This window comes from Lelliottia jeotgali (assembly GCF_016771845.1).
In the GTDB taxonomy this organism is placed as follows: domain Bacteria; phylum Pseudomonadota; class Gammaproteobacteria; order Enterobacterales; family Enterobacteriaceae; genus Enterobacter; species Enterobacter jeotgali.
The window spans coordinates 57,672-113,940 of the sequence record NZ_JAENMQ010000010.1 but is presented as its reverse complement, the minus strand read 5'-3'; the positions used below and the strand labels follow the sequence as shown (position 1 = coordinate 113,940).

55 protein-coding genes and 1 riboswitch (2 of these 56 only partly in view) are annotated in these 56,269 nt (G+C 56.2%); of the genes, 28 read left to right on the top strand and 27 right to left on the bottom strand.

The window, feature by feature from the left end; translation table 11 throughout:
- Together glnQ and ybiO are read left to right on the top strand one after the other, a co-directional pair.
- A protein-coding gene (gene glnQ / locus JBO43_RS17295; RefSeq protein WP_103946933.1) for a glutamine ABC transporter ATP-binding protein GlnQ crosses the window boundary here: on the top strand, nt 1–648 show its 3' portion. The gene continues 75 nt to the left of window position 1, outside the view; the window shows 648 of its 723 coding nt (coding positions 76–723); the start codon falls outside the window, past its left edge; it ends in the stop codon at nt 646–648.
- Nucleotides 649–785: 137 nt separating this feature from the next.
- Entirely contained in the window at nt 786–2,996 is a 2,211-nt protein-coding gene (ybiO, locus tag JBO43_RS17290) for a mechanosensitive channel protein (protein ID WP_202674776.1), read from the top strand.
- A 33-nt stretch (nt 2,997–3,029) separates the two neighbouring features.
- Here the strand turns inward: ybiO and rlmF are convergent, their stop codons facing one another.
- Nucleotides 3,030–3,947: a 23S rRNA (adenine(1618)-N(6))-methyltransferase RlmF gene (gene rlmF, locus JBO43_RS17285; RefSeq protein ID WP_167381228.1), complete on the bottom strand. Its 918-nt coding sequence runs from the start codon at nt 3,945–3,947 to the stop codon at nt 3,030–3,032.
- 247 nt (nt 3,948–4,194) lie between these two features.
- On the opposite strand from rlmF, the gene mcbA reads away from it, so the two are divergent.
- From mcbA to ybiJ, 3 genes are all read left to right on the top strand, one after another.
- Nucleotides 4,195–4,461, top strand: coding sequence for a DUF1471 family periplasmic protein McbA (gene mcbA / locus JBO43_RS17280; protein ID WP_095281337.1), 267 nt, complete (start codon nt 4,195–4,197; stop codon nt 4,459–4,461).
- A 119-nt stretch (nt 4,462–4,580) separates the two neighbouring features.
- Entirely contained in the window at nt 4,581–4,847 is a 267-nt protein-coding gene (locus JBO43_RS17275; RefSeq protein ID WP_095281336.1) for a DksA/TraR family C4-type zinc finger protein, read from the top strand.
- Nucleotides 4,848–5,132: 285 nt separating this feature from the next.
- On the top strand, nt 5,133–5,393 hold the full coding sequence (gene ybiJ, locus JBO43_RS17270; RefSeq protein WP_095281335.1) for a DUF1471 family protein YbiJ: 261 nt from the start codon (nt 5,133–5,135) through the stop codon (nt 5,391–5,393).
- A gap of 114 nt (nt 5,394–5,507) precedes the next feature.
- Here the strand turns inward: ybiJ and ybiB are convergent, their stop codons facing one another.
- The 3 genes from ybiB to rhlE all read right to left on the bottom strand — a co-directional run bounded on the left by ybiB (nt 5,508) and on the right by rhlE (nt 10,221).
- Nucleotides 5,508–6,473, bottom strand: a complete 966-nt coding sequence (ybiB, locus tag JBO43_RS17265) for a DNA-binding protein YbiB (protein ID WP_202674775.1) — start codon at nt 6,471–6,473, stop codon at nt 5,508–5,510.
- A gap of 78 nt (nt 6,474–6,551) precedes the next feature.
- On the bottom strand, nt 6,552–8,729 hold the full coding sequence (gene dinG, locus JBO43_RS17260; RefSeq protein WP_202674774.1) for an ATP-dependent DNA helicase DinG: 2,178 nt from the start codon (nt 8,727–8,729) through the stop codon (nt 6,552–6,554).
- Nucleotides 8,730–8,826: 97 nt separating this feature from the next.
- A complete protein-coding gene (rhlE, locus tag JBO43_RS17255) occupies nt 8,827–10,221 on the bottom strand; it encodes an ATP-dependent RNA helicase RhlE (protein WP_202674773.1) in 1,395 nt (464 codons plus the stop codon).
- A gap of 232 nt (nt 10,222–10,453) precedes the next feature.
- On the opposite strand from rhlE, the gene cecR reads away from it, so the two are divergent.
- From cecR to JBO43_RS17230, 5 genes are read left to right on the top strand one after another with little or no spacing between them, the layout of a single operon-like run.
- Nucleotides 10,454–11,131 carry a transcriptional regulator CecR gene (cecR, locus tag JBO43_RS17250; RefSeq protein WP_095281331.1) on the top strand — a complete coding sequence of 226 codons (678 nt, stop codon included), beginning with the start codon at nt 10,454–10,456 and terminating at the stop codon, nt 11,129–11,131.
- Nucleotides 11,128–12,123 (top strand): secretion protein HlyD, encoded by a 996-nt coding sequence (hlyD, locus tag JBO43_RS17245; protein ID WP_202674772.1) that lies wholly within the window; start codon nt 11,128–11,130, stop codon nt 12,121–12,123. Before cecR ends, hlyD begins: the two co-directional genes overlap by 4 nt.
- The gene (locus JBO43_RS17240; protein ID WP_202674771.1) at nt 12,116–13,855 is read left to right on the top strand and encodes an ATP-binding cassette domain-containing protein; all 1,740 of its coding nucleotides are present in this window, start codon (nt 12,116–12,118) and stop codon (nt 13,853–13,855) included. The genes hlyD and JBO43_RS17240 overlap by 8 nt, the downstream gene beginning before the upstream one ends.
- Nucleotides 13,845–14,978 (top strand): ABC transporter permease, encoded by a 1,134-nt coding sequence (locus tag JBO43_RS17235; protein ID WP_095281328.1) that lies wholly within the window; start codon nt 13,845–13,847, stop codon nt 14,976–14,978. The genes JBO43_RS17240 and JBO43_RS17235 overlap by 11 nt, the downstream gene beginning before the upstream one ends.
- A 55-nt stretch (nt 14,979–15,033) precedes the next feature.
- Nucleotides 15,034–16,140 carry an ABC transporter permease gene (locus JBO43_RS17230; protein WP_095281327.1) on the top strand — a complete coding sequence of 369 codons (1,107 nt, stop codon included), beginning with the start codon at nt 15,034–15,036 and terminating at the stop codon, nt 16,138–16,140.
- Here JBO43_RS17230 and JBO43_RS17225 read toward each other — a convergent pair.
- Nucleotides 16,102–16,512, bottom strand: a complete 411-nt coding sequence (locus tag JBO43_RS17225; protein ID WP_095281326.1) for a YbhQ family protein — start codon at nt 16,510–16,512, stop codon at nt 16,102–16,104. The two genes, JBO43_RS17230 and JBO43_RS17225, sit on opposite strands and share 39 nt — an antisense overlap.
- Before the next feature lie 133 nt (nt 16,513–16,645).
- Here JBO43_RS17225 and JBO43_RS17220 point away from each other — a divergent pair, with 133 nt between their 5' ends.
- Genes JBO43_RS17220 through JBO43_RS17210 form a run of 3 tightly spaced genes read left to right on the top strand, consistent with a single transcriptional unit; the run spans nt 16,646 to nt 19,607 of the window.
- Nucleotides 16,646–17,407 (top strand): endonuclease/exonuclease/phosphatase family protein, encoded by a 762-nt coding sequence (locus JBO43_RS17220; protein WP_095281325.1) that lies wholly within the window; start codon nt 16,646–16,648, stop codon nt 17,405–17,407.
- Nucleotides 17,404–18,645, top strand: coding sequence for a cardiolipin synthase ClsB (clsB, locus tag JBO43_RS17215; RefSeq protein WP_202674770.1), 1,242 nt, complete (start codon nt 17,404–17,406; stop codon nt 18,643–18,645). The genes JBO43_RS17220 and clsB overlap by 4 nt, the downstream gene beginning before the upstream one ends.
- Nucleotides 18,645–19,607, top strand: coding sequence for a lysylphosphatidylglycerol synthase domain-containing protein (locus JBO43_RS17210; RefSeq protein WP_095281323.1), 963 nt, complete (start codon nt 18,645–18,647; stop codon nt 19,605–19,607). The genes clsB and JBO43_RS17210 overlap by 1 nt, the downstream gene beginning before the upstream one ends.
- 78 nt (nt 19,608–19,685) lie before the next feature.
- Here JBO43_RS17210 and JBO43_RS17205 read toward each other — a convergent pair whose 3' ends face one another.
- The 6 genes from JBO43_RS17205 to moaA form a co-directional block, all read right to left on the bottom strand.
- Nucleotides 19,686–20,393: a Bax inhibitor-1/YccA family protein gene (locus JBO43_RS17205; RefSeq protein ID WP_202674769.1), complete on the bottom strand. Its 708-nt coding sequence runs from the start codon at nt 20,391–20,393 to the stop codon at nt 19,686–19,688.
- Between the two features lie 57 nt (nt 20,394–20,450).
- Entirely contained in the window at nt 20,451–20,903 is a 453-nt protein-coding gene (moaE, locus tag JBO43_RS17200) for a molybdopterin synthase catalytic subunit MoaE (protein ID WP_202674768.1), read from the bottom strand.
- Nucleotides 20,904–20,905: 2 nt separating this feature from the next.
- A complete protein-coding gene (moaD, locus tag JBO43_RS17195) occupies nt 20,906–21,151 on the bottom strand; it encodes a molybdopterin synthase sulfur carrier subunit (RefSeq protein WP_202674767.1) in 246 nt (81 codons plus the stop codon).
- Complete coding sequence (gene moaC, locus JBO43_RS17190) at nt 21,144–21,629, bottom strand: cyclic pyranopterin monophosphate synthase MoaC (RefSeq protein ID WP_202674766.1); 486 nt, start codon at nt 21,627–21,629, stop codon at nt 21,144–21,146. Before moaC ends, moaD begins: the two co-directional genes overlap by 8 nt.
- 3 nt (nt 21,630–21,632) lie before the next feature.
- Complete coding sequence (gene moaB, locus JBO43_RS17185; protein ID WP_202674765.1) at nt 21,633–22,145, bottom strand: molybdenum cofactor biosynthesis protein B; 513 nt, start codon at nt 22,143–22,145, stop codon at nt 21,633–21,635.
- 22 nt (nt 22,146–22,167) lie between these two features.
- Nucleotides 22,168–23,157, bottom strand: a complete 990-nt coding sequence (gene moaA, locus JBO43_RS17180; RefSeq protein WP_103946945.1) for a GTP 3',8-cyclase MoaA — start codon at nt 23,155–23,157, stop codon at nt 22,168–22,170.
- A riboswitch (molybdenum cofactor riboswitch) is annotated at nt 23,145–23,278 on the bottom strand. It overlaps the preceding gene by 13 nt.
- Before the next feature lie 227 nt (nt 23,279–23,505).
- On the opposite strand from moaA, the gene yvcK reads away from it, so the two are divergent.
- Complete coding sequence (gene yvcK / locus JBO43_RS17175) at nt 23,506–24,414, top strand: uridine diphosphate-N-acetylglucosamine-binding protein YvcK (RefSeq protein WP_095281316.1); 909 nt, start codon at nt 23,506–23,508, stop codon at nt 24,412–24,414.
- 102 nt (nt 24,415–24,516) lie between these two features.
- Here yvcK and uvrB read toward each other — a convergent pair whose 3' ends face one another.
- On the bottom strand, nt 24,517–26,532 hold the full coding sequence (uvrB, locus tag JBO43_RS17170; protein WP_095281315.1) for an excinuclease ABC subunit UvrB: 2,016 nt from the start codon (nt 26,530–26,532) through the stop codon (nt 24,517–24,519).
- A gap of 706 nt (nt 26,533–27,238) precedes the next feature.
- Here uvrB and JBO43_RS17165 point away from each other — a divergent pair.
- Complete coding sequence (locus JBO43_RS17165) at nt 27,239–27,961, top strand: ABC transporter ATP-binding protein (protein WP_095281314.1); 723 nt, start codon at nt 27,239–27,241, stop codon at nt 27,959–27,961.
- Here the strand turns inward: JBO43_RS17165 and bioD are convergent.
- Genes bioD through bioB form a run of 4 tightly spaced genes read right to left on the bottom strand, consistent with a single transcriptional unit; the run spans nt 27,924 to nt 31,536 of the window.
- Entirely contained in the window at nt 27,924–28,625 is a 702-nt protein-coding gene (gene bioD, locus JBO43_RS17160; protein WP_095281313.1) for a dethiobiotin synthase, read from the bottom strand. The genes JBO43_RS17165 and bioD overlap by 38 nt on opposite strands.
- A complete protein-coding gene (gene bioC, locus JBO43_RS17155) occupies nt 28,618–29,373 on the bottom strand; it encodes a malonyl-ACP O-methyltransferase BioC (RefSeq protein WP_202674764.1) in 756 nt (251 codons plus the stop codon). The genes bioD and bioC overlap by 8 nt, the downstream gene beginning before the upstream one ends.
- On the bottom strand, nt 29,357–30,511 hold the full coding sequence (bioF, locus tag JBO43_RS17150; RefSeq protein WP_202674763.1) for an 8-amino-7-oxononanoate synthase: 1,155 nt from the start codon (nt 30,509–30,511) through the stop codon (nt 29,357–29,359). The genes bioC and bioF overlap by 17 nt, the downstream gene beginning before the upstream one ends.
- Nucleotides 30,508–31,536 carry a biotin synthase BioB gene (bioB, locus tag JBO43_RS17145; protein ID WP_202674762.1) on the bottom strand — a complete coding sequence of 343 codons (1,029 nt, stop codon included), beginning with the start codon at nt 31,534–31,536 and terminating at the stop codon, nt 30,508–30,510. The genes bioF and bioB overlap by 4 nt, the downstream gene beginning before the upstream one ends.
- 193 nt (nt 31,537–31,729) lie before the next feature.
- Here bioB and bioA point away from each other — a divergent pair, with 193 nt between their 5' ends.
- Nucleotides 31,730–33,037 carry an adenosylmethionine--8-amino-7-oxononanoate transaminase gene (gene bioA, locus JBO43_RS17140; RefSeq protein ID WP_202674761.1) on the top strand — a complete coding sequence of 436 codons (1,308 nt, stop codon included), beginning with the start codon at nt 31,730–31,732 and terminating at the stop codon, nt 33,035–33,037.
- Nucleotides 33,038–33,106: 69 nt separating this feature from the next.
- On the top strand, nt 33,107–33,583 hold the full coding sequence (locus tag JBO43_RS17135; RefSeq protein WP_202674760.1) for a kinase inhibitor: 477 nt from the start codon (nt 33,107–33,109) through the stop codon (nt 33,581–33,583).
- 185 nt (nt 33,584–33,768) lie between these two features.
- Here the strand turns inward: JBO43_RS17135 and hutH are convergent, their stop codons facing one another.
- The 5 genes from hutH to hutI all read right to left on the bottom strand — a co-directional run bounded on the left by hutH (nt 33,769) and on the right by hutI (nt 40,020).
- Entirely contained in the window at nt 33,769–35,295 is a 1,527-nt protein-coding gene (gene hutH, locus JBO43_RS17130) for a histidine ammonia-lyase (RefSeq protein WP_202674759.1), read from the bottom strand.
- Nucleotides 35,295–36,980, bottom strand: coding sequence for a urocanate hydratase (gene hutU, locus JBO43_RS17125; protein WP_202674758.1), 1,686 nt, complete (start codon nt 36,978–36,980; stop codon nt 35,295–35,297). The genes hutH and hutU overlap by 1 nt, the downstream gene beginning before the upstream one ends.
- Before the next feature lie 127 nt (nt 36,981–37,107).
- Nucleotides 37,108–37,842, bottom strand: a complete 735-nt coding sequence (locus JBO43_RS17120) for a histidine utilization repressor (protein WP_103946955.1) — start codon at nt 37,840–37,842, stop codon at nt 37,108–37,110.
- Nucleotides 37,843–37,861: 19 nt separating this feature from the next.
- Nucleotides 37,862–38,800 (bottom strand): formimidoylglutamase, encoded by a 939-nt coding sequence (hutG, locus tag JBO43_RS17115; protein ID WP_202674757.1) that lies wholly within the window; start codon nt 38,798–38,800, stop codon nt 37,862–37,864.
- Nucleotides 38,797–40,020 (bottom strand): imidazolonepropionase, encoded by a 1,224-nt coding sequence (hutI, locus tag JBO43_RS17110; RefSeq protein WP_202674756.1) that lies wholly within the window; start codon nt 40,018–40,020, stop codon nt 38,797–38,799. The genes hutG and hutI overlap by 4 nt, the downstream gene beginning before the upstream one ends.
- A gap of 224 nt (nt 40,021–40,244) precedes the next feature.
- On the opposite strand from hutI, the gene JBO43_RS17105 reads away from it, so the two are divergent.
- Entirely contained in the window at nt 40,245–41,528 is a 1,284-nt protein-coding gene (locus JBO43_RS17105) for a putative acyl-CoA thioester hydrolase (RefSeq protein WP_202674755.1), read from the top strand.
- A gap of 60 nt (nt 41,529–41,588) precedes the next feature.
- On the opposite strand, the gene pgl is transcribed toward JBO43_RS17105, so the two are convergent.
- Complete coding sequence (gene pgl / locus JBO43_RS17100; RefSeq protein WP_103948776.1) at nt 41,589–42,584, bottom strand: 6-phosphogluconolactonase; 996 nt, start codon at nt 42,582–42,584, stop codon at nt 41,589–41,591.
- A gap of 128 nt (nt 42,585–42,712) precedes the next feature.
- Between pgl and JBO43_RS17095 the strand changes: the two genes are divergently transcribed.
- Nucleotides 42,713–43,531: a pyridoxal phosphatase gene (locus tag JBO43_RS17095; RefSeq protein WP_095281303.1), complete on the top strand. Its 819-nt coding sequence runs from the start codon at nt 42,713–42,715 to the stop codon at nt 43,529–43,531.
- Here JBO43_RS17095 and modC read toward each other — a convergent pair whose 3' ends face one another.
- The 4 genes from modC to JBO43_RS17075 form a co-directional block, all read right to left on the bottom strand.
- Entirely contained in the window at nt 43,532–44,590 is a 1,059-nt protein-coding gene (gene modC / locus JBO43_RS17090) for a molybdenum ABC transporter ATP-binding protein ModC (RefSeq protein ID WP_103946961.1), read from the bottom strand.
- A gap of 2 nt (nt 44,591–44,592) precedes the next feature.
- The gene (gene modB / locus JBO43_RS17085) at nt 44,593–45,282 is read right to left on the bottom strand and encodes a molybdate ABC transporter permease subunit (RefSeq protein WP_095281301.1); all 690 of its coding nucleotides are present in this window, start codon (nt 45,280–45,282) and stop codon (nt 44,593–44,595) included.
- Nucleotides 45,282–46,055, bottom strand: coding sequence for a molybdate ABC transporter substrate-binding protein (gene modA, locus JBO43_RS17080; protein ID WP_095281300.1), 774 nt, complete (start codon nt 46,053–46,055; stop codon nt 45,282–45,284). Before modA ends, modB begins: the two co-directional genes overlap by 1 nt.
- 178 nt (nt 46,056–46,233) lie before the next feature.
- Nucleotides 46,234–46,383 carry an AcrZ family multidrug efflux pump-associated protein gene (locus JBO43_RS17075; protein WP_032638956.1) on the bottom strand — a complete coding sequence of 50 codons (150 nt, stop codon included), beginning with the start codon at nt 46,381–46,383 and terminating at the stop codon, nt 46,234–46,236.
- Nucleotides 46,384–46,512: 129 nt separating this feature from the next.
- On the opposite strand from JBO43_RS17075, the gene modE reads away from it, so the two are divergent.
- The 7 genes from modE to gpmA all read left to right on the top strand — a co-directional run bounded on the left by modE (nt 46,513) and on the right by gpmA (nt 54,337).
- Nucleotides 46,513–47,301 carry a molybdenum-dependent transcriptional regulator ModE gene (gene modE, locus JBO43_RS17070; RefSeq protein WP_095281299.1) on the top strand — a complete coding sequence of 263 codons (789 nt, stop codon included), beginning with the start codon at nt 46,513–46,515 and terminating at the stop codon, nt 47,299–47,301.
- Between the two features lie 67 nt (nt 47,302–47,368).
- Nucleotides 47,369–48,841 carry a molybdate ABC transporter ATP-binding protein ModF gene (gene modF, locus JBO43_RS17065; RefSeq protein WP_202674754.1) on the top strand — a complete coding sequence of 491 codons (1,473 nt, stop codon included), beginning with the start codon at nt 47,369–47,371 and terminating at the stop codon, nt 48,839–48,841.
- A gap of 207 nt (nt 48,842–49,048) precedes the next feature.
- Nucleotides 49,049–50,065, top strand: coding sequence for a UDP-glucose 4-epimerase GalE (gene galE / locus JBO43_RS17060; protein WP_103946963.1), 1,017 nt, complete (start codon nt 49,049–49,051; stop codon nt 50,063–50,065).
- A gap of 9 nt (nt 50,066–50,074) precedes the next feature.
- Nucleotides 50,075–51,121, top strand: coding sequence for a galactose-1-phosphate uridylyltransferase (galT, locus tag JBO43_RS17055; protein ID WP_103946964.1), 1,047 nt, complete (start codon nt 50,075–50,077; stop codon nt 51,119–51,121).
- Between the two features lie 3 nt (nt 51,122–51,124).
- The gene (gene galK / locus JBO43_RS17050; protein WP_202674753.1) at nt 51,125–52,273 is read left to right on the top strand and encodes a galactokinase; all 1,149 of its coding nucleotides are present in this window, start codon (nt 51,125–51,127) and stop codon (nt 52,271–52,273) included.
- Nucleotides 52,267–53,307, top strand: coding sequence for a galactose-1-epimerase (gene galM / locus JBO43_RS17045; protein WP_095281294.1), 1,041 nt, complete (start codon nt 52,267–52,269; stop codon nt 53,305–53,307). Before galK ends, galM begins: the two co-directional genes overlap by 7 nt.
- Before the next feature lie 277 nt (nt 53,308–53,584).
- Nucleotides 53,585–54,337: a 2,3-diphosphoglycerate-dependent phosphoglycerate mutase gene (gpmA, locus tag JBO43_RS17040; protein ID WP_102105244.1), complete on the top strand. Its 753-nt coding sequence runs from the start codon at nt 53,585–53,587 to the stop codon at nt 54,335–54,337.
- A gap of 62 nt (nt 54,338–54,399) precedes the next feature.
- Here the strand turns inward: gpmA and aroG are convergent, their stop codons facing one another.
- Nucleotides 54,400–55,452, bottom strand: a complete 1,053-nt coding sequence (gene aroG / locus JBO43_RS17035; protein WP_103948781.1) for a 3-deoxy-7-phosphoheptulonate synthase AroG — start codon at nt 55,450–55,452, stop codon at nt 54,400–54,402.
- A gap of 317 nt (nt 55,453–55,769) precedes the next feature.
- Between aroG and JBO43_RS17030 the strand changes: the two genes are divergently transcribed.
- Both JBO43_RS17030 and zitB read left to right on the top strand, forming a co-directional pair.
- Entirely contained in the window at nt 55,770–56,138 is a 369-nt protein-coding gene (locus JBO43_RS17030) for a protein YbgS (protein ID WP_095281291.1), read from the top strand.
- Nucleotides 56,139–56,245: 107 nt separating this feature from the next.
- On the top strand, nt 56,246–56,269 hold the beginning of the coding sequence (gene zitB / locus JBO43_RS17025) for a CDF family zinc transporter ZitB (RefSeq protein WP_103946966.1). It continues 915 nt past the right edge of the window; only the first 24 of its 939 coding nucleotides appear in the window; its start codon is at nt 56,246–56,248; its stop codon lies beyond the right edge, outside the window.

Sequence of the window (56,269 nt, the reverse complement as noted above, 5' to 3'; positions counted from 1 at the left end):
CAGGGCGAAGTTGTGGTAATTATCGGCCCGTCAGGCTCCGGTAAATCAACCCTGCTGCGCTGCATCAACAAGCTCGAAGAGATCACCAGCGGCGATCTGATCGTCGACGGCCTGAAGGTCAACGACCCGAAAGTGGACGAGCGTCTGATTCGCCAGGAAGCAGGCATGGTGTTCCAGCAGTTTTATCTCTTCCCGCACCTGACGGCGCTGGAAAACGTGATGTTCGGCCCTCTTCGCGTGCGCGGAGCCAACAAAGCGTCGGCGGAGAAACTGGCAAAAGAGTTATTGGCGAAAGTTGGTCTTGCCGAGCGCTCTCACCACTACCCGTCTGAGCTGTCCGGCGGCCAGCAGCAGCGTGTGGCTATTGCCCGTGCGCTGGCAGTGAAACCGAAAATGATGCTATTCGATGAGCCTACCTCCGCGCTCGATCCCGAACTGCGCCACGAAGTATTAAAGGTTATGCAGGACCTGGCGGAAGAAGGGATGACGATGGTCATCGTGACCCACGAAATCGGCTTTGCCGAGAAAGTGGCCTCCCGACTGATCTTCATCGACAAAGGGCGTATTGCTGAAGACGGCAATCCGCAGGAGCTTATCGCCAACCCACCGAGCCAGCGCTTGCAGGAATTCTTGCAACACGTTTCCTGATAATCTCTTCACTTCACACCAGCCGGGCTGTTCAGTCGCCCGGCTTTTTTATGCCGGATTGTTCCCAAAAACTTCCCTCCCCCGCCTGCCATCTATACTTATCATTTTGCTGAACATTTTCTTCACCGGAGGAAGCCGTGCCGTGGATCCTGCTCCTTTTGCTTTGCCTGTTTGGCGCTCCCGCGCAGGCGGTCACTATTCCGGGCGTCACGACGAATGCGTCTTCCTCTCAGCCAACTACCCCAGAACCTGACGTCGAGCAAAAGAAAGCGGCCTATGGCGCGTTGGCTGATGTGCTGGAGAATGACACCTCGCGCAAAGAACTGATCGACCAACTCCGTACTGTGGCAAAAACACCGCCTCAGGAGCCGGTTCCTGTTATCACACCGCCAGAGGTGGTGAGCGATAAAACCGTCCTGGAGAATGTAACCGACGTCAGCCGCCACTACGGCGAAGCGTTGTCCTCCCGCTTTGCTCAGCTCTATCGCAACCTGATTGGCTCCCCGCACAAACCCTTTAACCCGCAAACGTTCGGCAATGCAGCCAGCCATTTCATGATGTTGGCAGTCGCAATCTTTGCCTTTTATTGGCTAACTCGGCTGTGTGCGTGGCCGGTGTATCAAAAAATGGGGAAATGGGGACGGAAGAAAAACCGCGAAAAAAGCAGCTGGTTTCATCTGCCGCTGATGATTACCGGTGCCTTTGTGATTGATTTACTCTTACTGGCACTGACGCTATTTGTCGGTCAGATGCTGAGTGACAACCTCAACGGCGGCAACAAAACAATCGCGTTCCAGCAGAGTTTGTTCCTCAATGCGTTTGCCCTGATCGAATTTTTCAAAGCGCTCTTACGCCTGATATTTTGCCCGCGCGTCGCGGATTTGCGCCCGTTCTCGATCAATGACGACAGCGCCAAATACTGGGCGCTGCGCCTCAGCATCCTGAGCGGTTTGATTGGTTATGGCCTGCTGGTCGCGGTGCCCATAATTTCCAATCAGGTGAATGTGCAGATGGGCGCGCTTGCCAACGTGCTGATTATGCTTTGCATAACCGTCTGGGCGTTGTATCTGATTTTCCGCAATAAAAAGGCTATTACCGACGGTCTGCTGCATCTGGCGGACCGTTCGTTGTCGTTCTTTAGCCTGTTCATCCGTGCCTTCGCGCTAGTATGGCACTGGCTGGCCAGCGCCTATTTTATTGTGCTGTGCTTCTTCTCACTGTTCGATCCCGGAAATAGCCTGAAGTTTATGATGGGCGCGACCCTGCACAGTCTGGCGATCATTGGGATCGCAGCGTTTGTCTCGGGGCTGCTTTCGCGCTGGATTTCGAAAACTATTACCCTTTCCCCGCAGGTCCAGCGAAATTATCCCGAGCTACAAAAACGGGTCAACGGCTGGATTTCGGCCTCGCTTAAAGTGGCAAGGATTTTAACCGTATGCATCGCCATCATGCTCCTGCTCAGCGCCTGGAGTCTGTTCGATTTCTGGAACTGGATGCACAACGGTGCGGGCGAGAAGACGGTGGACATTTTGATTCGAATCGCGCTGATTCTGTTCTTCTCGGCGATTGGCTGGACGTTACTGGCCAGCCTGATTGAGAACCGCCTGGTCTCCGATATTCATGGCCGCCCTCTCCCAAGTGCCCGTGCCCGCACGCTATTAACCCTGTTTCGCAATGCGCTGGCGGTGATTATCAGTACCATTACCATCATGATCGTGTTGTCTGAAATCGGAGTAAATATCGCCCCGCTTCTGGCCGGTGCAGGTGCGCTAGGTCTGGCGATCTCTTTCGGCTCGCAGACTCTGGTGAAAGATATTATTACCGGGATCTTTATTCAGTTCGAGAATGGTATGAACACGGGCGATCTGGTGACGATTGGGCCGTTAACCGGGACGGTCGAGCGCATGTCGATCCGGTCGGTCGGCGTACGCCAGGACACAGGCGCGTACCACATTATTCCGTGGTCATCGATCACCACCTTCGCTAACTTCGTGCGTGGGATTGGTTCAGTGGTGGCGAATTACGATGTAGACCGCCATGAAGATGCGGATAAAGCGAAGCAGGCGCTGAGAGCGGCGGTTGAAGAGCTGATGGAGATGGAAGAAATTCGTGGGCTGGTGATTGGCGAGCCATCGTTTGCCGGGATTGTCGGGCTGACCAACACCGCCTTTACCCTGCGCGTGTCGTTCACCACCCAACCGCTCAAGCAATGGACCGTACGTTTCGCCCTCGACAGCATGGTGAAAAAACATTTCGATATTGCTGACGTGCGACCGCCGGTGCAAACTTACCAGGTGCTGTCCCCGCCGGGATCATCACTGCCTGCACCGCAGGACCCTACATTGTAAGCCCGGCAAGCGCTGCGCCGCCGGGCAAAGGTATCAGAACGGACGGCGGCGTTTAGCATCATCCATAAAAGACCATGCGATAAAGCGGCTCTGTTTCTGACCCTGAGCCATCTCTTTTTTCACTACTTTCACTGCGCCGACATTCGTCAATGCACGATACAGCGGCGGCAGGTTATCGCCGCGAGAGACCAGCGTTGTAAACCATTTCACCTGACGACCAAACTGCTGGCTCTCGGCGATCATTTTCTCGATAAAGGCCACTTCGCCACCTTCACACCACAGCTCGTGCTGCTGGCCACCAAAGTTCAGCGCGCCGTCTTCTGCCTGACCAAGGTTACGGCGTTTACGCTCGCTACCGGCGCGGGCAGTGGCTGCAGAATCATGGAACGGTGGATTGCACATCGTGGCATCAAAGTTTTCATTCTTATGAATGATGCCGTTGAAAATCATCGATGCGTCTTTCTGACGGCGTAAACGGATAGCGCGGGTTAAACCTTCGTTACCGTTAATGATTGCCTGTGCGCTGGCAAAAGCTTCCGGACCTGTTTCGCTACCGGTAAAGCGCCAGCCATATTCGTGCGCGCCAATCAGGGGATAAATCAGATTTGCTCCGGTACCGATATCCAGCACCGAGGCCTGATTTGGGATCGCTCCATCACGGTCTTCCGCCAACAAATCGGCGAGATGATGGATGTAATCCGCGCGTCCAGGCACCGGCGGACAGAGAAAACCTTCCGGAATGTCCCACTGCGCAACGCCATAAAAATGGGCCAAAAGCGCCTTATTCAGCGCCTTTACCGCCAGCGGATCGGCAAAATTAACTGAGGGTTCACCCGCAGGGGTCTGCACGATAAATTCCTGCAGTTGGGGGCAGCTTTGACACAGGGCATTCATGTCGTAGCGGCTACGATGGCGGTTTCGCGGGTGTAAACCCGGCTTTTGGGCAGTCATGGCATTCTCCTTTTCACAGCGGCGTAAGATACCCTCTGAGGGGCCAACGGTAAATAACTCTCTTGCCGCCACAACAAATCGCTAAAAATCAGCAACCTGTATGTCTATGATCTGTCAATAATTTGTCAATTTATATCGTTCAAAAAATAAGCAGATCACCATCAAATTTTTGCGCTAAATCACACTCTTTAACCTTCTAAACTTAACCTGAATCACCCATTGTCATTCAGACTCAGAGGATGTGATTATGAAAAAAATCCTGACACTCATCGTGGTTGCTGGTGCACTTGCCGTCACCTCACTTCCCGCCTGGTCCGTGCAGTCACTGACGACCAATAGCGATACCAGCCAGCTTCGCCCTGCGGGAACTGTCTCCGTCACAGGCGCTGATAATCTTGACGATCTTCAACAGAAGCTCGGAGAGAAGGCTCGTAAAGAAGGTGCAAAAGGTTTTGTCGTTGATTCCGCCAGCGGCGACAACCGCATGTTCGGCACTGCAACCATCTACAAATAACGTCCCCGCCCACGATCTGCATCTGCCAAACAGATGCAGTTCTTAACACCCTCGCCTTGACTGACTATTTTTTAACCCCATATTGATAATACGTAGATTCAACTTCTCTGGAGGCAGGTATGGCATCCGGTTGGGCCAATGACGATGCAGTAAATGAGCAGATCAACAGTACAATTGAAGATGCTGTTGCTCGCGTTCGCGGCGATTTACCCCAGGGTGAAAGTTTGCTTGAGTGCGAAGAGTGTGGTGAGGCGATTCCCGAGGCGCGACGCAAAGCCATGCCAGGCGTGCGCCTATGCATCACCTGTCAGCAGAATAAAGATTCAAAAAACACTTCACACTCAGGATATAATCGTAGAGGATCGAAAGACAGCCAGCTACGTTGACTCTTCTTTACCTAAACCGAAGCCGCAAGCGATTTCCTTTACGCTCACGCTTTTTTGAACATCGCGTGGCAAAAAGTGCCCTCTTCACTCCCTCTGTAAAGCGCAACGACAAGAACTGTAAAACCGTGCTCCGAATTTATTAATATTCAATAAGTTATTTGTCATTCAATTTTTTTGAGCAACGCTGTCAATTCTCTTCGATTTTATCTTTCGCGAAAAAACGTGATACTTATCACATCGACGGAACATCGTCCCCTTAACAGAATAACCTGCGAGAGATTAACTATGAAAACCATCAAATATGCTGTTGCCGCTGTTGCCCTGTCTGCCATGTCATTTGGCGCATTCGCTGCGGAATCTGTGACTTCTGCTCAGGCGCAGAACATGAATAAAATCGGTGTGGTGAGTGCTGAAGGCGCGACCACGCTGGACGGTCTGGAAGCAAAACTGGCTGAGAAAGCCTCTGCTGCGGGTGCAAGCGGATACACCATCACTTCTGCTAACACCAACAACAAACTCAGCGGTACTGCGGTTATCTACAAATAACCCACGGATTATGCTCTACGCTCGCTACACCCTCTGGCGAGTTGCTCCAACCCTCATTGACCCTGTTGTTGTTACCCTTTGTTTGCCCGTCCTTCTGGACGGGCTTTTTTTTGTCTAAAAACTCTGCGCCACGCGCGCAAGCCCTGCTGCTACAGAATCCACTTCCCCTGTTGCCAACAGACAACAGGCCATCTGTAACTTCAATGAATGCGGTACCGGCTCGACACCAGCCAGACAGCGTTCGGTCCAGCGGGCCGTGGTTTCAGCATCTTTCGCCGTCGGGAGTACGACCTCAGCGTCCAGGTCCTCACCGCGTTCTAACACAACGCGCGTGCCCTGTTTATCGATCAGCGTCAACTGCGGGCAGCGCTGTGGATTGGCATACGCTTCGCCTTCAGTTCCGTGCATCAACAGCCCTTTACCGCCAATATCCGCAAAGAAACTCGCCACACGGGTAACATACTCTGGGTGCGAAACGCTCGACAGACGCAGTGCGGCATCTTCTTCAAACGGTGTCGCCAGTTTAGCCAGCGTATGGGCACTGTTACGCACGCCCATCCGCCAGCGCATATCCAGCTGTTTTTCCAGTGGAGGACAAAGCGCGCTCACCGGAATATAGACCGGCTGATGACCTTCGAGTTTGGCCTGTGCCTGGCCCGCATGGAGCGTCGGAGCGATACCCATTAATTCAAAAATGGTTTCTGTCAGCATGCGTGTGGGATCGGCGCTTACACCGTGAACAACAACCGGAAAGCCCAGTTTGTTCAGCAGCAGAGCCAACAGCGGCGTGAGGTTTGCCTGTTTGCGTGCGCCGTTATAGGTGGGGATAACAATCGGCATCGGCTTTGCGACGGGGGGTGTCAAACGGAACGTCTGCGCCTGCATCGCCTCGTAAAACCCGCGCATTTCCGCTTCGCCTTCGCCTTTAATCCGCAGCGCAATTAATATGCCGCCCAATTCCAGCTCCGGCACCTCGCCATTCAGCATGTGGGTGTACAGCGCACGGGCCGTTTCCTGATCCAGATCGCGGGCATGATTTTTCCCGCGTCCTACCTCTTTGATAATTTTGCGATAATCCACGACATTTCTCCTGGCAACATCATAGACACACTATAGCCCTGAAGAAGCCATGACTGATAGTGTTGAACGCCTGCCCGGCTATTTTCTGCCGGGACTGCGCCGTCTCGCTCCGGGCGTTTTTTTAAGCCCTGCCACGACTTTCGCAGGCCGTTTTGTCACTTCCGGCACCTCGGGTTGCTCGATCGGGAATATCGGTAACGCATTGAGCAGGCGCTGGCCGTAGTTTTTGGTCAGCAGCCGCCGGTCATAAATAACGATTTCGCCCCAGCATCCGTGGCTACGAATCAGTCGTCCTACCTGCTGAATCAGGTTGAATGACGCCGCGGGCAGGCTTTGCACTTCAAACGGATAGCGGTTGAGGCTTTTTAGCCACTCGCCTTCGGTAATCACTACCGGGCTGTCGATCGGCGGAAACGCAATTTTATGGATATGCACCTGCGTTAAATAGTCGCCTTTCAGATCCAGACCTTCAGCAAAAGATTGCAAGCCGACCAGCACGCTGCGCTCGCCGCCATCGATGCGTTTGCGGTGGGTTTCCACCAGCCTGTAACGCGGCTGATCGCCCTGTACCAGCAGCAATAAGCGCAGGTCTGTAACGTAAGTTAAAAAGAGCTGCATCGCGCGATTGCTGGCGAACAACACCAGCATCCCAGGATATTTTTTGCTCTCGACCTGCTCGCGGAAAAAGGCCGCCATTTCGGAAATGTGCTGCTCTTCGTGCTCCATCAGCGGCTCGTGCTGCATCTTCGGGATCACCAGTTTGCCCTGCTCGCAGTGGTTAAACGGAGAATCCAGCGACACAAACCGATCGCCCGCTTTTTCTTTTAAGCCGCTCATTTCCTGCAAACGCGAGAAGCTGTTCAGGGAACGTAGCGTCGCGGAGGTGACGACCACGTGCGGCACGCTGCGCCAGATAAGCTTCTCCAGCTGATCGCTAACGCGAATGCCTACGCAGTGAAAGTAGAGATGAATCTGCCCATCTTTGGCGTCCCGCGTGGCCCATTTGGTGACAGGCGCGCCGGAGGCTTGCGCTAGCGACGCCAGTCGCCACAGTTTGCTTTGGCTTTCAAACATGCTCAAAGCGCGGTTCATCTGCAAAAGCACGCGATGCACACGCACCACGTCATGAGTACCGGTTTTTTCGCTGAGATCGTTGAGAAACATCTCTGCCAGCCCACGCAGCTTTTCCAGATGCTTCGCCAGTTGCTTGCAGATCTCCATGATCTCTTCCGGCAGTTCACCCATCGCAAAACGATGTTCGGCTTCCTGAGTCGCGGGCAGATAGAGATCGAGAATAGTGTTGAGCGAGGCAATCAACGCGTAAATTTCTTCACAGTGATCGCTCAGCCGTTCAGGCACCGCCAGCGGCGGCGTGGTTTTGGGGCGGAACTGTTCCAGACAGGTGGCGATCAACTTACAGAACAGATCGAGCTGCAGACGGAACCACGGGGCGGTGATCTCCGCGCTCATCTCCAGCGCATCGCGCGCCACGTCCGGTAAATGATGTCCTTCATCGAGGACCAGCAGCAGGTTTTTTGGGTCCGGCAGCACCGATTCGCTCTCAAGAGCCGCCATCACCAGCGCGTGGTTGGCCACCACCACTTCCGCTTCCTGAATCTCGCGGCGCGCCACGAAGAATGGGCATTCGCGGTAGTAGTGGCAATTGCGGTTCAGGCAGCTGGCTTTGTCGGTGCTCAGACGTCGCCACAGGTCGTCGCTGATGGCTTTATCCGTGTGATCGCGCAGGCCATCCCATTTATAGCCATCGAGATCGACTTTAAGCTTTGCGCACAGCTCCTGCTCGGCTTTGTTGTTCGGCGTTAAATCATCATCGAGGAACGCCAGCAAATCCTGTTGAGTCGCTTCGGTACTGGCCAGACCGGCCAGATTGCGCGGGCAAACGTAACGCCCACGCCCAAACGCGGCGGTGAAGCGCAGCTCAGGGATAATTTTGCGCAGCAGCGGCAGGTCTTTGCTGTAGATCTGATCCTGCAACGCGACGTTGGCGGTGCTGACCACCAGCGTTTTTTGCTCTTCACGCGCGATAGCGATGCCAGGAATTAAATAGGAGAGGGTTTTCCCGACGCCGGTCGGGGCTTCAATCGCCAGATGCCGTCCGTCGTCCCCGGCGAGCGTCTTCGCCACATCGGCAATCATCTGCCGCTGCGGGGCTCGGGGAATAAAGTCGGGGATCTGCTGTTGCAACGCCTTATACCAGGCGGCAATTTGCGCTTTGAGCGCAGCGGTTAAAGCCATCGGGGAACCTGAAATACTGTATAAACAGCCACTATTGTGGCACGTTCGAGGGGTTGTCGCAAAAAGAAAAGCCCGGCTTTACGGCCGGGCTTCCAGATTACTGCGCTGAAGCAGGTTTACGCGGGCGGCGTCGGCGTTGGCCTTCACCTGCGGGTTTAGCTTCCCCGCTGCGCCACGGGTTTTCCCCAGCAGGTTTTGCATCACCGGTGCGACGCGGCGGTTTGCCTGCGGCTTTTGGTGCGCCACCTTCTGAACGACGTGGCTGTTGGCTACGACCGCCAGCACCCTGTCCACGACCACCGCCACCACCGCGCTGCTGGCGACCGTTCTGAATCGGCTCCGCTTTGATGGAGGCATCCACTTCATAGCCTTCGAGGGCGATGCGTGGGATCTCTTTTTTCAGCAGACGTTCAATGTCGTGCAGCAGTTTGTGTTCATCGACGCAAACCAGAGAGAGCGCTTCACCGGTTGCCGCCGCACGGCCAGTACGGCCAATACGGTGAACGTAATCTTCCGGTACGTTTGGCAGCTCATAGTTCACGACGTGTGGAAGCTCTTCAATGTCGAGACCGCGCGCGGCGATATCGGTCGCCACCAGTACGCGAATGTCGCCCGATTTGAAATCAGCCAGTGCACGAGTACGCGCACCCTGACTCTTGTTGCCGTGGATGGCCGCACTGCGAATGCCATCTTTGTTCAGCTGTTCTGCCAGGTGGTTAGCGCCGTGTTTGGTACGGGTAAAGACCAGCACTTGCTGCCAGTTGCCTTCGCCAATCATCTGGGAGAGCAGTTCCCGCTTACGCTTCTTATCAACGAAGTGAACGTGCTGGGTGATTTGCTCAGAGGCGGTGTTGCGACGCGCCACTTCGATTTCCAGCGGGTTACGCAGCAGTTTTTCCGCCAGACCTTTAATCTCATCAGAGAAGGTCGCGGAGAACAGCAGGTTCTGACGACGCGCAGGCAGTTTAGCCAGCACGCGACGAATATCATGGATAAAGCCCATATCCAGCATACGGTCTGCTTCATCCAGCACCAGGATTTCAACCTGATCCAGTTTGACTGCGTTCTGATGTTCCAGATCCAGCAGACGGCCCGGCGTGGCGACTAAAACGTCAACGCCGCTGCGCAGTTTCATCATCTGTGGGTTAATGCTCACGCCGCCGAAGACCACCAGCGAGCGGATGTCGAGGTAACGGCTGTATTCACGCACGTTCTCGCCGATTTGCGCAGCGAGTTCACGGGTTGGGGTCAGGATCAGCGCACGTACCGGGCGACGGCCTTTGGCGTGCGGTTCTTTCTGAACCAGACGCTGCAGCAGCGGCAGGGTGAAGCCTGCGGTTTTACCGGTGCCGGTCTGGGCACTGGCCATCAGGTCACGGCCTTCCAGCACCGCAGGGATCGCCTGCTGCTGGATTGGGGTTGGCTCAACGTAGCCCTGCTCTGCAACAGCGCGCAGAATTTCAGGGTTCAGGCCAAGGGTATCAAAAGACATAAAAACTCCGAACCGCCCCGACCGTCACAGGTGTAGTTTTCAGGGAGATAAGACGAAACGAGTAGGACAAAAACCACAATGTCGCGAAGCAGCGGAGTGTAGCAGGTTTTGTGACATGGCGCATAAAATATCCCTCTGCGATTCATCAGCGAAATATTGCTCCACCCGACTGGACAAGGTGAAAATTTAAACATAATCTTAATCAATCGATTGATTAATTTTTAATGACGCTATGAATCCAACTCCGACGACCACTAAAGGTGAACAGGCGAAAAGCCAGCTGATTGCCGCCGCGCTGGCCCAGTTCGGCGAGTACGGTCTGCACGCCACCACCCGCGATATCGCCGCGCAGGCCGGGCAAAACATCGCCGCTATCACCTACTATTTTGGCTCGAAGGAAGATTTGTACCTCGCCTGTGCCCAGTGGATCGCCGATTTCATTGGCAGCCGCTTTCGCGATCAGGTTGCCGCCGCCACCGCGCTGCTAAACGAGCCGTCACCGGATCGCGCCGCCATCCGCGCCTTGATCCTGAACGCCTGCAACAACATGATCGCCCTGCTCACCCACGACGATACGCTGAACCTGAGTAAGTTTATCTCACGCGAGCAACTCTCGCCCACCGCCGCCTACCAGCGAGTTCACGATCAGGTGATTGCCCCGATGCATACCCATCTGACGCAGCTGATTGCGGCTTACACCGGGCGCGATGCGAACGACACACAGACCATTTTGCATACCCATGCGCTGCTCGGCGAAGTCCTCGCTTTTCGACTGGGCCGGGAAACCATTCTGCTGCGCACGGGCTGGACACAATTTGATGAGGATAAATCCGCGCAGATAAGCCAGGTCATCACCTGTCATCTCGACCTGATCCTGCAAGGTTTAACGCAAAGGAGCCTGGAGTCATGAAAAAACCTGTCGTCGCCATACTGGCGGTGGTTGTTGTGCTGGCAGCCGGAATCGGCGGCTGGCTGTGGTATCAGAGCCAGCAGGATCGCGGTCTGACGCTCTACGGCAACGTAGATATTCGCACGCTGAATATGAGCTTCCGCGTCGGCGGGCGGCTGGAGTCCCTTACCGTGGACGAAGGCGATACGATCAACGCCGGTCAGACATTAGGCCAGCTGGATCAAGCCCCGTATAAAAATGCGCTGATGCAGGCCAAGGCCGCCGTATCAGTTGCTCAGGCGCAGTATGACCTGATGCTGGCGGGCTATCGCGATGAGGAAGTGGCGCAGGCCGCCGCCGCGGTGAAACAGGCGCAGGCTGCCTACGATTACGCGCAGAACTTCTACAACCGCCAGCAGGGGCTGTGGAAAAGCCGCACCATTTCCGCCAACGATCTGGAAAACGCCCGCTCCTCGCGCGATCAGGCCCAGGCAACGCTGAAATCAGCCCAGGATAAATTAAGCCAGTACCGCACCGGGAACCGTCCGCAGGATATCGCCCAGGCTAAAGCCAGTCTCGAACAGGCTCAGGCGCAGCTGGCGCAAGCCGAGCTGGATCTGCACGACACCACGCTGGTCGCGCCGTCTAACGGCACGCTGATGACCCGCGCCGTCGAGCCTGGCAGCATGTTGAGCGCAGGCAGCACCGTGCTGACGCTCTCCCTCACCCGCCCGGTGTGGGTGCGCGCATACATTGATGAACCGAATCTGAATCAGGCCCAGCCGGGGCGCGAACTGCTGCTCTACACCGACGGGCGGCCTGATAAGCCGTACCACGGGAAAGTCGGGTTTGTCTCCCCGACCGCCGAATTCACACCAAAAACCGTTGAAACGCCGGATCTGCGCACCGACCTCGTCTATCGCCTGCGCATTATCGTCACTGATGCCGACGATGCTCTCCGTCAGGGCATGCCGATCACCGTGAAATTCAACGATGGGGACCGACATGAATGATGCGGTTATCCAGCTCAATAATCTGGTGAAACGCTTTGCGGGCATGGATAAACCCGCCGTCGCACCGCTGAACTGCACCCTGCAAAAAGGCTATGTGACCGGGTTGGTTGGCCCGGACGGCGCGGGTAAAACCACGCTGATGCGCATGCTTGCCGGGCTGCTGAAACCCGATGAAGGCACGGCCAGCGTGCTGGGACTCGACCCGATCAAAAACGACAGCGAGCTGCACGCGATGCTCGGTTATATGCCGCAGAAATTCGGCCTGTACGAAGATCTGACGGTGATGGAAAACCTGACGCTGTACGCCGATCTGCGGAGCGTGACCGGCGAAACCCGGGAGAAAACCTTTGCCCGGCTGCTGGAGTTTACCTCGCTCGGGCCGTTCACTGACCGGCTGGCGGGAAAGCTCTCCGGCGGCATGAAGCAAAAGCTGGGGCTGGCCTGCACGCTGGTCGGCGAGCCGAAAGTGCTGCTGCTGGATGAGCCCGGCGTCGGCGTCGACCCGATCTCGCGCCGTGAGCTGTGGCAGATGGTCCACGAACTGGCCGGAGACGGGATGCTGATCCTCTGGAGCACCTCTTATCTCGACGAGGCCGAACAGTGCCGCGACGTGCTGCTGATGAACGAAGGCGAGCTGCTGTATCAGGGTGAACCGACGGCGCTAACGCAGCAAATGGCCGGGCGCTGTTTCCTGCTGCACAGCCCTGATGAGACTAACCGCAAGCTATTGCAGCGCGTTCTTAGGCTTCCGCAGGTCAGCGACGGAATGATTCAGGGGCGTTCGGTGCGCGTGATCCTCAAAAAAGAGGCCACCGCCGACGATATCCGTCATGCACAGGGAATGCCGCAAATTGAGATTGAAGAGACCGCGCCGCGCTTCGAAGATGCCTTCATCGATCTTCTCGGCGGCGCGAGTACTTCCGAATCGCCGCTGGGCGCGATTTTGCACACAGTAGAAGGCACGCCTGGCGAAACGGTGATTGAAGCCAAATCCTTAACCAAGAAGTTCGGGGATTTCGCGGCGACAGATAACGTCAATTTTGCCGTCAAGCGCGGGGAGATTTTCGGTCTGCTCGGACCGAACGGCGCCGGGAAATCCACCACATTCAAAATGATGTGCGGCCTGCTGGTGCCGACATCTGGCAAAGCGCTGGTGCTGGATATGGATCTGAAAGTCAGCTCCGGCAAAGCGCGCCAGCATCTGGGCTACATGGCGCAGAAGTTTTCCCTCTACAGCAACCTGACCGTCGAGCAGAACCTGCGCTTTTTCTCCGGCGTTTACGGCCTGCGCGGACGGGCACAAAGCGAAAAGATTTCGCGCATGAGCGACGCTTTTGGTCTGACCCATATCGCCTCACACGCCACCGACGAACTGCCGCTCGGTTTTAAACAGCGTCTGGCCCTGGCCTGCTCGCTGATGCACGAGCCGGATATTCTGTTTCTCGATGAACCGACCTCAGGTGTTGATCCCCTCACCCGCCGCGAGTTTTGGCTGCACATCAATAGCATGGTTGAAAAAGGCGTCACCGTGATGGTCACCACCCACTTTATGGATGAGGCGGAATATTGCGATCGCATCGGGCTGGTCTATCGCGGCAAGCTCATTGCTCACGGCACACCGGACGATTTAAAAGCCCAGGCCGCCGACGAGCAGCAGCCAGATCCCACTATGGAGCAGGCGTTTATCACTCTGATTAACGACTGGGATAAGGAGCACGCCCATGAGCATTAAAGCGATTTCCTGGCGTCGGGTGCGCGCCCTGTGCATCAAAGAGACACGGCAGATCGTGCGCGATCCGAGCAGCTGGCTGATTGCGGTGGTGATCCCGCTGTTGCTGCTGTTTATCTTCGGCTACGGCATTAACCTCGACTCCAGCAAGCTGCGGGTGGGGATTTTACTGGAACAGCAGAGCGAGGAAGCGCTGGATTTCACCCACGCGATGACCGGCTCGCCCTATATCGACGCGACCATCAGCGATAACCGCCAGGAGCTGATTCAAAAGATGCAGGCCGGGAAAATTCGCGGGCTGGTGGTTATCCCCGTCGATTTTGCCGCCAATATGGCGCGCGCCAGTACCGATGCGCCGATTCAGGTGATCACTGACGGCAGTGAACCGAACACCGCTAACTTTGTGCAGGGATACGTCGAAGGGATCTGGCAGCTGTGGCAGATGCAGCGCGCGGAAGATCGTGGAGAAGAGTTTGAGCCGCTGATAGACGTGCAAACCCGCTACTGGTTTAACCCCGCCGCCATCAGTCAGCACTTTATCATTCCCGGCGCGATAACCATTATCATGACCGTGATCGGCGCGATCCTGACTTCGCTGGTGATTGCCCGCGAGTGGGAACGCGGCACGATGGAAGCGCTGCTCTCAACGGAAGTGACGCGCGTCGAATTGCTGTTGTGCAAGCTGATCCCTTACTACTTCCTCGGGATGCTGGCGATGCTGCTCTGTATGCTGGTGTCGGTGTTTATTCTTGGCGTGCCGTATCGTGGTTCGCTGATTTTGCTGTTCCTGATAACCAGCCTGTTTTTACTCAGCACGCTGGGCATGGGCCTGCTGATTTCGACCATCACCCGCAACCAGTTTAACGCCGCGCAGGTGGCGCTCAACGCTGCGTTTCTGCCGTCGATTATGCTGTCTGGGTTTATTTTCCAGATCGACAGCATGCCCGCCATTATCCGCGCGGTGACTTATATCATCCCGGCGCGCTACTTTGTGAACACGCTGCAAAGCCTGTTCCTGGCGGGGAATATTCCGTCGGTGTTGATGATTAATATTCTGTTTTTGATGGCGTCGGCGGTGATGTTTATCGGCCTGACGTGGATGAAAACAAAGCGGCGTTTAGATTAATACCGTTTTTTGTAGGTCGGGTAAGCGAAGCGCCACCCGACGCGAGGGCGACACCATGTTTCACCGTTTATGGACATTAATTCGCAAAGAGCTGCAATCCCTGCTGCGTGAGCCGCAAACCCGCGCAATCCTGATTCTACCAGTGCTGATTCAGGTGCTGCTGTTTCCGTTCGCCGCCACGCTGGAAGTGACCAACGCCACCATCGCCGTCTACAACGAAGACAACGGCAAACATTCCGTGGAGCTGACCCAGCGTTTTGCCCGCGCCAAAGCCTTTACCCACGTGCTGTTACTGAAAAGTCCACAGGAGATCCAGCCGACTATCGACCAGCAAAAGGCGCTGCTGCTGGTGCGTTTCCCGGCAGATTTCTCGCGTAATCTGGATACCTTCCAGACCGCCCCGATGCAGTTGATTCTCGACGGACGCAACTCCAACAGTGCGCAAATTGCCGCCAACTATCTGCAACAGGTGGTAAAAAATTACCAGCAGGAGCTGATGGAAGGGAAACCCAAACCAAACAACAGCGAGCTGGTGGTGCGTAACTGGTACAACCCAAACCTGGATTACAAATGGTTCGTGGTGCCGTCGCTGATCGCCATGATCACCACCATCGGTGTGATGATCGTGACGTCGCTCTCCGTCGCCCGAGAACGCGAGCAAGGGACGCTGGATCAGCTGCTGGTTTCGCCGCTCGCCACCTGGCAGATTTTCGTCGGCAAAGCGGTGCCTGCGCTGATCGTCGCCACCTTCCAGGCCAGCATCGTGCTGGGGATTGGCATCTGGGCGTATCAAATTCCATTTGCCGGATCGCTGGGACTGTTTTACTTCACAATGCTGATTTACGGGCTGTCGCTGGTGGGATTCGGGCTGTTGATTTCCGCACTGTGCTCGACGCAGCAACAGGCGTTTATCGGCGTGTTTGTCTTTATGATGCCGGCGATTTTGCTCTCCGGGTATGTGTCGCCCGTGGAAAACATGCCGGTGTGGCTTCAGGATTTAACATGGGTGAATCCGATTCGGCACTTTACCGATATCACCAAGCAAATCTATCTGAAGGATGCGAGTCTGGATATTGTGTGGGGAAGTTTGTGGCCGCTACTGGTCATAGCGGCCACGACGGGCTCAGTGGCGTACGCGATGTTTAGACGCAATATCGCCTAATTTCTTCTCTTTGGTCAGTAACGAGACGACCGCAGGGCCTGCCAGAATCACCAGGCCCGCCAGGGCCAGCAGCAGGTTGTTTTGCAGCACGCGTGACAACAGCCACAGAACGATCAACGCTGCACCAAAATACCAGGTGGTGGTGAGCTCTTCGAGCACATCACCCACTTCACGCCAGCGCGCCTCATGGTGACGCTGTAAAAACAGCATCGACAGCACGGTCACGCCATACATTGCGCATAATCCCAGGCCGACGTGCACCAGCGTGCCGCTTTTCCAGCCCATGACCAGTACCGCCACGACCAGTAAATGCAACATTATCTGCCAGCAACTGAGGCCAGTTGCGACACGAACGCGTTGTTGCCACTTCATGGCTTCTCTCCTGAAGGATATTTCTCTGCTAGTTCAGAGTACCGCACTTTACGGAAAATTCCGTAACACCGCATCTTTTTGTGACGCCGACTACACTTTATTTTCATCAGGATAGTGACGCTGGCAGGAGCATATGACCCCACAATCGCGGCATTTTTCGCTAAAAATTTTGACGATTAACACACACAAAGGCTTCACGGCATTTAACCGCCGCTTCATATTACCCGAGCTGCGCGACGCGGTACGCACCGTCGGCGCGGACATTGTGTGCCTGCAAGAAGTGATGGGCGCGCACGATATTCACCCGCTGCACGTAGAGAACTGGCCGGATACCTCGCACTATGAATTTCTGGCCGATACCATGTGGAGCGATTATGCCTACGGGCGCAACGCGGTCTATCCAGAAGGTCATCACGGCAATGCCGTTTTGTCGCGTTTTCCCATCGAACATTATGAAAATCACGACGTATCAGTGGGCGAAAGCGAAAAACGCGGGCTGCTTTACTGCCGGATAACCCCGCCCGATCTGGCCTTTCCGGTTCATGTAGGCTGTGTGCATTTGGGCTTACGGGAAGCACACCGCCAGGCGCAATTAGCGATGATGACGCGCTGGGTAAATTCACTGCCGGAAAACGAACCGGTGGTAATAGCAGGCGATTTTAACGACTGGAGACAACGCGCCAACAGACCGCTAAAAACACGCGCCGGTCTGGATGAAATCTTCACCCGTGCGCATGGTCGCCCGGCACGCACCTTCCCGGTGAGCTTTCCTCTGCTGCGCCTGGACCGAATTTACGTCAAGAACGCCCACGCCAGCCAGCCGAGCGCGCTGGCGCTGCGCGGCTGGAGGCATCTTTCTGACCATGCCCCGTTAAGTGCGGAGATCCACTTATGAAATGTTCGTGGCGAGAAGGTAATCAGATAACCCTGCTGGAAAACGGCGACGAATATTATCCGGCGGTGTTTGCTGCGCTTGATGCGGCAGAGCAAAAAATCATTCTGGAAACCTTTATCTGGTTCGAAGACGGCGTGGGCCGCCAGCTGCACGAGGCGGTGCTGCGCGCGGCTCAGCGCGGGGTCAAAGTGGAAGTATTGCTCGACGGCTACGGCTCGCCCGATCTTAGCGACGCATTCGTCAACGAGCTGACCGCCGCCGGCGTGGTGTTCCGCTATTACGATCCGCGCCCGCCGTTACTCGGAATGCGCACCAACGTCTTTCGCCGAATGCACCGCAAAATTGTGGTGGTGGATGGCACTGTCGCCTTCGTCGGCGGGATCAACTACTCCGATGAACATATGTCTGACTATGGCCCGGAGGCCAAGCAGGATTACGCAGTGAAAGTCGAAGGCCCGGTGGTGCAGGACATACTGCTGTTCGAACTGGAAAACCTGCCGGGACAGTCGGCGGTGCGCCGCTGGTGGAAACGCCGTCATCGCCCGGAAGAGAACCGCCAGCCGGGCGAGGCTCAGGCGCTGTTTATCTGGCGCGACAACGATGAACATCGGGATGATATTGAACGCCACTATCTGAAAATGCTCGCCAATGCGAAGCGCGAGGTGATCATCGCCAACGCCTATTTTTTCCCTGGTTACCGACTGCTGCACGCCATGCGCAATGCCGCGCGGCGTGGGGTTCGCGTCAAACTGATTGTGCAGGGCGAGCCGGATATGCCGATCGTCACCGTCGGCGCGCGGCTGCTGTACGACTATCTGGTCAAAGGTGGAGTACAGATTTACGAATATCGCCGCCGCCCGCTGCACGGCAAAGTGGCGCTGATGGACGATCACTGGGCGACCGTCGGCTCCAGTAATCTCGATCCCTTAAGCCTGTCGTTGAATCTGGAAGCCAATCTGATTATTCACGATCGCACCTTCAACCAGACCCTGCGCGACAACCTTACCGGCATTATCGCCCGCGACTGCGTGCGGGTGGATGATTCGATGGTACCGAAACGCACCTGGTGGAACCTGAGCAAAAGCGTGGTGGTGTTCCACTTCCTGCGCCACTTCCCGGCGTTGGTCGGCTGGCTACCAGCCCATACACCGAAGCTTGCCCAGGTGCCCGCTCCGGTTCAGCCGGAAATGGAAACCCAGGACCGCGTTGAAGCGGAAAACTCAGGGGTGAAACCGTAATGAGCAAATCACATCCCCGCTGGCGACTGGCGAAACGCATCCTCACATGGCTGTTTTTCATTGCCGTCGCCGTGCTGCTGGTGGTTTATGCGCAAAAAATTGACTGGGAAGAGGTGTGGAAAGTTATCCGCAACTACAACCGGCTGGTGCTGCTTAGCGCGCTGGGTTTAGTGGTCGTCAGCTACCTGATCTACGGCTGCTACGACCTGTTGGGTCGCGCCTACTGTGGGCATAAACTGGCGAAGCGCCAGGTGATGTTGGTGTCGTTTATTTGCTATGCGTTTAATCTGACGCTCAGCACCTGGGTGGGCGGTATCGGGATGCGCTATCGCCTCTATTCGCGCCTTGGGCTGCCGGGCAGCACTATCACGCGCATTTTCTCGCTGAGTATTACCACCAACTGGCTGGGGTATATTCTGCTCGGCGGGGTGATTTTCACCGTCGGCGTGGTGCAGCTCCCTGCCCACTGGTACATCGACGAGGCGACGCTGCGGATTCTAGGCTTCGTGCTGCTGCTGATTATCGCGGTCTATCTCTGGGCCTGCGCATTTGCGAAACGCCGCCATATGACCGTCAAAGGGCAAAAGCTGGTGCTACCGTCGTGGAAATTCGCCCTGCTTCAGATGGTAATTTCCAGCGCCAACTGGATGGTGATGGGCGCAATTATCTGGCTGTTGATTGGCGAAGAGGTGAACTATTTCTTCGTGCTCGGCGTGCTACTGGTGAGCAGTATCGCGGGGGTGATTGTCCACATTCCAGCGGGAATTGGGGTGCTGGAAGCGGTGTTTATCGCCCTGCTGGCAGGCGAGCATGTTTCGCACGGTAAGATTATCGCCGCGCTGCTGGCCTACCGCATGCTGTATTACTTCCTGCCGCTGGCACTGGCGACAGTGGGGTATTTGATTCTGGAGAGTCGGGCGAAAAAGCTGCGGGCGAAAAACGAGAAGGCAATGGCGAAGTGACGAAAGTCGGGTGGCGCTGTGCCTTCCCGACCTACGGATTGTAGGCCCGGTAAGCGCTAGCGCCACCGGGCAACGAGGTTAGCGGCGGTTGCCGAAAATTCGCAGCAGCATCAGGAACAAGTTGATGAAGTCCAGATACAGCGTCAGTGCGCCAAGAATCGCATATTTGCGCAGGTTCGAGCTGTCACGCACGTCAATCTGCTCGCCGATGTTTTTCAGCTTCTGAGTGTCATACGCCGTCAGGCCAACAAACACGATCACCCCGATATAGGTCACCGCCCACATCAGCGCTTCACTTTTCAACCAGAAATTCACCAACGATGCCAGCACAATACCGATCAGCGCCATAAACAGCATATTGCCGAAGCCGCTCAAATCACGTTTGGTGGTGTAGCCATACAGGCTCATGGCACCGAACATCCCGCCCGCGACCACAAAAGTGCTGGCGATGGACGAATAGGTGTAGACGATAAAAATGCTGGAAAGCGTTAGCCCAGTGAGCGCCGAATAGAGCATAAACAGCGTCGTCGCCATTCCTGCGCTGAGCTTTTGCACCAGACCGGAGAGCACGAAGACCAGCGCCAGCTGGGCGATAATCAGCCCGAAGTAGGTGATTTTGCTGGAGAAGATAAACATCATCAAGGCGGGGGTATTCGCTGCGTACCACGCGATAAACGCAGTGAGCAGCAGACCGCAGGTCATCCAGCCGTACACCTGCGCCATATAGGTTTGCAGGCCGCTACGAGTCTGCTGAACGATTGAATCCGAACGTGGAAATCGGTCCATGATAACTCCTGATTAAGTGGGCATACCTTCTAAGATTAACACATCCACGCCAACCAGTTACCAGCGGCTGGCAGCCTGTTTGTCGCTGTCTCGTGATTCCACCCAGCGCTCCCCTTCGGGCGTGGCTTCTCGCTTCCAGAACGGTGCGCGGGTTTTGAGATAATCCATAATAAATTCACCGGCTTCGAACGCACTGCTGCGATGCGAACTGGTGACGCCAACGAAGACAATTTCCTCGCCGGGCCACATTTCGCCAATGCGGTGGATCACCGTGACGCGACCGAGAGGCCAGCGTTGACGCGCTTCAACTACAATATCCGCCAGGGATTTTTCGGTCATTCCCGGATAATGCTCCAGGGTCAGCGCTTTTACGCTGTCGCCGAGATTATGATTGCGGACTTTGCCGGTAAAAGTCACCACAGCGCCATCTTCATCGCGCTCGGCAAGCCAGCTGTATTCCGTGCCAACGTTAAAGCGCTCCGGCCCAACAACAATACGCGTGTCAGTCATGATTAACCCCCTGTGACCGGTGGGAAAAACGCCACTTCGTCACCGGCGTTGAGCGGGTGATTGAACTCCACCAGCGTCTGGTTAACAGCGGCGAGCAGTTTGCCCTCTTCCAGCGCCAGCGCCCAGCGATCGCTCTGCGCCGCCAGGTGGGCGCGCAGGGCTTCTACATTTTCAAAAGGCGTATCGAGGGTCAGGCTATCGGTATTGACCAGCTCGCGTACCTGAGCAAAAAAGAGCACGTTAATCATTGCTGTCCACCCTAAAATCGCCGGATTTGCCGCCGCTTTTTGCCAGCAGGCGTACCGGGCCAATCACCATATCTTTCTGTACCGCTTTGCACATATCGTAAATGGTCAGCGCCGCCACGGAGGCCGCCGTTAAGGCTTCCATTTCGACACCTGTTTTACCGCTCAGACGGCACAGCGTTTCGATACGTACGCGGCTGTGCTCCGGCTCGGCCTGCAGGTTCACTTCGACCTTGCTGAGCATCAGCGGATGGCAGAGAGGAATCAGATCCCAGGTACGTTTTGCAGCCTGAATCCCGGCAATACGGGCGGTGGCGAAGACGTCGCCCTTGTGATGACTGCCGTCGATAATCATCGCCAGCGTTTCCGGCAACATAGTCACGAAAGCTTCGGCACGCGCTTCGCGCACCGTTTCGGCCTTGGCGGAAACATCCACCATATGCGCTTCGCCAGCGGCGTTAATGTGGGTCAATTGCGACATAGCTTACTTCTTCAATTGAGGATGAAAATTACAGGGACGAGTACGGGCGTCGAGCTGCGGAGCAATAATATTTTCCCACGCGGTACGACAGGCTTTGGTGGAGCCAGGCATGGCAAAAATCAGCGTTTTGTTGGCGATCCCGGCCACTGCGCGGGACTGCAAAGTAGAGGTGCCAATCTCTTCAAAGGAGAGCATACGGAACACTTCGCCAAAGCCTTCAACTTCACGGTCAAACAGCGGGAGCAGCGCCTCTGGCGCCTGATCGCCGGCGGTAAAACCGGTGCCGCCGGTGATTAACACCACCTGCACCTCGTCGCTGGCAATCCACTGGGATACCTGGGCGCGAATGGCGTAACGATTCTCTTTGACAATCGCTTTATCAACAATGCTGTGACCCGCCTCGTGCGCGGCGTCGCGCAGCCAGTGGCCGGAGGTGTCATCCTCTTCGCCACGGCGCTCAGAAACGGTAAGAATAGCAATACGCGTCGGAATAAATTCAGCGCTGACCTGACTCATTTTCTGGTTCCTTTTAAGCCGATTACCCGCCGATGTAGGACAGGTTTTGTGTAATCCCGGTGTCGCCCTGATGCAGGAAATGGGTCTGTTTTTTGTGCGTCAGAGCAGCAGAAATGCGCGCTTCAAGGGCATCCTGTTGGGCATCGTCTTCCAGCAAATCGCGAAGATCTACGCCACCGTCGCCGAACAGGCACAGATGCAGTTTGCCAACAGACGACACGCGCAGACGGTTGCAGGTGGCACAGAAGTCTTTTTCATAGGGCATGATCAGCCCAATTTCCCCTTCGTAATCGGGGTGACAAAATACCTGCGCCGGACCGTCGCTGCGTTGGCGAATCTGATGGATCCAACCACGTTTTAGCAGTTCATCGCGTAGCACCATGCCTGAGATATGGTGACGGCGGAACAGGTCACTGCCCTCGCCCGTCTCCATCAGCTCAATAAAACGCAGTTGAATGCGGCGGGGTTTGACCCACGCGAGGAAAGTATCGAGCTGGTGATGGTTCACATCACGCATCAGAACGGTGTTGACTTTGACTTTGTCGAAACCGGCTTCAAACGCGGCGTCGATACCCTCCATCACCTGACGAAATTTATCCTGTCCGGTGATGGCGTGAAACTGACGCGCGTCGAGACTGTCGACGCTGACATTGATAGCCGTCAGCCCGGCATCGCGCCACTGAGCGACATCGCGGGATAAGCGATAGCCATTGGTGGTGACGGCGATTTGACGAATGCTGGCGTTTTCGCGCACGGCGGCGATGATGTCGGGAAAATCACGACGCAACGAGGGTTCCCCGCCCGTGAGACGCACTTTTTCCGTGCCGAGTTCAGAGAAGGCGCGTGTGACGCGGCGCACTTCTTCGACGGAGAGGAATCCGTTATTGGTGACGCTGCCCGGTTTGTAGCCGTTCGGCAGGCAGTAGGTGCAACGAAAATTGCACACATCGGTGATCGACAGACGTAAATAGAAAAACTTACGCGCGAAAGCATCAGTGAGTTGAGAAGCCATGTACACCTTTCCAGTACGGGAGGCACAGTCATTTCTTTCTGTACCCTGGTAGCGTTTCCGCTACGGCCAGGGCGCCATATCATCAGACACAGGCGCCAGGGCTAGAGTGTATGTTTTCATATTCGAAAACGTGGGTTATGCCGATAGTAGCGCGGAAATGGCTCTTTCGCCATTCGCTGATTTCGCTATATAATTATATATATAACGACCAGATCGTGCACTTTCACTACAGAATACGTAAAAATCAAAGTTTCGCATTGATATACGTCATTTTGCGGGGGGTCGGGCATCGTCTTTTAGGGGTAGTTCGGTTACTGTTACGCAGATCGAATAGGATAAGGAATGTGTATGCGCAATCGCACTTTTGCGGATCTTGACCGTGTAGTCGCTCTCGGCGGAGGGCATGGGCTGGGCCGAGTCATGTCGTCGTTATCGTCGCTGGGTTCAAGGCTCACCGGTATCGTCACCACCACCGATAACGGGGGCTCTACAGGTCGTATTCGTCGCTCAGAAGGCGGTATCGCCTGGGGCGACATGCGCAACTGTCTTAACCAGTTAATTACCGAACAAAGCGTCGCTTCAGCCATGTTTGAGTATCGTTTTGGCGGTAATGGCGAACTTTCCGGACATAACCTCGGAAATCTGATGTTAAAGGCTTTAGATCACCTGAGCGTACGCCCGCTTGAGGCGATCAATTTAATCCGCAATCTGCTGAAAGTGGATGCATTCCTGATCCCTATGTCGGAACAACCGGTCGATTTGATGGCGATTGATACGGAAGGCCATGAAGTCTACGGGGAAGTGAATATTGATCAGCTGATTTTGCCGCCGCAGGAGCTAATGACCTACCCTTCCGTTCCCGCCACGCGTGAAGCGGTGGAAGCCATTAGCGAAGCGGATCTCATCCTCATCGGCCCTGGAAGTTTTTACACCAGCCTGATGCCGCTGCTGCTGGTGAAAGAGCTGGCGCAGGCGCTACGCAGGACGCCCGCGCCGATGGTGTATATCGGCAATCTGGGCAAAGAGCTCAGCCCCGCCGCAGCAAGCCTGTCGCTTGCCGATAAACTGAATCTGATGGAGCAGTACGTCGGTAAGAAAATTATCGACGGTGTAGTGGTTGGACCGAAGGTGGATGTTTCAGGGATGGAAGGCCGGGTGGTGGTGCAGGAAGAGTTAGAAGCGAGCGATATTAAATATCGCCACGACCGGCATCTGTTGCGCCTGGCGCTGGAGAAAGCGATTCAGGCGCTGGGGTAAGCATTTTTTCAGTGCGGTCTGGTGCCCTCACCCCGCCCTCTCCCACAGGGAGAGGGAGAAAACACTAAAAACGGCAACCTTCGGGTTGCCGTTTTGCTTTTGTCACGAAGCCGCAATAAACAAATCCCGCAGCTTATGCAGCTGATCGCGGATCTGCGCCGCCTCTTCAAACTCCAGATTCTGCGCATGCTGCATCATCTGCCCTTCCAGCTCGTGGATTTTCTGCTGCAGCGCTTTCGGCGTCAGCAGCACTTCAACCGGATCGGCCTCAACCGGATGACGCGCTTTGCCGCGTCCTTTGGTTTTCGCCAGACCCTGACCGAGCGCCAGAATATCCACCACCTTCTTGTTCAGACCCTGTGGCGTAATGCCGTTTTCTTCGTTGTACTGCTGCTGTTTCTCTCGACGGCGCTCCGTTTCGCTAATGGCTTTGGCCATCGATGCCGTGATTTTGTCACCGTACAGAATCGCTTTACCGTTGATGTTACGTGCCGCACGACCAATGGTCTGAATTAACGATCGCTCAGAACGCAGGAAGCCCTCTTTGTCGGCATCCAGAATCGCCACCAACGACACTTCCGGCATGTCGAGGCCTTCTCGCAGCAGGTTGATCCCCACCAGCACGTCAAACTCGCCGAGACGTAAATCGCGGATGATCTCCATACGCTCAACGGTATCAATATCCGAGTGCAGATAGCGCACGCGCTCACCGTGCTCTTCCAGGTATTCGGTTAGATCTTCTGCCATGCGTTTGGTCAGCGTGGTAACCAGAACACGTTCGTTGATGGATGCACGGGCGCGGATTTCCGACAGTAAATCGTCGACCTGAGTGCCAACAGGGCGTACCTCGATAATGGGGTCCAGCAGACCGGTTGGGCGCACCACCTGATCAACCACCTCGTCGCCCGATTTTTCCAGCTCGTAGTTGCCCGGTGTCGCCGACACGTAAATCGTCTGCGGAGCCAGCGCCTCGAACTCTTCAAACTTCATCGGGCGGTTATCGAGCGCCGACGGCAGGCGGAAACCATACTCCACCAGCGTCTCTTTACGCGCACGGTCACCGCGGTACATGCCGCCGATTTGCGGAATGGTGACGTGGGATTCATCCACCACCAGCAGGCCGTCCGCCGGGAGATAATCAAATAACGTTGGCGGCGCTTCGCCAGGACCCCGCCCGGAGAGATAGCGCGAGTAGTTTTCGATTCCCGAGCAATAGCCCAGCTCGTTCATCATCTCCAGATCGAACTGCGTGCGCTGGCTCAGGCGCTGCTCTTCAAGCAGTTTGTTGTTTTCCAGCAGAACTTTACGCCGGTCTGCCAGCTCAACTTTAATCTCTTCCATCGCCTGAATAATACGTTCGCGCGGCGTCACATAGTGAGTTTTTGGATAGATGGTAAAGCGCTGAATCACCGACTCAATGTGACCGGTCAGCGGATCAAACAATGACAGCCGCTCGACCTCTTCATCGAACAGTTCCACGCGCAGGGCCAGATCGTCAGATTCAGCCGGGAAGATATCAATCACTTCACCGCGCACCCGGAAAGTACCGCGCTGGAAGGCCTGATCGTTACGCGCATATTGCAGCTCGGTCAGACGACGCAAGATTGCACGCTGATCGATGATCATCCCGTTGGTCAGATGCAGCATCATTTTGAGGTAGAGATCCGGGTCGCCCAGACCGTAGATCGCGGAAACCGATGCCACCACAATCACGTCCCGGCGCTCCAGCAGCGCCTTGGTTGCCGACAGACGCATCTGCTCAATATGTTCGTTGACCGAGGCATCCTTCTCAATGAAGGTGTCTGAGCTTGGCACATAGGCTTCTGGCTGGTAGTAATCGTAGTAGGAGACGAAATACTCGACGGCGTTTTCCGGGAAAAATTCTTTCATCTCGCCATACAGCTGCGCCGCCAGAGTTTTGTTGGGAGCCAGCACCATCGTCGGGCGCTGCAAATCCGCAATCACGTTGGCGACGGTAAAGGTTTTACCCGAACCGGTCACGCCCAGCAGCGTCTGGTGCGCCAGCCCGTCTTCCAGCCCCTCTTTCAGGCGGCGGATCGCCTCCGGCTGATCGCCAGAGGGACGGAAGGCAGAATTCAATTTGAACAATTTACTCATGGGCGGCAACCTGATGACGGAAAAAACGGCAGGTGAGTAATTTTACTCGCGGCTGGCAAATTTGCCAGTAATAAATACTGGATGTAAAACCAGTAGCGTGTAAGGATATCTGGATTAGCATCCGCTTAATGAGCGCGAAACGGGGTGAAATTTAAGCTGCGACGAGATAAAACACCAGCCGTATGCGGTTATCCCCAGAACATTTCTCATTTTAACATTTGTCAAGCCAGGTAATGATAGTTTTATGGCAGCGCGTGACACTTTCATGACGCTGATTGCTTTTGTCTAACTATTTAATTAATAGAAGATATTTCTTAAAGCCGCGTTTCGCACCAATTCAGGCGCAGGCCGCGTATTCTCTCGCTTGCCTCAAGTTTTCTAACTCTAATGCACATGGTTATCCACAGGAATAGTGGATAACTGCTTCCAGCCCATACAGACCGCCACTCGCCAAATTCCCGGCTTTTCCCAAGGGCATGCCCATAAAAAATATTTATCGCTCTTTTTTGATGATTATCAGACCCACAGCGCATAACGACTGGTGAGATCTTAATCACAATTCAGTCATTCTGTGGCCTGTAGCCGCGCTTAACCTTTGTGAGCGTAATCTTAAAATCGCCGCTTATTTGACCGAACTGCAGTTTATGGCAGGGGTTTTGCACATTCCTGTGACGTCTTGTCCCTCACGCGTTACCAGGAGAGCATTATGTTAAGTCTGCGCGCTGTTAATCAGTTTTACGGAAGCCAGCACACGCTGTGGAATGTGGATTTAGATTTGCCGCCGGGGATGTGCACGGGCGTTATTGGGCTGCCGGGCATGGGTAAAACGACGCTGATCAACTGCATCACCGGCCAGCTACCGATAGAAAGTGGCACCATTATCTGGCATGAAACCGGCTCACCGCCGTGCAATTTACGCGCAGATGCACCTGAGCAGTGCGCGATGCCGGGCATTGGCTATGTTTCACAGGACAGGCGGATATTCTCGCAGCTGACGGTCGAGGAGAATCTGCATGTTGCGATGCGTGCCAAAGGCACACCGGATGCAGGCGCAAGTGCTGAGATTTACGACCTCTTTCCCCAGCTCTGGCCGCTGCGCCACGCCCGAGCAACGGGTATGTCGCCCGATGAGCAATATCAATTGGCGCTGGCCAATGCGCTCATCAATCGCCCTCGACTGCTGATTCTGGATGAGCCGCTGCACGGCACAGGAAATACCTTTGCCCACAAGTTAGGACAACTGCTGATGCGCCTGAGCCGGGAGCTGGGAATGACGGTGCTGTTAGCGGAACAACAGCTGTCGTTTATCCGCCGGGTGGCGGATCGTTTTTGCGTGCTGTATCGCGGACGTAACGTGGCCCAAGGCCACGTAAACGAACTGGATGAGGCGCTTATCGCGCACTGGATGTCGCGGGATGCAAGGCGCTGAGATCAAGATACTGCCCGGTCTCGGCGTGTTCTGCGCCTTCAGCCAGCCACGGAATTTCCCCGAGAAACGGCGCGGGAAGCACGCGCTGCAACGTAGCGAGATATTCCTGATGACGTTTCCCTGGCGCAACGACGTCGTTGGCAATCCAGCCCGCGAAGCGCAAACCGGCCTGTTGAATCGCCTGTGCGGTGAGCATCGCGTGATTGATGCAGCCCAGTTTGACGCCGACCACGAGGATCACCGGCAGCTGTTCGTCCTGCACCCAATCGGCGAAGGTTTGATTATCTGAGAGCGGCGTAAACCAGCCGCCCGCCCCTTCAACCAGCACCCATTCCGCCTGCTGCTCCAGCGCCCTCAGGCCCGCAGAGAGCACCGGGAATTCAATTGGGCGTTGCTCGTCGGCGCTGATGATGTGGGGCGACGTCGGTTCCGCAAAGGTGTACGGATTCACCTCCTCGTAAGCCAGCGGAAGTGTGCTGTTGCGTTGCAACGCCAGCGCGTCGGAATTGCGCAAGCCTTCCGCCGTCATCTCGCTGCCCGACGCGACAGGTTTGTATCCGGCAGTCATAAAACCCTGCATACGTGCGGCCTGTAACAGCGCAGAGCTGGCGACGGTTTTACCCACTTCGGTATCCGTTCCGGTGACAAAATAACGTTCACTCACGTTCGATAATCCCATGAAATAATTGATAAGAGAGCGGAAATTCACCCCGCTCGCGCGGCCACGTCAGTTCGAGTCGGTTAAGTTCGCCGCGCGTCAGCGGTTTGCGTGCCCGTCCGCTGTGCAGATGGGTGGCGCCAATTCCTTTCAGCGAGCGCATGGCGCTCAGCGCATCCGTGAATCCAAGCGTCACAATCTGCGTGGTGGCTCGAAAACGCCATCCTTCCATCGCACTTTCTACCTCGTTCTGCGATAAAAAACGGTTGGCGTGCGGCTGTTCATCCACCGCGCGCCACGCCTGATTTAGCTCCGGCAGTGAGTTATCCAGCAGCGTGGTAAACGCAACGATTCCTCCCGGTCGCGTCACCCGATACAGCTCGCGTAGCGCCTGCGGCAAACTGGCGCACCACTGCACCGCCAGATGGCTCCAGACCAGGTCAAACTGCGCGTCAGGTAACGGAATCGCTTCGATATCCGCCAGCAGATAATCATCCGCCGCCTGCTGATAGCGTGCCTGCTCCAGCATTTGCGCCGAGAGATCGAGCGCCGTCACGTGGCTGCCCGTCTCGCGCCAGGCACGGCTGTTCGCACCGGGACCACAGCCCGCATCCAGTACGGCATTGAACCTCCCTGCGTCGAGAAAGGCTTTCAGCCCGTGAGCGCTGCGGCGCTGCAATTCATCATGCTGAGAGTAGCTCTGCGCCGCCCGCCCAAAGGCCGAGGCAATGGCCTGCTTATTCACCTGCGTCATGCAGCGCCTCCAGTAAATCCTCGATATCCTGCGCGTGGTGCGCGGCGGTCAAGGTTAGACGCAGACGCGCTGTACCCGCTGGAACCGTCGGCGGACGGATCGCCGTCACCCACATCCCCCGCTCGCGAAGCTGCTGCGCCAGCCGTAATGTGCGGCTGTTTTCACCGACAATCAGCGGCTGAATGGCGCTTTGCGATTGCGTCATCTGCCACGGCAGTTCGCCAACGCCAGCCCGGAAGCGCTGAATATGCGCCGCCAGAATTTGCCGACGCTGTTCACCCTCGTCGCTCCGAATCACGTTTAGCGCTTCCTGCAGCGCCACCGCCTGCGCGGGCGGCATACTGGTGCTGTAGATCAGATGGCGGGCAAATTGCAGCAAATAATCGGCCACCGAGTCACTGCACAGCACCGCTGCACCGCTGATGCCAAACCCTTTGCCAAAGGTCACAACTAGCAGTTCCGGTTTCACATCCTGGCTGGCGGCACTCCCGCGCCCTGCTTCGCCGAGCACGCCAATGCCGTGGGCATCATCCACCAGCAGCCAGGCATCGTGCCGCCGGGCGGTGGCGTGCAATTCACCCAGCGGTGCGCTGTCGCCGTCCATGCTGAATACCCCTTCGGTCACCACCAGCTGTTGCCCTTCGCAGGGTTTCTCCAGCAGCGCATCGAGCTGTTTCACGTCGTTGTGGGCAAACCGACGCAGCTGCGCCGGGCTGAGACTGGCGGCTTCCAGCAGCGAAGCGTGGCTCAGACGGTCGGCGACAATCCGATCCTCTTTACCCACCAGCGCGGCGATCAGTGCCTGATTAGCAGCAAAACCGGAGATAAACAGCAGCGCGCGCGAATAGCCGAGCCAGTCGGCAAGCTGCTCTTCCAGCGCCTGATGTGCGGTGGTGTAGCCCGTCACATGCCCCGAGCCACCGCTTCCCACGCCATACCTATCTGCCCCCTGCTGCCAGGCGCGGACAATCGCCGGGTGCTGGCTTAAGCCCAGATAATCGTTGCTGGAGAAATTGCAGAACTGGCGCTGGTCGCGAAGCAGAAAGCGCCCGCCGCCCTTGACGGCTGAGCGCGTGCGAAACGCGTCCGCCGCCCGGCGTTCGTCAAGGGCGGCATCGATACGATGTTGCCAGGTCATACGGTCGCGGCGTTGTAATACTGTTCGGTGTCGGCGTTGAAAAGCTGCTGTTCCAGCTCGTTATCGCCCGTCAGCACTTCGGTCTGATGCGGATTCAGCCCTAGCTTGCGGAACAGCTGAACGTCTTTGTCCTCTTCCGGGTTCGGCGTGGTCAGCAGTTTGCAGCCGTAGAAAATCGAGTTGGCGCCCGCCATAAAGCACATCGCCTGAGTCTGTTCATTCATCTGCTCGCGGCCTGCGGAAAGGCGCACGAACGAGGTTGGCATCATGATGCGCGCCACGGCGATAGTGCGGATAAAATCAAAGGCATCCACATCGTCGTTATCCGCCATCGGTGTACCTTTGACCTTGACCAGCATGTTGATCGGCACGCTTTCAGGCGGCGTCGGCAGATTCGCCAGCTGGAGCAGCAGGCCCGCGCGATCTTTCACCGTTTCGCCTAAGCCGACGATCCCCCCGGAGCAGACCTTAATCCCGGCATCTCGTACCTTGCCGAGGGTGTCCAGACGCTCCTGATAGGTACGGGTGGTGATGATGTTGCCGTAGAATTCCGGCGAGGTGTCGAGGTTGTGGTTGTAGTAGTCCAGCCCCGCCGCCGACAGGCGCTGCGCCTGGGTTTCGTTCAGTGTGCCGAGGGTCATACAGGCTTCAAGGCCCATCTCTTTCACGCCTTGCACCATCTGCTCGAGATACGGCATATCGCGGTCGTGCGGGTTTTTCCACGCCGCCCCCATGCAGAATCGGGTCGAACCGGCATTTTTCGCTTTACGCGCCGAGTCGAGAACCTGCTCAACTTCCATCAGACGCTCGGCTTCAAGCCCGGTTTTATAGCGCGCACTTTGCGGGCAATATTTGCAGTCTTCCGGGCAGGCACCGGTTTTGATCGACAGCAGCGTGCTGACCTGCACATGACGCGGATCGAAGTGCTGGCGGTGGATTTGCTGGGCTTCGAACATCAGTTCGAGGAAAGGTTTGTTAAATAATTCGGTGACTTGCGACATTGTCCAGCGCGGGTGATTAGCCATCGGGCTTCTCCAAAAGTTACACTTCATATTTCGCGCGGCCTCTTTGTTGGCTGCGCTTGCTCACTCCGGTCACATAGTTATCTATGCTCCCGGGGATTCGCTCGCTTGCCGCCGCGATGCCACACGAAATATTTCGTGTACTGTTAATTAACTGTGGGTTCGGTTTATACTCGTAAACCTAAAACTTTTCAAAATGGTTTACAAGTCGATTATGACCCAGGACGATCTCGCCTTCGACAAGCAGCATATCTGGCACCCCTACACCTCCATGACCCAGCCGTTACCCGTCTATCCGGTCGCCTCAGCGCGCGGGTGCGAACTGCATCTCGCCACCGGCGAAACGCTGGTCGATGGGATGTCCTCCTGGTGGGCGACCATCCACGGGTACAACCATCCGCGCCTGAATGCGGCGATGAAAACGCAAATTGACCAGATGTCCCACGTGATGTTTGGCGGGATCACCCATCAGCCAGCGATTGACCTTTGCCGTCGTCTGGTGTCCATGACTCCGGCATCGCTGGAATGCGTTTTCCTCGCCGATTCGGGTTCGGTGGCGGTGGAAGTGGCGATGAAAATGGCACTGCAGTACTGGCAGGCGAAAGGCGATCCGCGCCAGCGTTTCCTGACCTTCCGCAACGGCTATCACGGCGACACCTTCGGCGCGATGTCAGTCTGCGATCCGGATAACTCCATGCACAGCCTGTGGCAGGGCTATCTGCCGGAAAACCTGTTTGCTCCGGCCCCGCAGAGCCGTTTTGGCGGCGAGTGGAACGAGATGGATATGGTCGGCTTTGCCCGTCTGATGGCGGCCCATCGCCACGAGATCGCCGCTGTGATTCTGGAGCCAGTGGTCCAGGGCGCAGGCGGGATGCGCATGTACCACCCGGAATGGTTAAAACGTATTCGCAAGATGTGCGACCGCGAAGGCATCTTGCTGATCGCCGACGAAATCGCCACCGGGTTTGGTCGCACCGGTAAGCTGTTTGCCTGCGAACACGCGGACATTGCGCCGGATATTTTGTGCCTCGGTAAAGCCCTAACGGGCGGCACCATGACGCTTTCCGCTACGCTGACCACGCGTCACGTCGCGGACACCATCAGCGACGGCGAAGCGGGTTGCTTTATGCATGGCCCGACGTTTATGGGTAATCCCCTGGCCTGCGCGGTCGCCAGCGAAAGTCTGGCCATTCTGGAAAATGGCGAATGGCGGGCGCAGGTGGCGGCTATCGAATCACAACTCACGCACGAACTGGCAGGCGCGGCGGATTCTGAATTTGTCGCCGATGTGCGGGTGCTGGGGGCGATTGGCGTGGTCGAAACGACACATCCTGTCAACATGGCGGTGTTACAACGGTTCTTCGTCGAGCGCGGCGTGTGGGTGCGTCCGTTCGGCAAACTGATCTACCTGATGCCACCGTACATCATTACGCCTGCGCAGTTGCAGAAACTGACGGATGCGGTGATCGAAGCCGTTAACATTCCCGCACATTTTGCGATTTAACCCAACGCGTTAGCCTCGGTATGCTGTGGATGGTTTACACTTTTTGCACGGCTACCGAGGAGAAATCGCATGAAGATTATCAGTCAGGATCTGCGCGACGGCGAAAAATTGCCCGAACGCCACGTGTTCAATGGCATGGGTTATCAGGGCGATAATATTTCGCCGCACCTGGCCTGGGACGAGGTTCCGCCCGGAACCAAGAGTTTTGTCGTGACCTGCTACGACCCGGACGCGCCGACCGGTTCCGGCTGGTGGCACTGGATTGTCGCCAATCTCCCCGCCGACACGCGCGTGCTGCCGCAGGGTTCCGGCTCAGATTTGGTGGCCTTACCTGATGGGGCAGTTCAAACCCGCACCGATTTTGGTAAAGCGGGATACGGCGGCGCGGCGCCACCGAAAGGCGAAACGCACCGGTATATTTTCACCGTGCATGCGCTGGACGTTGAGAAAATTGACGTAGATGAAGACGCGAGCGGCGCGATGGTAGGCTTTAACGTGCATTTTCATACGCTGGGAAGTGCGTCGATTACGGCGATGTATATCTGATCGAGCGGGCTGGGCCCCTCACCCTAACCCTCTCCCCACGGGAGAGGGAAATGTACGGTGCGGTTTTCTCCCTCTCCCGTGGGAGAAGGAATTGTTCGGTGCGGTTTTCTCCCTCTCCCGTGGGAGAGGGAATTGTTCGGTGCGGTTTTCTCCCTCTCCCGTGGGAGAGGGCCGGGGTGAGGGCATCAGACCGCACACACCGCTGGCAACAACCCCACCAGACTCCCCGCATTCAGCAGCTCCATCGCCTTATCAATATCCGGCGCAAAGAAACGGTCGTCGTCATAGTGTGTCACGTGTTCGCGCAAATTCTGCCGCGCCTGCTCCAGCAGCGGGCTGGATTTTAGACCTTCGCGCAGATCGATTCCCTGCACTGCCGCCAGCCACTCGACCGCAATCACCCCGCGCGTGTTGTACGCCATCTCCCACAGACGACGCCCGGCGGCAGGCGCCATCGACACATGGTCTTCCTGATTGGCGGACGTCGGCAGGCTATCGACGCTGTGCGGATGCGACAGCGCTTTGTTCTCGCTCGCCAGTGCCGCAGCCGTCACCTGGGCAATCATAAACCCGGAGTTGACCCCGCCGTTGCGCACCAGGAACGGCGGCAGCTGCGACATGTGTTTATCCATCATCAGCGCGATACGACGCTCGGACAACGCGCCAATTTCGGCAATCGCCAATGCCAGATTATCGGCGGCCATCGCCACCGGCTCGGCGTGGAAATTCCCGCCAGACACCACTTCGTTTTGCTCGGCAAAGACCAGCGGATTGTCAGAAACGGCGTTGGCTTCCACCAGCAGCACCTCGGCGGCCTGCCGGATTTGCGTCAGGCACGCGCCCATCACCTGCGGCTGACAGCGCAGGGAGTACGGGTCCTGCACCTTATCGCAGTTATGATGTGAATCAGCAATCGCACTGGTATCAGTCAGCAGATGACGGTACATCGCCGCCGCGTCAATTTGCCCGCGCTGACCGCGAACCTCATGAATACGCGCGTCAAACGGACGACGTGAGCCGAGTACCGCTTCGGTGGTCAGCGCGCCGCACACCACCGCCGAGGCAAACAGATCTTCGGCTTCGAACAGACCGCGCAACGCAAACGCCGTGGACGCCTGTGTACCGTTCAGCAGCGCCAGCCCCTCTTTCGCGGCGAGCGTAATCGGCTCTAATCCGGCTTTTTGCAGCGCCTCTTTGGCTGGCAGCCATTGCCCCTGCCAGCGCGCTTTGCCCTCGCCCAACAGCAGAAGCGACATGTGCGCCAGCGGTGCCAGATCCCCCGATGCGCCAACGGAACCTTTAGCCGGGATCCACGGATAAACCTGCGCGTTAACCAGGGCGATCAGCGCCTGAATCACGCTCAGGCGGATGCCAGAGAAACCGCGCGCCAGGCTATTAATTTTCAGCACCATCATCAGGCGCACGATCTCGTCGTCCAGCGGTTCACCGACGCCCGCCGCGTGCGACAGCACCAGCGAGCGCTGTAAGTTTTCCAGATCGTGGGTGGCGATACGCGTTTGCGCCAGCAGGCCGAAACCAGTATTGATACCGTAAGCCGTGCGATCTTCAGCGACAATCGCTTCCACGCAGGCGACGCTATCGTTGATCGCCTGATGCGCTTTTTCATCCAGTTTTAGCGTCACCGGCTGACGCCAGGCGCTACGCAGATGAGCAAAGGTCAGCGCGCCGGGAGTAATAGTCAAAGCATTCATCAGTGTTTTCCTTGTGTGGCGGCGACCATCGGCAGGTTCAGTCCCTGCTCTTTCGCACAGTCAATCGCGATGTCATACCCCGCATCGGCATGGCGCATCACGCCTGTCGCCGGGTCGTTGTGCAGTACGCGGGCAATACGCGCGGCGGCTTCGTCGGTGCCATCGCAGACAATCACCATCCCCGCATGTTGCGAGAAGCCCATCCCCACGCCGCCGCCGTGGTGCAGTGACACCCAGGTCGCGCCGCTGGCGGTATTCAGTAAAGCGTTGAGTAACGGCCAGTCGGACACAGCGTCGGAGCCATCCTGCATGGCTTCAGTTTCACGGTTCGGGCTGGCGACGGAACCGGAATCTAAGTGGTCGCGGCCAATGACAATCGGTGCGGAAACTTCCCCGCTGCGCACCATCTCGTTGAACGCCAGGCCGAGTTTTTGCCGCCACTCCAGACCCACCCAGCAGATACGCGCAGGCAGCCCCTGGAAATTGATACGCTCGCGAGCCATATCCAGCCAGTGGTGCAGATGGGCGTCATCGGAGACGATCTCTTTTACTTTGGCATCGGTTTTGTAGATATCTTGCGGGTCGCCGGATAGCGCCACCCAGCGGAACGGACCGATACCACGGCAGAACAGCGGACGGATATAGGCCGGGACAAAACCGGGGAAGTCGAAGGCGTTTTCCACGCCCATCTCTTTCGCCATCTGGCGAATGTTGTTCCCGTAATCGAAGGTCGGTACGCCCATCTTGCTGAACGCCAGCATTGCCGATACATGCTCCGCCATTGAGCGTTTGGCGGCCAGCACCGTCCCTTCCGGGTCGCTTTGGGATTTTTGCTGATAGTCTTCCCACGTCCAGCCTTTCGGCAGATAGCCGTGGAGCGGATCGTGAGCGCTGGTCTGGTCGGTCACCAGATCCGGGCGAACGCCACGCGCCACCAGTTCCGGGACGATATCTGCCGCGTTGCCGCACAGGGCAATCGACACGGTTTTGCCTTCGGTGGTGTATTTCTGAATACGCGCCAGGGCGTCGTCGAGATTGTCGGCCTGTTCATCGACATAGCGGGTGCGCAGGCGGAAATCGATGCGGCTTTGTTGGCATTCGATGTTGAGTGAACACGCGCCCGCCAGCGTGGCCGCCAGCGGCTGCGCGCCGCCCATCCCGCCCAGCCCGGCGGTCAGGACCCAGCGCCCTTTCAGGGAGCCGTTGTAGTGCTGACGCCCGGCTTCGACGAAAGTTTCGTAGGTGCCCTGCACGATGCCCTGGCTGCCAATGTAGATCCAGCTGCCCGCGGTCATCTGGCCATACATCGCCAGCCCTTTGGCGTCCAGTTCGTTGAAGTGTTCCCAGGTGGCCCAGTGCGGGACAAGGTTCGAGTTGGCGATCAGCACGCGCGGTGCATTTTTATGGGTTTTGAACACACCCACCGGTTTGCCGGATTGCACCAGCAGGGTTTCATCGATTTCGAGATTAGTGAGCGCTTCCACAATGGCGTCGTAGCATTCCCAGTTACGCGCTGCGCGACCGATGCCGCCATACACCACCAGCTCGTGCGGGTTTTCGGCGACTTCGGGATCGAGGTTGTTCATCAACATGCGCAGCGGCGCTTCGGTGAGCCAGCTTTTGGCGGTGAGCGTGGTGCCGCGCGGGGCACGGACATCCTGCTGACGGTATTTACCTGACGACATTGTGTGGTCCTCATACGGGATGGAATATACAAACAGATATACTTGTATAGACAACCCCGCACAAGGCCGGATTTAACAATAAAGATACAATTTTGTTATATTGTGTTAGCTATCACGCTTTAAAAACTTATGACATAAAGTGCCCTTGCAGGCGATATCGGCTGCCAGGGAATAACAGTCTGGCGTGCGACACAATCTGCCCGGAAGACCAGGTGCGACGGCGGATCAGCAGGCACGGGTCGTGCTCTTTAATGCGCAGCAGTTCGCACTCCTGCGGCGTGGCTCGTACCGCTTCCACGATGTGTTCCCCCTCCGTCAGCGGCGCGACCTGCGACAGCCAGGCGTGGGGCGTGGTTTGGGTGTAATCCTGCTGGAGATAATCGGGAACCCGGTCGGCGTTGACGCAGCGATCCTCAATTTGCACCGGGATGTCGTTCTCAAAATGCACCATCACCGAATGGAAAATCCGCGCTCCCTCTTTGACATTCAGCTCGACCGCCTGCTCGGCGCTGGCCTGGGTCTCCTCCAGGATTAACACTTCACAGTGATGCTGATGATTGCGCGAGGCAATCTCATCGGCGATGCTGCGGATTTCAAACAGCGCCGACTGCCCTTTCGGCTCGGCCACAAAGGTCCCGACGCCCTGCAAGCGCACCAGCAGACCTTCGTCGGTGAGTTCGCGCAGCGCACGGTTAATGGTCATGCGGCTAAAGCCAAACTGCGCCACCAGCTCGGCCTCGGAGGGGATGCGGTCGTGCGGCTGCCAGACGCCGGTGGCGATTTTTTCGCTGATGGCCTGTTTCACCTTCTCATAGAAGGGGGCAGGCGTACCGGGCGGTTGATTCGGTGAGCGTGAAAACATCGTGATTCCTTAATAAGAGTTATGCCCACCAGTGAGCAATTTGCCACGCCAGACGCGCGGCAAGCCGTGCGCCCTGTCCGTCGCGGTCGTAGGTCGGGTTAAATTCGACTAAATCGACCGCCTGTAATTTTCCGCTGCGACAGATTTCACCGATCACCGGGAGTAAATCCAGCGCCGGAACACCGAGCGCCGCCGGGGCTGAAACGGCAGGCATTTCCCCGGCGGGCAGGACATCCAGATCGATAGTCAGATAGACGCGTTCGGCTTGCGCCAGCACCTTTTCCAGCGTGGGTAACGCCGCACGGCGAAAATCGAGATCTTCCACCAGAGTGACGTTCAGACGGTCTGCTTCGTCCCACAGCGCCTGAGTATTTGCCGCCCGGCTGACGCCAAAGCAGGCGTACTGAAACTCGCGCTGTTGTGCTTCGCAGTACTGCGCCAGCTGGCGGAACGGTGTGCCTGACGTAGCGTGTTCAGCTTCACGTAGATCGAGATGGGCATCGAGATTAATAATCACAACGCGCTCCTGCGCAAACGCATCCAGTACCCCACGACCGTGCGCCCAGGCCGTTTCGTGCCCGCCGCCGAACACCAGCGTGCGCATCCCCGACTGCTGGCAGGTTTGCACCGCGTCACTTAGCGCACGCTGGGCAGCTTCAAGTTCATCGTCTTCAACGGTGATGGTACCCATGTCGGTAATGCGCGCGTGCCCTTCCTGGCTTGCCATGTTCGCCAGCGCTTTACGCAGTACATCCGGGGCTTGTAGCGCTCCGGGCCTGCCGTGGTTGCGTTTCACACCGGCATCGCATTCAAATCCTATCAGCGCAATGCCTGACTGTTTGGGCACAAAACGATCGATCTGCTGAACGGTCTGGAAAAGGCGCAGCGCGTTGCTGGCCTCAGCGCTGTCATCGCGCCCTTGCCAGATGTCAGGCGAAGTGGGCCGCCACAGTTTCATGAGACTTTCCCTCTAAATACGCGCTGATAAAGCGGATTACGCCCCGGTTCGTAGACCATCTCCACCGGACGTTCGGCGTCCCAGACGATAAAATCAGCGACATATCCGGCCCTGAGCTGACCATGTGTGGCTCCGCGCCCCAGCGCCTGTGCGGCGTGGCGGGTAACGCCCGCCCACGCCTCTTCCGGCGTAAGGCCAAACTGCACGCAGGCCATGTTCATCGCCAGATGCAGGCTGGCAAACGGGCTGGTGCCAGGGTTGTAATCCGTGGCGACGGCCATCGGTACGCCCTGTTTTCGCAGTTGTTCAACCGGCGGGCGCTGGCGTTCCTGTAAGAAGTAGTACGCGCCTGGCAGCAACACCGCCACCGTGCCGCTGTGCGCCATCGCGCTTACGCCCGCGTCATCAAGATACTCAATATGATCGGCAGACCAGCCGTGATAGCGGCTGACTAATGACGCGCCGCCCAGGTTAGACAGTTGCTCGACGTGGCCTTTAACGGGAATACCCAGCGCAGTGGCAGCCTGGAATACCCGCTCGGTTTGCGACGGCGTGAAGCCGACGTTTTCGCAAAACACGTCTACGGCTTCAAACAGGCCTTCACGCCAGAGAGCGGGCATGATCTGCTCGCACACCAGCGAAATGTACGCATCCGGATCCTGACGATATTCTTTCGGCACCGCATGGGCGGCGAGCAGCGTCGGGCTGATCTCCACCGGATGGTTTTGAGCAAGGGTTTGAGCCACGCGCAGCATTTTCTCTTCGCTCTGCGCGTTAAGTCCGTAACCCGATTTGATTTCAAGCGTGGTGACACCTTCTTGCATCAAACGGTGCAGGCGCTGTTCCGCTCGTTTCAGCAGCGTTTGCGTGTCACTTTCTCGCGTGGCGGAAACAGTGGAATTGATCCCCCCGCCCTGAGCGCTGATCGTTTGATATGAGACGCCGTTGAGGCGTTGCTCCCACTCCCCGGCGCGGTCGCCGCCAAACACCAGATGGGTGTGGCAATCAATCAGGCCCGGCGTAACCAGACGCCCGTCGAGATCAACCTGATGAGCGTGCGTTTTCGGCAGTTCCGATTCAGGAACGACGGCGACAATCGTCTCGCCGCGCACAATCAGCGCCACCTTTTCACGCAGCCCGTAAGGTGCTGGCTCCTCAGGGTTCAGGGTCGCCAGCCGTGCGTTACGCCAAAGGACATCGTCGGGATGAAGCTGCTGCATAGGAGTTCCGCTTGTCATGGGTTGTATAGACATTTATTTTCATTCGTTTGCCGGTGTCAACCCGCTTTACGGAAATTGTTATTTATTTGTGACGACTTCCCCGCCGGATGCGGGTGAAATATGCAACTTTTTCGCTTTTCATCTTCCCGTTTCGCTCAACTTAGTATAAAAAAGCAGGCTATTTCGATCATCCCGTTAAGACTCGTGAAGCAAGGAGCTTTCCCTTGAACATTTCCAGGATTTCTCGTCTGGCGTTGGCACTCGCCTTTGGCGTGACGTTGTCCGCGTGCAGCTCAACCCCACCTGACCAGCTGCCATCCGAGCAGGCTGCGCCAGGCACGGCATCCCGCCCTATTCTGTCTGCGGGTGAAGCGAAGAACTTCAGCGCAGCACATTATTACTCTGCGATGGACCCGAACGCGGCTCCGTGGACGCCGTCTTCTATTAGCATTCCTGCACAACCAAACTTCGTGGTTGGCCCGGCAGGCACCCAGGGCGTGACGCATACCAGCATTCAGGCCGCCGTTGACGCCGCCATTACCAAACACAGCGCATCGCGCCAGTACATTGCGGTCCTGCCAGGCGACTATGAAGGGACCGTTTACGTTCCTGCCGCACCGGGCAGCATTACGATTTACGGTACCGGTGATAAAGCCATCGACGTGAAAATTGGTCTGGCGATTGACTCGGAAATCGACCGTAATACCTGGCGTCACCTGGTCAATCCAGCCGGTAAATATATGCCAGGCAAACCGGCGTGGTACATGTTCGACAACTGCCAGAGCAAGCAAACCGCCACAGTGGGCATGATGTGCTCGGCGGTATTCTGGTCGCAGAATAACGGTTTGCAGCTGCAGAACCTGACCATCCAGAACACCCTGGGTGACAGCGTGGATGCGGGTAACCATCAGGCGGTTGCCCTGCGTACTGACGGCGATAAAGTGCAGATCAACAACGTGAACATTCTCGGTCGCCAGAACACCTTCTTCGTGACCAACAGCGGCGTGCAGAATGCCCTGCAGAATAACCGTCTGACCCGTACTCAGGTCACCAATAGCTATATCAAAGGTGATGTGGATATCGTCTCCGGTCGCGGTGCAGTGGTGTTTGATAACACCGAGTTCCGCGTGGTGAACTCCCGCACCCAGCAGGAAGGTTACGTGTTTGCGCCGGCAACCCTGTCCAACATGTTCTACGGTTTCCTGGCCGTGAACAGCCGCTTTACCGCATCCGGTGACGGCGTGGCGCAGCTTGGCCGTTCGCTGGATATCGACTCCGCCACTAACGGCCAGGTCGTCATCCGCGATAGCGTGATCAACGAAGGCTTCAACATGGCAAAACCGTGGGCCGATGCTGCAATCTCCAAACGTCCGTACTCCGGTAACACCGGCGCGATGGATGATAAAGGCAACGTGCAGCGTAACCTGAACGACGCTAACTTCAACCGCATGTGGGAATACAACAACCGCGGTGTGGGTAGCAAAGTGATGGCTGAGCCGAAGCAGTAACCCCGAACTCCGGGCATAAAAAAACCTCGCAAACGCGAGGTTTTTTGTTTTCTACGCCGCTTAGTGCGCGTTAACCACTACCCACATTGGGCCCTGGCCGACGGCATAGCGTCCTTTCTCTTCCAGCAGGCCCTGTTCGCCTTTGATTTCATACAGGGCGATGTGGTGGGATTTCTGCCCCGCCGCCACCAGGAATTTGCCGCTGTTGTCGATATTAAAGCCACGCGGCTGGGTTTCGGTCGGCTGGAAGCCTTCGATCGCCAGCACGCTGCCATCTTCCGAGACGCTGAAAATGGTGATCAGGCTGGAGGTGCGATCGCAGGCGTACAGATGACGCCCGTCCGGGGTGATGTGAATATCTGCCGCCCAGCGGGTGTCGGTGAAATCAGATGGCATCATGTCCAGCGTCTGAACGCGCTCAATCTGGCCTTTCGGATCTTTGAGTTCCCACACGTCGACTGAGCTGTTCAGCTCGTTCACCACATAGGCATACTGCTGATTCGGGTGGAATACCATGTGACGTGGGCCTGCACCCTCAACGGTGGTGATTTCTGCCGGGGTCTGCGCGGCCAGATGTCCGTCGTCGCTCAGGGTGAACAGGCAGATACGATCCTGTTTCAGCGCCGGAACCCACAGGGTGCGGTTGTCCGGGGAGATATTCGCCGAGTGACAGCCTTCCAGCCCTTCAACCACGTCCACAGTCTCCTGTGGAACACCATCGACCAGACGCGTAACGCTGACGCAGCCGGAATTGTAAGAGCCGCTGAACACGAACTGGCCTTTGCGATCGGTGGAGATGTGCGTCGGGCTGCCCGGCAGCGGTGCTTCAGCGATATACGTCAGGGCGCCATCGTCCGGCGCAATGCGGTAGGCCAGTACGCGAAACTCAGGACGCACGCCGACATACAGGAAACGTTTATCCGGGCTGACAACCATCGGTTGCACCTGCCCCGGCACATCAACCACCTGCACCAGCGTGAGCGAGCCTTCCGCATTCAAACGCCAGACGTGGATCTGCTGGCTCTCAGGACTGGCGGTATAAACGGTTTGTTTCATGAATACTCCTCTCCACTGCGCGTAAATTTAACGGTGAATGCTGAATTTTAGTCTGACATTTTGTGGGTCACGCCTCTCGGTGTACCATCCTCTTAGACCTTAAATTCAATATTAACCCGGAAGAACAAATGACCTCGCGTGTGATTGCTCTGGATTTAGACGGTACGCTGTTAACCCCGCAAAAAACCCTGCTCCCCTCTTCGCTTGAAGCACTGAAACGTGCTCAGGAAGCGGGATATCAACTCATGATCGTTACCGGTCGACATCACGTTGCCATTCATCCTTTTTATCAGGCACTGGCGTTAGATACACCTGCAATTTGTTGTAATGGTACTTATTTGTATGATTATCATGCAAAAAAGGTTCTCCAGGCCGATCCGCTGCCTTCGACGCAGGCCCTGCAACTGATAGATTTGCTGGATGAACACGCCATTCACGGCCTGATGTATGTCGATGATGCGATGATGTATGAGCGCCCTACCGGACACGTAACCCGCACCAGCAATTGGGCGCTGTCCCTGCCCGAAGCGCAGCGTCCGGTCTTTACGCAGGTGTCATCTCTGCGCCAGGCCGCTGTGGATGTGAACGCTATCTGGAAATTTGCCCTCACCGACGAAGACACCACCAAACTGAACGCTTTCGCGAAACACGTCGAACAGACGCTGGGTCTGGAGTGCGAATGGTCGTGGCACGATCAGGTGGATATAGCCCGCAAAGGCAACAGTAAAGGCAAGCGCCTGACGCAGTTTGTTGAATCTCAGGGCGGGTCGATGAAAGACGTGATTGCCTTCGGGGATAATTACAACGATATCAGCATGCTGGAAGCTGCCGGAACCGGCGTGGCGATGGGCAATGCTGACGACGCCGTGAAAGCACGCGCCAACGTGGTGATTGGCGACAACACCACCGACAGCATCGCGCAGTATATTTATACCCATCTGCTGTGATCAGGTGGTGATCGACACGCTCTTAATCTGCGCGTAAAGCCACAGGCCAGGTTTGATGCCCAGCTCATCCCTGGCCCACGGGCTGATGCGCGCCCACAGCTTTTTGCTCCCCACTTCCAGCTGCACTTCCACCTGCCCGTTATCGTCCAGACACTGCGCCACTTTGGCGCGCAGAATATTACGGATACTGGTTTGCAGCGGCGGCTGCAGCACCAGAGAAACGTCAGATGCCTGAATACGAATGCGCAGCGCGGATTGCAGCGGCTTGTCGATTTTATTGACCCACAGATGCTGATCGCCCAGCGCCAGCGCGGTCATGGCGTAGTGCGGATGGTGCTCCAGCACGCTGACCTTCAGAACGCTGCTCTGCTGCTCTTTCGGCAGCCACGGGTGCATCACGCTGCTGCCCCACACTTCCTCCAGCGGACCAAAGGCTTTGACGCTGCCGTTTTCAAGCACCAGCACGTTGTCCGCCAGGTGCAGAATTTCATCCAGCGAATGGCTGACGTAGAGCATCGGAATGTTTATCTCGCGCGCCAGACGCTGCAAATACGGCAGCAGCTCGCGTTTACGCGGTAAATCCAGCGAGGCCAGCGGTTCATCCAGCAACAGTAATTCCGGCGCGGTTAACAGCGCGCGCCCAATCGCCACACGCTGCTTTTCGCCGCCAGAAAGTGACGACGGAAGGCGTTCCAGCAATGGCTCAATACCGAGTAGATTGACCAGATTATCAAACTGTCCGGCCATACTTTTTGCCATGCCATAGCGCAGGTTACCGCGCACTTTGTAGTGCGGGAACAGTCGCGCATCCTGGAATACATAGCCGATGCGCCGTTTTTCAGGCGCAAGGTAAATCTTCTTTTCAACGTCGTGCAGCACGCGATTGTTGAGCACAATGCGGCCCGTTTGCGGGCGCGTCAGCCCGCTGATGGCATTAATCAGCGAGGTTTTTCCCGCACCCGACACACCAAAAACAGCGGTGATGCCAGATGCAGGCAATGTTTCATTGAGCGTCAGGCAGTGGTTGCCCAGCGTCTGGCTGAAGTTAAGTTCAAGCATGATTATTTCCCCATCCGCTCGCGGCTCAGACGCGCCAGCCATTCAGAAACCAGCAGTGACACCAGCGCCAGCACGATGGAGATAATGCACAGCCGTGCGGCAGCGCCTTCACCGCCCGGTGTCTGAATCAGGGTATACATCGCCGACGGAATGGTGCGGGTTTCGCCGGGAATGTTAGACACGAAGGTAATGGTCGCGCCAAATTCGCCAAGCGAGCGGGCAAACGCCAGCACCGTGCCGACAATAATACCCGGCAGCGTGAGAGGTAGTGTGATGGTGAAGAACACCCGCCAGCGCCCGGCACCTAAGGTGCGCGCCGCCTGCTCCAGCTTGATGTCAACACCTTCCAGCGCCAGGCGAATGGCTCGCACCATCAGCGGGAACGACATCACCGCCGCTGCCAGTACCGCGCCGCGCCAGCTAAAGGCAAACGTCAGGCCGAACCAGTCATACAAATACTGGCCGATAAAACCGCGTCGCCCCATCGCAATCAGCAATAAGTAACCGACCACCACCGGCGGCAACACGAGAGGAAGATGGAGAACACTGTCGAGCAGAGCTTTGCCCGGAAACCGACAACGCACCAGTAACCAGGCAAAGAAGATCCCAAAGGGCAAACTAAAGGCAACTGCCAGGGAAGAGACTTTAAGGCTCAGCAGCACGGCCTGCCATTCAGGATCGGTCAATATCATTAGTGAGTCGTAAATCCGTAACGTTTAAAGATGGCTGACGCTTCAGGCCCTTTCAGATAATCGTAGAAGGCACTGACCGTCGCATTTTTATGTCCATCAACAATGGCTACCGGGTATTCCACTTTCTTGTGCGAGTCTTCCGGGAACGTACCGACGACTTTCACGCCTTTACCGGCAACCGCATCGGAGCCATAGACAATGCCCAACGGTGCTTCGTTGCGCTCGACCAGCGCCAGTGCGCCACGCACATCTTCAGCCGGAGCCAGTTTTGGTGACAATGTATCCCACGCACCCAGTTTTTGCAGCGCTTCTTTCGCGTAGATACCCGCCGGAACGTGGTCCGGATCGCCCACCGCCAGACGGCCCTCTTTCAGCAGGCTGGTCCAGTTGGTGTCTTTATTAATGGTGAACTCGCCCTGTGCGCTGGCTTTTGGCGCAACCACGACTAGGCTGTTACCCAGCAGAGTTTCGCGGGTTGCCGTATCAATAGATTTTTTCTCAACCGCGTAATCCATCCATTTCTGGTCGGCAGAAATAAACAGATCGGCAGGCGCGCCGGCTTCAATCTGGCGAGCCAGCGTTGAAGAAGAGGCAAACGAAGAGACAACCTCAACATTTTTTTCTTTCTTGTACTGCGCCGCAATGTCCTGCATGGCGTTGGTCAGCGACGCCGCCGCAAAGACCGTGATTTTACCTTCGTCAGCCAGTGCATGTCCGGCGACGGAAAGTGTCAGTGTTGCCCCTGCGAAAAGGCGTAACCATGTACGTGCCATTTGTAGCTCCTGTGAGTGTCGTTATATATCTATAAATATAACGATAACTGTAAGGATAACCTAGCGTTAAATCGTACCGTCTAAGGGGTAAACAAACCTGATGCAAAGTTAACTATCGGCGGGAAAGGCAGAAACTTGAGGGCAAAACGCCCGGACTTGCCGGGCGTTTTGAAAGGAATCAATGCTGCTTTTTAGGCTGGTCTTTGTGACCAATGTTCGAAAAGAGGTTGAACACTTCACCCAGGCCGTAGATGGCGCCGAGGATGATGGCCATCACTACGGGTACCATGATCACGGCGAATACCAGACTTTTCAATAACTCTAACATGGTTTTCTCCAGACACTGTGAATGGCGTATTCTACCCTGGAAAGTCAGAAAAACATCCCCTTTTGTGCGGTAGACTTTGCGCTGTGGGGCAATTGGGTCACAATACGCTTTTTGCCAGGACACCGTCTTATGCAGGCCGAAATTCTCCTTACCCTTCGACTTCAGCAGAAGCTTTTCGCCGATCCGCGACGCATTGCCCTGCTTAAACAGATAGAACAAACCGGCTCGATTAGCCAGGGCGCGAAGAATGCTGGCATTAGCTATAAAAGTGCCTGGGACGCCATCAATGAGATGAATACCCTGAGCGAACAGACGCTGGTCGATCGCGCGACGGGCGGCAAAGGCGGTGGCGGCGCTATTCTGACTCGCTACGGCCAGCGCCTGATTCAGCTTTATGATCTGCTGGCACAAATCCAGCAGAAAGCCTTTGATGTCCTGAGCGATGACGACGCCCTTCCCCTCGATAGCCTGCTGGCGGCCATCTCCCGCTTTTCACTGCAAACCAGCGCACGAAACCAATGGTTTGGCACCGTGACGGCGCGCGACCATGATCAGGTGCAGCAGCATGTCGATATTTTGCTGGCCGACGGCACGACACGGCTCAAAGTGGCGATTACCGCGCAAAGCGGCGAGCGGCTGGGGCTGGACGAAGGCAAAGAGGTGCTGGTGTTGCTCAAAGCACCGTGGGTGAATATCACGCAGGATGCAGAACAAGCCAAAGAGGCTGATAACCAGCTGCACGGTGCCATCAGCCACATTTCGCGCGGCGAAGAACAGTGCGAAGTGCTAATGACCCTGCCGGATGGACAAGTGCTCTGTGCCACAGTGCCACTGTCTGATGCAGAAGATTTGACCGAAGGCGCGAACGTCACCGCCTGGTTCAACGCCGACCGGGTAATTATCGCCACGTTGTGTTAAGTGCGTTGACAAAGATGACGGCAGTGAGTATTCCTGAACTCTATCGCTGCAAAAAATGGGATAACTCATGTCGTCATTGCAAATTTCGCAAGGCACGTTTCGTCTTAGCGACACAAAAACACTTTTTCTGCCTGATTTAACCTTACGCGCTGGTGAAAGCTGGGCGTTTGTCGGCTCCAACGGCAGCGGAAAATCTGCGCTGGCTCGCGCGTTGGCAGGTGAACTCACCCTGCTGAACGGCGAACGCCAGTGCAATTTTACGCGCCTGACGCGCATCTCCTTCGAACAGCTGCAAAAACTGGTCAGCGACGAGTGGCAGCGCAATAACACCGATCTGCTCAGCCCCGGTGAGGACGACACCGGGCGGACCACCGCAGAAATCATTCAGGATGAGCGAAAAGACACGGCCCGCTGTCAGCAGTTAGCGGAACTTTTCGGCATCACCGGCCTGCTGGACCGACGCTTCAAATACCTCTCCACCGGCGAAACGCGCAAAACCCTGCTGTGTCAGGCGCTGATGAACGAGCCGGACCTGCTGATCCTCGACGAGCCCTTCGACGGCCTGGACGTGCACTCCCGCGCACAGCTGGCCACCCTACTCGCCACGCTGAATCAACAGGGTTATACCCTGGTGCTGGTGCTTAACCGCTTTGATGAAATCCCGGATTTTGTGCAGTACGCGGGCGTGCTGGCGGACTGCTCACTGACCGAAACCGGCGAGAAAGACGCGCTGCTCCAGCAGGCGCTGATAGCCCAGCTGGCACACAGCGAAAAGCTCGACGGGATTGCCCTTCCGGAACCCGATGCCCCTTCGGCGCGGCATTTGCTGGAGAGCCACCAGCCGCGCATCGAGCTGAAAAATGGCAGCGTATCTTATAACGATCGCCCGATTCTCGATCGGCTAAGCTGGACGGTGAATCCGGGCGAACACTGGCAAATCACCGGTCCCAATGGCGCGGGGAAATCAACCCTGCTAAGCCTGATTACCGGCGATCATCCCCAGGGCTACAGCAATGATTTGACCCTGTTTGGCCGTCGGCGCGGCAGCGGGGAGACCATCTGGGATATTAAAAAGCATATCGGCTACGTCAGCAGCAGCCTGCACCTGGATTACCGCGTTAGCACCACGGTGCGTAACGTGATTTTGTCCGGGTATTTCGATTCAATCGGCATTTATCAGGCGGTGTCCGACAAGCAGCACAAGCTGGCGCAACAGTGGCTGGATATTCTGGGGATGGATAAACGCGTGGCGGATGCACCGTTCCACAGTTTGTCGTGGGGGCAACAGCGTCTGGCGCTGATCGTGCGTGCGCTGGTGAAACACCCTACTTTGCTGATTCTGGACGAACCGCTACAGGGACTCGATCCACTCAACCGCCAGCTGATCCGCCGTTTTGTTGATGTGTTAATTAGCGAAGGCGAAACCCAGCTGCTGTTCGTTTCACATCACGCAGAGGATGCCCCGTCCTGCATCACGCACCGACTGGAGTTTGTTCCTGAGGGTGAAGGCTATCGCTATCAGTTAGACCGCATTCGCTGAGCATCGTCTTAAAGGGGACTGCAGTCCCCTTTTTCAGATAACTGGCAGCAATACATCACTATCTCTTTGATTTACAATGCGCTGATTCGCTGTGAAATTGACTGTGTAATTCAGTGTAACCGATTCCACTATTTTATCCCATGTCACACTTTTCGCGTCTCTGTTATGCTATGGTTATTACATACCATAAGCCTAATGGAGCGAAATATGCGAGTTCTGGTAACGGGTGGTAGCGGTTACATTGGAAGTCATACCTGTGTGCAACTGCTGCAAAATGGCCACGATGTCATCATCCTCGACAACCTGTGTAACAGTAAGCGCAGCGTGCTGCCCGTCATTGAGCGCCTGAGCGGAAAACAGCCCACCTTTGTGGAAGGCGATATCCGCAACGAAGCGCTGATGACCGAAATCCTTCACGACCATGCCATCGATACGGTTATCCACTTCGCCGGTCTTAAAGCGGTCGGTGAGTCAGTCGCCAAACCCCTCGAATACTACGATAACAACGTCAACGGAACGCTGCGCCTGATTGCCGCCATGCGCGCCGCAAACGTGAAGAACTTCATCTTCAGTTCTTCTGCCACCGTGTACGGCGACCAGCCGAAAATCCCTTACGTCGAAAGCTTCCCGACCGGTACGCCGCAAAGCCCGTACGGCAAAAGTAAGCTGATGGTGGAGCAGATTCTGGCTGACCTGCAAAAAGCACAGCCCGACTGGAGCATCGCCCTGCTGCGTTATTTCAACCCGGTTGGCGCCCATCCGTCAGGCGATATGGGTGAAGATCCGCAGGGTATCCCGAATAACCTGATGCCGTACATCGCTCAGGTGGCGGTAGGACGTCGTGACTCGCTGGCGATTTTTGGCAACGACTATCCGACCGAAGATGGGACTGGCGTGCGCGATTATATCCACGTGATGGACCTGGCCGATGGTCACGTCGCTGCGATGCAGCAGTTGGCGAATAAACCGGGCGTGCATATCTACAACCTCGGTGCAGGCGTGGGCAGCAGCGTACTTGATGTGGTTAACGCCTTCAGCAAAGCCTGCGGTAAACCGGTGGCATATCACTTCGCCCCGCGCCGCGATGGCGATCTTCCCGCGTACTGGGCCGATGCCACCAAAGCCGATAAAGAGCTGAACTGGCGCGTCACCCGCACGCTGGATGAAATGGCACAGGATACGTGGCACTGGCAGTCGCGCCATCCACAAGGCTATCCGGATTAAGGACCCGACATGACTCAATTCAACCCCGTCGATCATCCGCATCGGCGTTTTAACCCGTTAACCGGGCAATGGATTTTGGTGTCTCCGCATCGTGCGAAGCGTCCGTGGCAGGGTGCACAAGAGACGCCAGCCAAACAGACGCTACCGCAGCATGACCCGGATTGCTTCCTGTGTCCGGGCAATACCCGCGTCACTGGCGATAAAAACCCGGATTACAAAAGCACGTACGTGTTTACTAACGATTTTGCCGCGCTGATGACCGACACTCCGGACGCTCCGGAAAGTGAAGATCCGCTGATGCGCTGCGAAAGCGCGCGCGGTACCAGCCGCGTAATTTGCTTCTCGCCAGATCACAGCAAAACGCTGCCGGAACTGAGCCTGAGCGCCCTCACCGACGTGATCACCACCTGGCAACAGCAGACTGCCGAGCTGGGTCAGGATTATCCGTGGGTGCAGGTGTTTGAAAACAAAGGCGCGGCGATGGGCTGCTCTAACCCGCACCCGCACGGCCAGGTATGGGCGAACAGCTTCCTGCCGAATGAAGTCGAGCGTGAAGATCGTCTGCAAAAGGCTTATTACGACGAAAACCAGTCAGCGCTGCTGGCGGATTACGTTCAGCGCGAAATGGCAGACGGCAGCCGCACGGTCGTCGAAACTGAACACTGGCTGGCCGTGGTGCCGTATTGGGCGGCGTGGCCGTTTGAAACGCTGCTCCTGCCGAAAGCCCACGTTCTGCGTATCACCGACTTGAGCGACGCACAGCGCGACGACCTGGCGCTGGCGCTGAAAAAACTGACCAGCCGCTATGACAATCTGTTCCAGTGCTCATTCCCTTATTCAATGGGCTGGCACGGCGCACCGTTTAACGGCGAAGAAAATCAGCACTGGCAGTTACACGCCCATTTTTATCCGCCGCTACTGCGTTCTGCGACGGTGCGTAAATTTATGGTGGGCTATGAGATGCTGGCTGAAACCCAGCGCGACCTGACGGCAGAACAGGCGGCAGAACGTCTGCGCGCTGTCAGCGATGTCCATTACCGCGAATCAGGAGTCTAATAAATGAGTCTGAAAGATAAAACACAATCCCTGTTTGCTGAAAAATTCGGCTACCCTGCCACTCACGCGATTCAGGCTCCGGGCCGCGTCAATCTGATCGGTGAGCATACCGATTACAACGACGGTTTCGTTCTGCCTTGTGCGATTGATTATCAGACCGTGATCAGCTGCGCCAAACGCGACGACCGCAAGGTCCGCGTGATTGCGGCCGATTATGACAATCAAATCGATGAATTTTCTCTCGACGCACCGATTGTGGCCCACGACACCCAGCAGTGGTCCAACTATGTGCGCGGGGTGGTGAAACACCTGCAAAAGCGCAATAAAAACTTCGGCGGTGCGGATCTGGTCATTACCGGCAACGTCCCGCAGGGCGCGGGTTTAAGCTCCTCGGCCTCGCTGGAAGTGGCGGTCGGCACCGTTTTCCAGCAGCTGTATCATCTGCCGCTGGATGGCGCGCAGATTGCGCTGAACGGTCAGGAAGCCGAGAACCAGTTCGTCGGCTGTAACTGCGGAATCATGGACCAGTTGATCTCCGCTCTGGGCAAAAAAGAGCACGCGCTGCTGATCGATTGCCGCACGCTCGGCACCAAAGCCGTTTCCCTGCCAAAAGGCGCGGCGGTAGTGATCATCAACAGCAACTTCAAACGTACGCTGGTCGGCAGTGAGTACAATACCCGCCGCGAACAGTGCGAAACTGGCGCGCGCTTCTTCCAGCAGCCAAAACTGCGTGATGTCACGTTGAATGAATTCAATAAAGTGGCGCACGAGTTAGACCCGATTGTGGCCAAACGCGTTCGTCACGTTCTGACTGAAAACGCCCGTACTGTAGAAGCCGCTTCTGCGCTGGAAAAAGGCGATCTGAAACGCATCGGTGAACTGATGGCGGAATCCCACGCCTCCATGCGCGATGATTTTGAGATAACCGTCCCGCAGATTGATACCCTGGTGGAGATCGTGAAAGCGACCATCGGCGACAAAGGCGGCGTGCGCATGACCGGCGGCGGATTCGGCGGCTGCATTGTCGCGCTGATCCCGGAAGAGCTGGTTCCTGCCGTTCAGGATGCCGTGGCGAAACAGTACGAAGCCAAAACGGGCATCAAAGAGACCTTCTACGTCTGCAAAGCCACCCAAGGAGCTGGACAGTGCTAAACGAAACGCCAACCCTCGCACCTGATGGTCTGTCGTATCGCCTGCTAACCCTGCGTAACAGCGCAGGGATGGTAGTTACGGTCATGGACTGGGGTGCAACGCTACTTTCCGCCCGCGTCCCGATGCCCGATGGCAGCGTGCGCGAAACTCTGCTCGGCTGTGCATCGCCGGAACTTTATGTGAATCAGGCGGCGTATCTTGGCGCATCCGTTGGCCGCTACGCCAACCGTATCGCCAAAAGCCGTTTCTCTCTGGAAGGCAAAGAGTATGTTCTTCTGCCAAGCCAGGGTGAAAACCAGCTGCACGGCGGGCCAGAAGGGTTCGACAAACGCCGCTGGCAAATTGTGCAGCAGAATGACTGCGAAGTGCTGTTTGCGCTGGAATCTGCCGATGGCGACCAGGGATTCCCTGGTAATCTTTCCGCCACTGCCCTCTTCCGCCTGACGGAAGATAACCGCATTTCAATTGAATATCGTGCAACGGTCGACCAGCCCTGCCCGGTCAATATGACCAACCACGCCTATTTCAATCTCGACGGTGAGCAGACAGACGTACGCAACCACAAGCTGCAAATCCTTGCCGATGAGTATCTTCCGGTCGATGAGATGGGCATTCCGTTTGAAGGGCTGAAGGCCGTTACGGGTACCAGCTTTGATTTCCGCAGCGCGAAAACCGTCGCCCAAGATTTCCTGAGTGACGATCACCAGCGCAAAGTCAAAGGCTACGACCATGCCTTCCTGCTACAAGCGAAGGGTGATGTGACTCAGCCTGCCGCACAGGTCTGGTCCGCCGATGAAAAGCTGCAAATGAATGTGTATACCACTGCGCCTGCGCTGCAGTTCTATTCCGGGAACTATCTCGGCGGCACGCCTGCTCGTGAGGAAGGTGATTACAGCGACTGGCAGGGAATGGCGCTGGAAAGCGAGTTTCTGCCGGACAGCCCGAACCATACCGAGTGGCCGCAGCCTGACTGCGTGCTCCGTCCGGGCCAGGAGTATGTGAGCGTGACTGAATATCAGTTTATTGCGCGCTGACACAATGTCAGGTGGCGCTTCGCTTACCTGACCTACGGTTTACGCAGGCCGCGTCATCCGGAAAATAACACTACGGCCCTCGTCCTGAGGGCTTTTTTTTTGCCCGTCTTGCTGAAAATAGCGCCGATCGCAGACAAAATCATAACCCTCAATTCACAAGCATCTTACACTGAGACACTATTTTCGCTATGGTTAGGGTTAAGCGTTGCCGCCTGAGCGATCACGGCAATATAATGAGAATTGTTATCATTCTAATGGTTCTTTTGAGGAGAGAGATATGGCTGTAACTAAGCTGGTTCTGGTGCGCCACGGCGAAAGCCAGTGGAATAACGAAAACCGTTTCACCGGTTGGTATGATGTTGATCTGTCTGAGAAAGGCGTCAGCGAAGCAAAAGCTGCAGGTAAACTGCTGAAAGATGAAGGCTTCAGCTTCGATTTTGCTTATACCTCTGTGCTGAAACGTGCCATCCACACTCTGTGGAACGTGCTGGACGAACTGGACCAGGCATGGCTGCCGGTTGAGAAATCCTGGAAACTGAACGAGCGTCACTACGGTGCGCTGCAGGGTCTGAACAAAGCCGAAACCGCTGAGAAGTACGGTGACGAGCAGGTTAAGCAATGGCGTCGTGGTTTTGCAGTGACTCCACCAGAACTGACTAAAGATGATGAGCGTTACCCAGGCCACGATCCGCGTTACGCGAAACTGACCGATGCAGAGCTGCCGCAGACTGAAAGCCTGGCGCTGACCATCGATCGCGTTGTGCCTTACTGGAACGACACCATTCTGCCACGCATCAAAAGCGGTGAGCGCGTGATCGTTGCGGCTCACGGTAACTCCCTGCGTGCGCTGGTGAAATACCTGGATAAAATGGGCGAAGACGAAATCCTCGAACTGAACATCCCAACGGGCGTGCCGCTGGTGTATGAGTTCGATGAAAACTTCAACCCAATCAAACGTTACTACCTGGGCAACGCTGACGAAATCGCAGCGAAAGCGGCGGCAGTAGCTAACCAGGGTAAAGCGAAGTAATTTTTCGCCAGACATAAAAAAAGCGTGGAGCAATCCACGCTTTTTTATTGCCTGCAAAAGGGTTACGCGCGGCGCGCTTTTACCGCATTCGCCAGCTGACGCAGGATCGCGTCGGTATCTTCCCAACCAATGCAGGCATCGGTAACGCTCTTACCGTATACCAGCGGCTCTCCGCTCTCCAGGTTCTGATTGCCTTCCACCAGATGGCTTTCAATCATCACGCCGATCACAGCTTTCTCGCCGTTTACCAGCTGCTGGCACACGTCCGCACCCACTTCCATCTGCTTTTTAAACTGCTTGCTGGAGTTGGCATGGCTGAAATCGATCATCACGTTCGGTGACAGACCGGCTTTTTCGAGGCCCGATTTCACTTCGGCGACGTGTTTTGCGCTGTAGTTTGGTTCTTTACCGCCACGCAGAATGATATGGCAGTCACCGTTCCCGCTGGTATTCACGATAGCCGAGTGGCCCCATTTGGTCACAGACAGGAAGCAGTGCGGCGCACCAGCGGCATTGATTGCATCAATGGCCACTTTCATGGTCCCGTCGGTGCCGTTTTTGAACCCGACCGGGCAAGACAGGCCGGATGCCAGCTCGCGGTGAACCTGAGATTCCGTGGTACGCGCACCAATCGCGCCCCAGCTCATCAAATCAGCCAGGTATTGCGGGGTGATCATATCCAAAAACTCGCCCGCTGCCGGTAAACCGCTGTCGTTAATTTCCAGCAGCAGTTTGCGCGCGATGCGCAGGCCGTCGTTGATCTGGAAGCTGTTGTCCATATGCGGATCGTTGATTAGCCCTTTCCAGCCGACGGTGGTACGCGGTTTTTCAAAATAGACGCGCATGACGATTTCCAGCTCGCCTTTTAGCTCCTCACGCAGCGTCAGCAGACGCGCAGCATATTCTTTCGCCGCCGCAGGATCGTGGATGGAGCAAGGCCCGATCACCACCAGCAGGCGATCGTCATTACCTTTCAGGATCTTGTGGATCGCTTTGCGGGCATGGGAAACCGTATTGGCGGCATTTTCAGTGGCGGGAAATTTTTCAAGGAGCGCTACAGGCGGTAATAACTCATTGATCTCTTTAATGCGTAAATCGTCGTTCTGATAATTCATGATCGTTCCGGCTCTGACATATTTTTATTAATGAATGCAATCCTTTCAATCTAACTTGTCAGCTTGGAAGTGTAAACGGGCTTTTACACTTCACACGGATAATTCCTGGAATTCCCCTAAAAAACGCGACAAAGTAGCGAATAACGAGATCTGCCCTAAACTTTTTAAATGTAACCACTCTATTTATGCATTTTAACGTGATTCCATTCTGACATAAGTTCAGTTACTGGAATCTTTGACCATTGAGCGAATACTTTCGCGTATGCACTGTTGGAAGAAGTTATCCAGCACATAACGACCAGAACAGGAGCAGCATGATGAAAATGACTAAACTGGCAACCCTTTTTCTGACCGCCACCTTAACCCTGGCAAGCGGGGCAGCACTGGCCGCAGACTCGGCGGGTTCCGACAGCAACGGCCAGGCTAACGCCGCTGCCGCTGCTGGCCAGGAAGCACCGGACGCCAAACAGAATTTGGCACCGAATAATGTTGATAACAACAACATCAATACCGGCAGCGGAACGAGCGGCGGTACTATGCTTCACCCGAACGGGACCGACTCGGGGACCATGAACCATGACGGTATGACCAAAGACGAAGTGCACAAAAATTCGATGTGTAAAGATGGGAAATGCCCGGATAAAAGCATCGATAGCGACACTAAAACCGACGGCACCACGCAGTAATATCAGCCCGATCGGATAAATGAAGGGGAGCGAAAGCTCCCCTTTCTTTTTTGTGCAAAATGTTAAAAAATCTACCCTTAGAATAATAAATCATCAGGACAGAGTTCATGGCGCACACGCATTCTCATTCG

Excerpts from the sequence above, each read along its gene's own strand:
- JBO43_RS17030 (WP_095281291.1), top strand. The coding sequence starts at position 55,770 with ATGAAAATGACTAAACTGGCAACCCTTTTTCTGACCGCCACCTTAACC.
- JBO43_RS17095 (WP_095281303.1), top strand. The coding sequence starts at position 42,713 with ATGACCTCGCGTGTGATTGCTCTGGATTTAGACGGTACGCTGTTAACC.
- modC (WP_103946961.1), bottom strand. The coding sequence starts at position 44,590 with ATGCTTGAACTTAACTTCAGCCAGACGCTGGGCAACCACTGCCTGACG.
- clsB (WP_202674770.1), top strand. The coding sequence starts at position 17,404 with ATGAAATGTTCGTGGCGAGAAGGTAATCAGATAACCCTGCTGGAAAAC.
- mcbA (WP_095281337.1), top strand. The coding sequence starts at position 4,195 with ATGAAAAAAATCCTGACACTCATCGTGGTTGCTGGTGCACTTGCCGTC.
- hlyD (WP_202674772.1), top strand. The coding sequence starts at position 11,128 with ATGAAAAAACCTGTCGTCGCCATACTGGCGGTGGTTGTTGTGCTGGCA.
- JBO43_RS17240 (WP_202674771.1), top strand. The coding sequence starts at position 12,116 with ATGAATGATGCGGTTATCCAGCTCAATAATCTGGTGAAACGCTTTGCG.
- JBO43_RS17135 (WP_202674760.1), top strand. The coding sequence starts at position 33,107 with ATGAAGATTATCAGTCAGGATCTGCGCGACGGCGAAAAATTGCCCGAA.
- JBO43_RS17205 (WP_202674769.1), bottom strand. The coding sequence starts at position 20,393 with ATGGACCGATTTCCACGTTCGGATTCAATCGTTCAGCAGACTCGTAGC.
- rhlE (WP_202674773.1), bottom strand. The coding sequence starts at position 10,221 with ATGTCTTTTGATACCCTTGGCCTGAACCCTGAAATTCTGCGCGCTGTT.
- moaE (WP_202674768.1), bottom strand. The coding sequence starts at position 20,903 with ATGACTGACACGCGTATTGTTGTTGGGCCGGAGCGCTTTAACGTTGGC.
- ybiJ (WP_095281335.1), top strand. The coding sequence starts at position 5,133 with ATGAAAACCATCAAATATGCTGTTGCCGCTGTTGCCCTGTCTGCCATG.
- hutH (WP_202674759.1), bottom strand. The coding sequence starts at position 35,295 with ATGAATGCTTTGACTATTACTCCCGGCGCGCTGACCTTTGCTCATCTG.
- modF (WP_202674754.1), top strand. The coding sequence starts at position 47,369 with ATGTCGTCATTGCAAATTTCGCAAGGCACGTTTCGTCTTAGCGACACA.
- JBO43_RS17075 (WP_032638956.1), bottom strand. The coding sequence starts at position 46,383 with ATGTTAGAGTTATTGAAAAGTCTGGTATTCGCCGTGATCATGGTACCC.
- bioA (WP_202674761.1), top strand. The coding sequence starts at position 31,730 with ATGGTTTACAAGTCGATTATGACCCAGGACGATCTCGCCTTCGACAAG.
- dinG (WP_202674774.1), bottom strand. The coding sequence starts at position 8,729 with ATGGCTTTAACCGCTGCGCTCAAAGCGCAAATTGCCGCCTGGTATAAG.
- JBO43_RS17230 (WP_095281327.1), top strand. The coding sequence starts at position 15,034 with ATGTTTCACCGTTTATGGACATTAATTCGCAAAGAGCTGCAATCCCTG.
- modB (WP_095281301.1), bottom strand. The coding sequence starts at position 45,282 with ATGATATTGACCGATCCTGAATGGCAGGCCGTGCTGCTGAGCCTTAAA.
- hutU (WP_202674758.1), bottom strand. The coding sequence starts at position 36,980 with ATGTCGTCAGGTAAATACCGTCAGCAGGATGTCCGTGCCCCGCGCGGC.
- aroG (WP_103948781.1), bottom strand. The coding sequence starts at position 55,452 with ATGAATTATCAGAACGACGATTTACGCATTAAAGAGATCAATGAGTTA.
- JBO43_RS17275 (WP_095281336.1), top strand. The coding sequence starts at position 4,581 with ATGGCATCCGGTTGGGCCAATGACGATGCAGTAAATGAGCAGATCAAC.
- galT (WP_103946964.1), top strand. The coding sequence starts at position 50,075 with ATGACTCAATTCAACCCCGTCGATCATCCGCATCGGCGTTTTAACCCG.
- bioC (WP_202674764.1), bottom strand. The coding sequence starts at position 29,373 with ATGACGCAGGTGAATAAGCAGGCCATTGCCTCGGCCTTTGGGCGGGCG.
- rlmF (WP_167381228.1), bottom strand. The coding sequence starts at position 3,947 with ATGACTGCCCAAAAGCCGGGTTTACACCCGCGAAACCGCCATCGTAGC.
- JBO43_RS17120 (WP_103946955.1), bottom strand. The coding sequence starts at position 37,842 with ATGTTTTCACGCTCACCGAATCAACCGCCCGGTACGCCTGCCCCCTTC.
- JBO43_RS17210 (WP_095281323.1), top strand. The coding sequence starts at position 18,645 with ATGAGCAAATCACATCCCCGCTGGCGACTGGCGAAACGCATCCTCACA.
- modE (WP_095281299.1), top strand. The coding sequence starts at position 46,513 with ATGCAGGCCGAAATTCTCCTTACCCTTCGACTTCAGCAGAAGCTTTTC.
- pgl (WP_103948776.1), bottom strand. The coding sequence starts at position 42,584 with ATGAAACAAACCGTTTATACCGCCAGTCCTGAGAGCCAGCAGATCCAC.
- JBO43_RS17165 (WP_095281314.1), top strand. The coding sequence starts at position 27,239 with ATGTTAAGTCTGCGCGCTGTTAATCAGTTTTACGGAAGCCAGCACACG.
- moaD (WP_202674767.1), bottom strand. The coding sequence starts at position 21,151 with ATGATTAACGTGCTCTTTTTTGCTCAGGTACGCGAGCTGGTCAATACC.
- bioB (WP_202674762.1), bottom strand. The coding sequence starts at position 31,536 with ATGGCTAATCACCCGCGCTGGACAATGTCGCAAGTCACCGAATTATTT.
- moaA (WP_103946945.1), bottom strand. The coding sequence starts at position 23,157 with ATGGCTTCTCAACTCACTGATGCTTTCGCGCGTAAGTTTTTCTATTTA.
- galK (WP_202674753.1), top strand. The coding sequence starts at position 51,125 with ATGAGTCTGAAAGATAAAACACAATCCCTGTTTGCTGAAAAATTCGGC.
- cecR (WP_095281331.1), top strand. The coding sequence starts at position 10,454 with ATGAATCCAACTCCGACGACCACTAAAGGTGAACAGGCGAAAAGCCAG.
- modA (WP_095281300.1), bottom strand. The coding sequence starts at position 46,055 with ATGGCACGTACATGGTTACGCCTTTTCGCAGGGGCAACACTGACACTT.
- JBO43_RS17235 (WP_095281328.1), top strand. The coding sequence starts at position 13,845 with ATGAGCATTAAAGCGATTTCCTGGCGTCGGGTGCGCGCCCTGTGCATC.
- JBO43_RS17225 (WP_095281326.1), bottom strand. The coding sequence starts at position 16,512 with ATGAAGTGGCAACAACGCGTTCGTGTCGCAACTGGCCTCAGTTGCTGG.
- gpmA (WP_102105244.1), top strand. The coding sequence starts at position 53,585 with ATGGCTGTAACTAAGCTGGTTCTGGTGCGCCACGGCGAAAGCCAGTGG.
- moaB (WP_202674765.1), bottom strand. The coding sequence starts at position 22,145 with ATGAGTCAGGTCAGCGCTGAATTTATTCCGACGCGTATTGCTATTCTT.
- bioF (WP_202674763.1), bottom strand. The coding sequence starts at position 30,511 with ATGACCTGGCAACATCGTATCGATGCCGCCCTTGACGAACGCCGGGCG.
- moaC (WP_202674766.1), bottom strand. The coding sequence starts at position 21,629 with ATGTCGCAATTGACCCACATTAACGCCGCTGGCGAAGCGCATATGGTG.
- yvcK (WP_095281316.1), top strand. The coding sequence starts at position 23,506 with ATGCGCAATCGCACTTTTGCGGATCTTGACCGTGTAGTCGCTCTCGGC.
- galE (WP_103946963.1), top strand. The coding sequence starts at position 49,049 with ATGCGAGTTCTGGTAACGGGTGGTAGCGGTTACATTGGAAGTCATACC.
- hutI (WP_202674756.1), bottom strand. The coding sequence starts at position 40,020 with ATGCAGCAGCTTCATCCCGACGATGTCCTTTGGCGTAACGCACGGCTG.
- JBO43_RS17220 (WP_095281325.1), top strand. The coding sequence starts at position 16,646 with ATGACCCCACAATCGCGGCATTTTTCGCTAAAAATTTTGACGATTAAC.
- uvrB (WP_095281315.1), bottom strand. The coding sequence starts at position 26,532 with ATGAGTAAATTGTTCAAATTGAATTCTGCCTTCCGTCCCTCTGGCGAT.
- hutG (WP_202674757.1), bottom strand. The coding sequence starts at position 38,800 with ATGAAACTGTGGCGGCCCACTTCGCCTGACATCTGGCAAGGGCGCGAT.